Source organism: Cytophagales bacterium (assembly GCA_019456305.1).
In the GTDB taxonomy this organism is placed as follows: Bacteria; Bacteroidota; Bacteroidia; order Cytophagales; family VRUD01; genus VRUD01.
Genome location: VRUD01000008.1, coordinates 11,120 through 68,790, shown reverse-complemented (window position 1 = coordinate 68,790; position 57,671 = coordinate 11,120). Strand labels below are relative to the sequence as shown.

Here is a 57,671-nt window from a genome sequence, read left to right as displayed (position 1 = left end):
GCTTTTTAAATAGAATTAGTGTAATTCGTGGTTTCTTTTTACAAAATGATTTACCTAACCCGAAAAGAACATTTCAACGCAGCGCATAAGCTGTGTAATCCCAACTGGTCAGTAGAAAAGAACAAGGAGGTGTTTGGACTATGTGCTAATGAAAACTGGCATGGGCATAATTTTGAGCTGATCGTAACAGTAAAGGGGGCAGTGGAACCTGATACAGGTTTTGTAATTGATTTTAATAAACTAAGTGAGGTGATAAAAGAAAAGGTTATTGACAAAGTTGATCATAAAAACCTGAACCTTGATGTTGATTTTATGAAAGGAAAGATAGCAAGCTGTGAAAATCTGGTCGCAGAAGTGTGGAAAATACTTGATCCGGCTATTTGTACCATCTCTAATGCCAGGCTGCATTGTATTAAACTTTATGAGACGCCAAGGAATTATGTGGAATATTTTGGGAAAACTTAAATATGGAGGTATGCATGGATGCATGGATGCATGGTTGCAAGGATGCATGGATGCATGGATGCATGGATGCATGATTGTAAGGTAGAATAAACTATGGATGAAAAATTATTAAATAGAAACCGTAATATAAATCGTGGATTTAGAAAGCTGGAAATATGGCAATTAGCGATTGAACTCTATATATTGGTTCACAAAATACTAAAGAAAAATCCACAAATTCCATTTAAAGTTAAAGCACAGATTGAAGATTCTGCACTTTCTATGTCTGGCAATATTGCTGAAGGATATTCAAGGAGAAGTATAAAAGAAAACCTGAGATATTATGAGATTTCTTTAAGTTCGGCTGCTGAGAATTATACTCAGATGTTTGCACTTCAATCTACATCACAGATAAGTAAAGATGATTTTATAATTTATGATGACAAAATCTATGAGTTTGAAAATAAAATGATTAAAATGAATAAAAACCTGATATCAAAATTAAATTCAAATGACAAATGGAAATCAAATTATCAATAACACGTCATGCAACCATGCATCCATGCAATCATGCAGTCATGCAACCATGCAACCATGCAATTAATAAAGATAATAAACGAAGAAGTTTAGAGTCCTGACGCAATGAAATATTATATTATAGCAGGTGAAAGTTCCGGTGACCTTCATGCGTCTAACCTGATGAAGGAGATAAAAAAAGGAGATACAAATTGGGAATTTCGTTGTTGTGGCGGTGATACAATGAAAAAAGAGGGCGCAACCCTTGCAATTCACAATAAAGAGCTCTCTTTTATGGGCATTCTTGAAGTGGCTGCTAAATTTGGTAAAGTGCTGAGACTGCTGAAAGTTTGTAAAAGAGATATTCTACGTTATAAGCCAGATGTACTCATTTTAGTTGATTTTGCCGGCTTTAATATGAGGGTAGCAAAATTTGCCAAAAAGCATAGGTATAAAGTCTTTTATTATATATCTCCAAAAGTTTGGGCATGGAATCAGTCGAGGGTTTTCAAAATAAAGAAGCTGGTTGACAGGATGTTTGTTATTTTTCCTTTTGAAAAAGAATTTTACAAAAAATTTGATTACCAGGTAGATTACGTAGGCAACCCGACACTGGATGCTGTATCAGGCCATCAAATAAATCACAATTTCAGACAACAACACGAGCTTGATCAAAAGCCAATTCTGGCAATACTCCCCGGCAGCCGCAGGCAGGAAATTAAAAAAATGTTGCCTTTTGTAAATAGTATCTGTAAGGCATTTGGCGATTATCATATTGTAGTAGCAGCAGTTTCCAATGTGTCTGGTTCATTATATGAACAAATCCTAAATCCAATCCCCAGTGTCCCCAGAGTTGCAGGGGAAAGGCGGAACGAAATCCAAAACCTTAAGATCGTCTACGATCAAACCTATGATCTGTTAGCTCATTCAGAAGCTGCGCTGGTGACATCAGGCACAGCGACTTTGGAAACTTCATTGCTGGGAATACCTCATGTTGTTTGTTACAAAACCAGCGTGATCTCTTACCTGATCGTACGGCTTTTAATAAAAGTCAAATATATTTCTTTGGAAAATTTAATTGCAGGGAAGGAAATAGTGAAGGAATTGATACAGCAGGATTATAATCTACGCAATATCATTGATGAATTCAAAAAGGTGCTTTTTAACCCAGAATGTAGAAATAGACAGATTGAAGAATTTAAGAAGATCGGGTTAATGCTGGGGGAAAAGGGGGCTTCTGCCAAAGCAGCTTCATTGATGGTGAAGTATCTGGCGCAGGGCGCATAGCGCAGGGCGTTCCACCATGCTCAGGCCCTTTTGGCATGCGCTATGCGCCCTGCGCTTTAGGCAACTTTCAGCCCTTTAAACTTCGACTTTTCAAACTCTTTTTCAACATAATTTTTTGTGACCACAAACTTATCAACTCCTTCTTTTGATGGTAGTTCAAACATAGCATCTGTCATAATCGTTTCGCATACGGACCTTAAACCTCTTGCTCCCAGCTTATATTCCATAGCTTTATCTACAATATATTCCAATGTTTCTTCTTGAAATTTTAGCTTGATACCTTCCATCTCAAAGAGCTTAATATATTGTTTTATAATCGCATTCTTTGGCGTAGTAAGAATTTTTCTTAAATCTTCCTTATCAAGCGGGTCTAAGTAAGTAACCACTGGCAGGCGGCCTATCAATTCAGGGATAAGTCCATAAGTTCTTAGATCCTGAGCGGTAACATAGTGATATATATTATCTTTAATAAACTCAAAATCTTCATCATCTTTACTGGCAAATCCGATAGGCCTTTTATTCAAGCGCCCTGCAATTATTTTATCTATCCCGTCAAATGCGCCACCACAGATAAACAAAATATTTTCAGTATTTACAACGATCATCTTTTGTTCAGGATGTTTTCTGCCGCCTTTTGGGGGGACATTTATCGTAGTACCTTCAAGCAATTTTAACAATGCCTGCTGAACGCCTTCACCACTCACATCTCTTGTAATGGAGGGGTTGTCAGCTTTCCTGGCTATTTTATCTATTTCATCAATATAAACAATACCTCTTTCGGCTGCAGCAAGATCAAAATTAGCTACCTGCAACAATCTTGTCAATACACTCTCAACGTCTTCACCTACATAACCTGATTCAGTTAATACAGTTGCATCAGCAATACAGAATGGAACCTGCAGTATCTTTGCAAGCATACGGGCAAGATAGGTCTTGCCTGTACCGGTCTCACCAACCATTATTATGTTTGATTTTTCGATAATGGTATCCTCATCAACTCTCTTCTGCATTAATCGTTTGTAATGATTATAAACCGCTACTGCTATCACTTTTTTAGCAGCATCCTGGCCTATTACAAACTCATCGAGAAATTTTTTCATGTCTACAGGCTTGATAAGGGTAAATTTGGGCGAGTATCTTCCGTCTTTACCTTTGGTCTCTTCTTTTAAAATTTGTTGCGCCTGAGCTATACATTCATCGCAAATGTGGCCATGAATGCCTGATATCATCAACGCGACATCTTTTTTGGTCTTTTCGCAAAATGAACAAGTGATTAAAGCCATTTTTTTATTTACGATAGTAATTCAATAGTAATTGAGAAGTATAATTGAGTGTCATAATAACTATTACTTTTGCAACTAAGTACTACACTATGCGTCTTTGGCTTTGCGCTTCAGCAGCACTTCATCAACGAGACCATATTTTTTCGCTTCTTCTGCTGTCATCCAGTAATCTCTGTCAGCATCATTCCATATTTTTTTATATTCTTTACCTGTATGAAGTGCAATGATCTCGTACAATTCTTTTTTTAATTTCTGGATCTCCCTGGCAGTAATCTCAATATCCGAAGCTTGTCCCTGAATCCCACCTATGGGCTGATGCACCATAATCCTCGCATGAGGCAGTGCAGATCTTCTTCCGGCTGCCCCCCCGCAGAGAAGAATAGCGCCCATTGATGCGGCTAAGCCAGTGCATATAGTTGCAATTTTAGGATTTATATATTGCATAGTGTCATAGATACCCAAACCTGCATAAATCGATCCTCCGGGAGTATTTATATACATCAGGATATCCCTGCTGGCATCTGTTGATTCCAGGAATAATAATTGTGCTGTGATGATATTTCCAATATTGTCATCAATTGGTAAGCCCAAAAAAATGATCCTATCCATTATCAATCGAGAAAAAACATCAATTTCTCTAAAATGTGTAGGGCGTTCCTCTATCACCGAACGGGTCATATTTTCCACCGTACTGATATAATCATCAACCACCATTGAGCTCATACCCCGGGCTTTTATGGCGTATTTTCTGAATTCTTCTTTGTTGAGCATAATTTACTGTAGTCGGAATTTCAATGTTTAAATGAAATTTATATTCAAATCTATTATTTGTGCTCTTAATGAACAGCTACTGGGCTCTGGTTACTGGGTTCTGGGTTATTAGTAATTCTTTCTGACAGTATTCACTCTACCAGTACCCAGCACCCAGTACCCAGTAACTTTATATTATTTTTACTTCGCTCAATATTTAGTAATTTCATTTTTTAATTAATTTGCGAAGATAAGTTCTTAATTATTAGCATCGGGTCTTCACTCAACCGCAAGCTTTTTAAATTCCTCTATATCTACTTTTTTCTCTTTAATAGTGATATTTTCCTTTATAAATTTAGTTGTTTTCTGAAAAAACAGTTGCTGATACAAGTTCTGGTAATTTCTACCGTCATTTTCTTTTAAATAATTGTTAGCAAAGGCATTAATATTTTCTTCTGTTTGCTGATTCATTTCCAGGTTAGCATAACGAGATCTTACAATTAAAGTTGCCATTTGTAATATTTCTTCATTAGTGACCTTTATTTTATTATCATCAGCAATTTTATTTTGAATAAGCGACCATTTGAGCTCCTGAACATAATCATCAAACACAGTAACAAATTGTTTTTTAGTAAGATCACCATTGTTAGAAACCGAAAACCATTTATTAAGAAAATCCATTGGAAGATCCATTTTAGTATTTAGTAATATCATATCCCGAATCTCCTTTAATAAGAAATTATCAGATTCCTTTTCATAATTATGGGCAATTGTTTCTTTTAATTTTTCAGTAAATTCTTCTTTGCTCCTAACCACCCCTTCTCCAAACACCTTATCAAAAAATTGCTGGTCGAGTGAAGGAGAACTTTTTTTATTTTTGCTGCCAATTTTCTTTACAAGGTCATCAATGGCATCATTAACAGTTTTATCGGTAATTTTAATCTTGTACCTGTTTAGCCTCAGCTTTTTTGAAATATCACATATAAAATCAGGTGTAATGCCGATATCATATTTAAATTCAAATTCATTTTGATTCTCCCAGTCAATATTATTGTTTTTATCATTATCCGGCAAAGGCTCACCGATAAGCTTGATCTTATTTTCTTTCAGATAGTTACTGACCGATTCCCTTACAAGATTGTTGATCTCATCAATGAGCAATCTTTTCCCGATCATTTTTTTTATAATAGATACAGGAACCTTACCCTGCCTAAAACCCTTTAATTTAGCGCTTTTTCCGTAGTCCTTGACTTTTTTGTCTATGTTTGACTGGTAATCTTCTTTGGCTATGCTTACTTTGAGAGCAGCATTTCCTGAATCTTTATTATCTAATGTTATTTGCATGAAAAATTTCTAAAATAATGCCTAAAATTAAAGAAATTGATGTTTATACTGAACAAAAATTTCAGGAATTTAGTGCATTTTAGGCATTTCTTCGTGCGGATGAAGGGACTCGAACCCCCATGGGCAAAGCCCGCTAGCTCCTAAGGCTAGTGCGTCTACCAATTCCGCCACATCCGCAGGCTATTAGGCGATTTTTTGATTTAGAGATTTGGTGATTCACAAATCAATAAATTTCCAAATCGGTAAATCATTAAATAGATTCGGGGCGAAGGTAAGAAATAAGATTGGAAATACTATTATAGTAGCTCGGAAAAGTGAGAGTGGTTATTTTTTCACTTTCACTTTTACGTTCACTGTAACTCTTAAAATATTAGCTACATCTTCCTTTGATATACAAATTTACTCTAAACCAAACTCCATCACCACTTCCCCCAAATCATATACCACCACATCTTTAACATGATTCCTGATAATACAAGAACCCGCAGCCGAACGATAACCACCGGCACAATGAACAACGATCGGTTTATTTAAAGGTATTTCATCTATACGCTCTCTTAACTGGGGTAAAGGAACATTGAGGCTGTTTGAAAATAGCTGACTGTCCCTCGCTTCCGATTCATTTCTTATATCAATGACAGTATATGAATCAGGGGCAGATTTGAAATGTTCCAGGTCTAATGATGGATTTGTCTCATTAGTGTTATCAGGATTAACAAAAGCCGCTTTAATGTTGGTCTCATATCCTATTTTAGCTATCCTGCGGATTACCTTTTCCAGGGCTTCTTCATTTTCAGCAGTCAGGTAAAACTTTTCTTCGGGGCCAATAATGGAACCTAACCAGGTTTCAAACCTGTCACCTTCCAGGTCAGCAATGTTGATAGCTCCTTTTATATGTCCTGCTTTAAATTGTTGTTGCGGACGGGTATCAATAATTAGAAAACCTGCCAGGTTTACATCGAACTCAATGCGTGGAACGGCTTTAACGCTTTCTTCAAGGTCGCGGGCGCCTTTCTTGTTCTGCTCCACAGCATAACCAAAGTATTTAGGTACAAAAGGCTGATCCTTTAGCAGCACCTCTGTAAATTCATCTTCACTCATTGGCTGCAAGGCATAATTATTGCTTTTTTCTTTGCCCATTGTACTGCTCAGATCAGGACTTAAGTGCCTGCCGCAAAGGCTGCCGGCACCATGAGCAGGATAAACCAGCACATCATCATCCAGGGGTATGAGCTTTTCTCTTGTAGAACGATACATGTCCCTGGCTAATCCTTCTCTTTTAGCGGTAACATGGCCTGCTTTTTCTCTCAAGTCCGGTCTGCCTACATCCCCGATAAATAAGGTATCACCGGTAAATACTGCATAATCTTTACCATGTTCATCTTCCAGCACTATGCTAATGCTGTCAGGAGAATGGCCGGGCGTGTTTAGGGACTTTAGTGTCACGTCACCCAATTTAATCGTTTCCCCTTCATCAAAGCTACAATGCGGGTAGTCAGCTCCGAGTAATTTACTTACATAAATGGTTGCTCCTGTTTTTTTACTGATTTCAAGATGACTACTGACGAAATCAGCATGGGGGTGTGTCTCAATTACAGCCACAATTTTGGCATTATTAAGACGGGCAAATTCATAGTAAGGCTGTGCATTGCGCCCTGGGTCAATAACTGCCATTTCACCATTACTTAGAATAGCGTAAGAGGCATGGGCTAATGATCCATCGTAAAATTGTTCAATTTTCATTAAAAACATTGAAATTCCGATAAATCAAGTTACCGGACAATTCTTATCAGAAATTTTTATTGGTTTGTGGCCGGCAGGGTATTTAGGTTCTTGATTACCTTCCGGAGACAATATACCCTTGCTCTTTAATGATTTTCCATCTTTATCCAGCACTTCCTTACCCTGATCCTTTTCAAGCGATCCTTCATCCAGGGTACCCGGGGTAGCATTAGTATTATTTTTTTTACCAGAGGGAATTTTACCATCATCTTTTTCCCCCTTATCAAGAGAGGGTAGGGGGGATAGGGGGGTGGCATTTTCACTCTGAGCGAAAGAAAAAGCGCCCAAGAAAAATAAAATCAATACCAGAAACAATAGCTTTTTAAACATCAAATTATTCATGGTTTAAGACTTGCTGTAAATAAAAAACAAATATACAAATAAAAAAGTAAACATCCAAACAATAACCGCAAACGCCATGCCCCGCACATAAATAAGTTGGCAGTTGGCAGTCGGCAAATTTGCTGACTGCCGACTGTGGACTGCCGACTGTGGACTGCCGACTGTGGACTGCCGACTGTGGACTGCCGACTGTGACTGCCGACTGTGCACTGCCGACTGTGGACTGCCGACTGCGGACTGCCGACTGCGGGGCTATGCGCCACGCGTTTAATAATCCAAATATTCCTGAAACGAAAGCTGTAAATACGCCTGCCCTTTGCGCTCAGTACTCTTCGTCACGTTGTTTTTATCATCCATAACATTTGCGGAAATATTGTCAAATATTATATAACCGGTTGTATCTATATAGCCAAATCCATCATTGAATACGTAAAAAGCAAATCCTGATCCGGGTGCAAGCAGATCTTTACTCCAGACAAATCCTTTACTCTCAAAGCCAATCTGATTGAGCAATGTTTTTGCTATATCCGTCTGTGAGCCGATTTTATCAATGATAGCAACTTGTTTATTGATCCCATTTCCCATTTCCCATTTTCCATCTTCTATAGCTCCTCCTATCCATAGCATGGGGATTTTAAATTTTTCTCTTTGATGCAATGCAGAATATCCCGGGAGCCTGTGACCGTGATCTGCGGTGATTATGATCAAGGTATTATGCCACCATGCTTTGTTTTTTGCCTGTTTAATAAATTCTCCTAATGACCAATCTGTATAATGAGCAGCGTTTAAAAATCTTGCCCCTTCATCCAGCCCCCCCCTAACCCCACCGAGGGGAGCTTTTGGTATTTCAAACGGTTCGTGACTACTGAGGGTAAATATTGTAGTAAAAAATGGTGTTGGCGTAACATCCAGATCATCCAGCAGCCTGTCAAAAACCACATGGTCATGCGCTCCCCATTTGGAATTCCAATTCTTTGGATCAAAATCATCTTTGCCAACTATTTTATCAAATTCCCCATTGATCAGGTAAGATTTAATGTTGGCAAATTCTAACTCACCGCCATAATAGAAGGATGTATGGTAAAAATTCTTTTTAAATATCTTGCTTATGAATGGTAGGTTAGCAGTCTTACTTGGTATCATAACTATAGACCTTACAGGTTGAGCAGGAAAGCCGCTCAAAATAGCTGGCAGTCCCTTATCACTTCTATCTCCGCTCGCATAGATGTTTGTAAATAATATTCCTTCTTTTGTCAGTTTATTGAAATTAGGAGTGATCCCTTTTTCTCCACCTAATGATCCGATAAGTTTTGAAGTAAAGCTTTCAAGAATGATAAGGAGTACGTTTGGATTTTGGATTTTAGATTTTAGACCCGCCTGCCATAGGCCTTTGGCGGGCAGGTTTTGGATTTCTCCATCCATCCCTTGTTCCTGGATAGAAGTAGTTTTGAACAGCTCTTTAACAATTTCTTTGGCTTCCTCTTCAGGTAAGTAGTTATAGGGATTTGTTTTTTCAAAAGATCTTTCAACGATAGAATGACAAAAATTCCAGGGTACATTGACGGCAGCATGATTGGCAAAGTTGTTTTTTGAAAAATAAACGTGACTTTGATTAATGGCAGCGAGTTGAAAACCACCCCTGATGGGAATGATCAAACATGCTGTTAGAAAAAGGATAATAATAAAACCAGCCCCCCCTAAATCCCTCCTGCCACTATTCCTTACCGAATCGGTGAATGGGTGAATTGGTGAATCGGTGAATCGCTTCGTTTTCCTGTTCTCCGTTTCTCCGATTCTCCGTTTCTCCGATTCAGGGGGGCTTGGAGTTAGAGGGGGGAGGTAGGGGCTGTGCGACTTTAAAAATAAATAAACCGAAACGGCAATAAGGATTACAAAAAAGAAAATACCGCCCAGAATTTGGGACATTTCTACCGATGCAAACATTTCTTTAGGAGTTTTAAGATACATCAATGGAGTTGCATCCAGTCGGTATTCCCAGTATGTGTATAATTCCAAATCTATCACAGTTAATACAGAAACAAGTATTAAGATAATTATCGTATAAAAAGTAATTGAATATTTTGTAAAACGATCAGGAAGATAATATGATAATGAGATTATAAAGAATGGGATAACAGATGTGTAAGCAGTGAATGAAATGTCAAGCTTTAATCCATTGACCAGTATTAATAGAATTGTACCAAGATCAAGCTCAGCGCTCAACTTGTAGTGATACAGCAGGAAAACGATTTTGGTGATAACAAAATAAATGACCCAGAACAGGAAATAAGTTATAAGAAAAAATAGTCTCTTCTTCATTTGAATAGAGATTTACTTAATGGAATTACAAAGGTAGTAAGAACAATAGACAATAGACAATAGAACAATAGGACAATTTAACAATATCATGATGATGCAATGATTTTTATAGAAAGTCTTAAAATTGGTTAAAGTTTCAATATAGTTTCCCGTATTTTATCTACATTTTTCAAAATACCCCACTAAAATAGGGTGCTTTCTTACAAAAAAGCATAAAATTTCCTACTTACCTATTAAAATTTAACCTAATTTTCTTGCATATAATATTTTTTCATATATTTGCCCCAAAAATTTCTCGTATAGCCCCGGGTACCCGGGGCCATGCGCTCTGTGTTTTACAATTTACATTTTAAACTATAAACTTTAAACAAATGTCAGTATTACGATTCAAAGCGCTCGAAGCTGCAGGCAGCAGGAAACCTGTAGCAGTAAAGGCCCCGTCAGAGAGGATATCTGATTACCTGGGGTCAAATGTATTTAATGCCGAAGCCATGCGTACCAGGCTTTCTTCATCAATCTTCAGGCGTGTTGAAGCTGCGATTGGGCATGGAAAAAGGATAGACCGGGAAGTTGCTGATGAGGTAGCTTCTGTAATGATGTCATGGGCGATCTCAAAAGGGGTTACCCATTATACCCATTGGTTTCAACCCCTGACAGGGGCAACGGCAGAAAAGCATGATGCCTTTTATGAACTAAACGGATTGCCAAAACCAATGGAAAAATTTGCTGGAAAGGAGCTGGTACAACAAGAGCCGGATGCTTCTTCATTTCCCAGTGGAGGCATTCGCAATACTTTTGAAGCAAGAGGCTATACAGCATGGGATCCCACATCTCCGGCTTTCATCTTAGAGAAAAATGATTGCAAAACCTTATGTATTCCAACAATTTTTGTTTCTTATACCGGTGAAGCGCTGGATTATAAAACACCCATGCTCAAATCCTTAACCGTATTGGATCAGGCAGCTACGAGTATTTGTCAATATTTTGACCGGAATGTGAATAAGGTAGTAGCGACCCTGGGACCCGAACAGGAATACTTCCTGATTGACAAAGCCTTGTACAACGCCCGTCCGGACCTGATGCTGACAGGACGAACTGTTTTGGGCCGTAGTTCTGCCAAAGACCAGCAGTTGGAAGATCATTATTTTGGGTCAATTCCTTCCAGGGTGCATGCTTATATGGTAGATTTTGAGATCGAAGCGCTCAAGCTTGGTATTCCTGTAAGAACGCGTCATAATGAAGTTGCTCCCAGCCAGTTTGAATGTGCGCCATCCTTTGAAGAAGCCAATTTAGCTGTTGATCACAACCAGATGCTGATGGACCTAATGGACAAAGTTGCCGAGCGTCATAATTTTAAGGTGTTGCTGCATGAAAAACCATTTGCAGGCATCAATGGAAGCGGTAAGCATAACAACTGGTCAATGATAACCAATACAGGCATAAACCTCCTTGATCCGGGTAGGAAGCCTAAAGATAACCTCCGGTTTCTTGTTTTCTTTGTCAATACCATCAAAGCCATTTACGATTATGCTGACCTGTTAAGAGCCTCCGTTGCTTCGGCAGGCAATGATTACCGGCTAGGAGCCAATGAAGCGCCCCCGGCTATTATTTCAGTATTTATTGGTTCACAATTAACGGCAGTATTGGATGAGCTTGAAAAGAACGCCAAGGTCAAAATTGATAAAGGAGACAATGTATATTTAAAGCTTGGTATTAATAAGATCCCGGAAATTTTATTAGACAATACCGACAGGAACAGGACTTCCCCTTTTGCATTTACCGGCAACAAGTTTGAGTTCAGGGCTGTTGGCGCTTCTGCCAACAATGCAGCTCCTATGCTGGTTTTAAATACCATCGTTGCCAACCAGCTTATAGAATTCCAAGGTCAGGTAGATAAGCAAATTTCAAAGGGTACTAAGAGAGAGATAGCCATTATCAATGTATTGAGAGATTGTATTAAAGCCTCTAAAAAGATACGATTTGAGGGAAATAATTATGCGGAAGAATGGATCAAAGAAGCAGAGATGAGAGGTTTGCCTAACATTAAATCTACACCCAGGGCGCTTGATGCTTATGTTTCTGAAAAGGCTAAGAAACTGTTCGGAAAATTTGATATATTCGGAGAACATGAGCTGGAGGCACGCCATGAAATAAGGCTGGAAAATTACATCAGGAAGGTTCAGATAGAATCAAGAATAATGGGTGACATGGTGTTCAACCAAATTATTCCGACTGCTATAAGCTATCAGAATAAGCTGATCACCAATGTAAAAGGCTTAAAGGAGGTTGGTGTCAATGGCAGCCATCGCACAGCTACTTTAGATATTCTCAAAAAGATCTCTGAGCATATTTATGCGATCAAGACCAACGTTGAAGCGATGATCAATGCCAGAAAGAAAGCCAATAAAACAGTAGATACCCGGAAAAGAGCGATAGCGTATTGTGATAAGGTTGTCAGTTATTTTGAAACCATCCGCTATCATGCAGATAAGCTGGAGATGGTTGTAGATGATGAGCATTGGCCTTTGGTGAAGTACAAGGAGATGCTGTTTTTGAGATAGACTTTTATTATTTATTTTAAGCCTTTTTAGGATGGTCTTCCCTGTAAGAAATTATAAAGGCAAAAATACCAACAATCAATACACCAACGCAAATAATAGTAACATTCAATAACATTATTTTTATTTTACAAAGATAATGATTTTATTATTTCAATATAAACTTTTTTTAGTTTATTTCTAATTTCATAAGGTAATTCTTCTAAAAGCGTAATTTTTTTTGGTTCGTAAATATGTGAGTAATGCCAACTGTCAATTACTTCTCCACCACCCCCGGCATCCCCAAAATCCTTCCGATCAATAATACAAGATACAGGTTACCTCCGATCGCTTCTATTACCGCAAGGTTTCTTACCAGGTGGGATACATCAGCATAGGCAGGTTCAAGCCCGCACAATACATTAAAGCTGTAATAGATACACTCAAGCCAGCTTCCGAATCCGGAGGGGATATATACACCAAAACAGGCGGGTTGTATGAGGTGAACGAATTGATAAATGCTTCCGAAAGAAATACCAAAGGTCAGGTAAATACAGGCAGCGCCCCATATATGGTTCGTGGTAATTTCTCCTTTTTTAAAAATATCCAAAACCGCATAAGCCAAAACAATTCCCTCAATAATGATCAGTGCGGTTTGTATAATGTAATAAAAAGGCCGGTTATCATCAACAAATTTGTAAAACGGATTTTCGGCCATGACAGCTATTAAAAAAAGCACTGAAAGCGTGGCGAAAACAAAAATGATCAGGGCCTTATTTTCACTGTGATTTTTTATCAATATGCATAATACAAATGCATAGCCGCCTGCAAGCGCCAGATGGATCAGGTTGATGTATTTGATCAAGAATTGAAGATCCAATAACTCCTGGTAGGTTACAATCAATAATATATCTTCCAGGACAAAATAACCGACAATAACGATTGATTCAACGATGACTACGCTTCGGTAATAGTCGCTTTTATTATTATCTGGCTTTTGTTGTGTTATTGCGTCTTTCATGATTTTTTTGTAAAAGTTGTTAAAATAATATTAAATTCATATTTTTGTAGAAACTTATTTATTAAATTTGTTTGCTAATATAAAAAGCATTAATTTTTCCCAAACTTAAAATGCTTTCATCCTGTACAACGTGGTGAAAGATGACAATTATGGAATCAACTTTAGATATAATTTTAGCGATTATTGTACTGGCATCTATGGAGAAGCTCAATGCAATAAACCCCTATTTAGGGTTTCTAATTTTGTTAGGAACTGCGGTTTATATAATATTAAAGATCTATTATTTAATTAAAAATAAAGGTAAATAAATAAACAATAAACTATAAACAATGAAGCACCTAAAATTATTTTCATTCACAGCGCTAAGCATTAGCTGTCTGCTGGCTTCGTGCAATATGGAAAAGCGGATTTACTTTTCCGGCTATCATGTGGAATGGAAAAAAAGAGGGCATCATTCCGGTGAACAGCAAGCAGCAGGCGGAAGCAATAAAATAAAGGAAACTGAAGCTGAAATTGCAGCAACGGAAACATTCGCAGGTGAAACAATTACTGCATCGGTAGGCGATCAGCCGGCTCTGGAAAAAGAAAAAATTTATCTGTGGGCAGTTGATAACGAAAAAACTACTGCTGTAGAAGACCAGGATGAATATACTATTGAACCTTTTGGGAAAAAAGAAATCACGCCTGCCACACTGCACAGTGATGGAAGCAAACTAAACGGAATGGCGCTTCTCGGATTTATCTGTTTTGTGCTTGGGCATATTCTTTTCCCGCTGTGGCTTTTAGGAGTAATTTTCTCCGCAATTGGGCTGCATCAAATAAAAAAACACCCCGACAGATGGAAAAGCAGAGGCCTGGCAAGAGCAGTTTTAAGAATTGCTGCGGTGGAAATTATTTTATCGATTATGGTTCTACTCCTGGTCCTGCTTATTTTATTATTGGATTTGGGTAGCGATGGCTTTGTTTGATAGTAAGCTGAAAGGTGGTTTAGATTTTAAGAAGTGAGTCCACTCTAATAAGTCATTTTTGCCACAAAATCACTAAAACACTAAATTCCACCAAAAATTAACTAATTGATTTTCAGTATTTTGTGGGATTTAGTGTTTTGGTGGCATTTTTATTTTTTGGACTTATTAGAGTGGACTCAGTTATGAATAAAGAAATTAATAAATAATTGTGTCTAAAAAGCACGTTTTGGAAAGTAACTGATTAGTGATAAAATAAATTTCCATCTAAACCGGATCCACATCAACCACAATATACGGATTCTTAAATTCCTTTACTTTCTGCGTTTGCCGGACAGCATCACTGATAAGCGCTTTTGCCTTTTCTAAGTTTATTTTCCCCTTTTCCAATTTTATAATAATATCTTTGATAAACAGGTTCCGGATCTTATCTATGAGCGGTGATTCCGGGCCGAGAACCCTGGATTGGCCTAAGTTCCCGTTGAGTTTCTGTGCTAAAAATTGGGCAGTAAACCCGGCAATATCCCGGTCTTTGTGTTTTACTGAAATTTTGATCAACCTTGAGAAAGGCGGGTAATTATATTTTTTTCTTTCCGGGAGCTCATTTTCAAATAAGCCGCAATAATCATTATGAATGATCTTTTCAAAGACCGGCTGGTTAGGATTTGATGTCTGGATGATAACTTTTCCCTGTACATCTCTTCTTCCCGAACGGCCGCTCACCTGCGTAAGCATCTGAAAAGTTCTCTCCTGCGAGCGGAAATCGGGGAAATGTATCATACGGTCTATATCAAAAATTCCCACTAGTCTTACGTTGTCAAAGTCCAGGCCCTTGGTCACCATCTGTGTACCAATCAGGATGTCTGTTTTGCGTGATTCAAAATCGTCAATGATATTTTGATAGCTGTATTTTTTCCTGGTTGTGTCAGAGTCCATTCGTTGGATGTTAGCATCCGGGAGTAATAGCTTAAGCTCTTCTTCAATTTGTTCGGTTCCATAGCGCATTGTTATGACTTTTGCAGAACCGCAGGCCGGGCAGCTTTGTGGCGTCCGTTCTTTATATCCGCAATAATGGCATCTTAGCTCATTGGTGTGCATGTGGTAGGTCAGGCTTACGGAACATTGGCTGCATTTTTTTATCCAGGCACAATCATTACAAGTAATGTAGGGTGCGTAGCCCCTCCTGTTTTGAAATAAAATAGCTTGTTCATGGTTATTGATGGATTTTTTTAGTCCATCTAATATATCTTTAGAGAAAAAAAGGTTCTTGCCCTTTGCCTGGAACAATGCTCTTATATCCACTAATATAATTTCAGGCAGTTGAGCAACTCCATAACGTATTTTTAAGTCGACTAATCCGTATTTTCCTTCCTTGCTTTGAAAATAAGATTCAACAGAAGGTGTAGCTGACCCTAATAAAATTTTGCACTTATGAAGACGGGCAAGCATCAGGGCAGTATCCTTCGCATTGTACCTTGGTGCAGGATCGTGTTGTTTGTAAGAGCTGTCATGTTCTTCATCTACGATGATAAGGCCGAGGTTGTCAAAGGGTAAGAAAATGGATGAGCGAACACCAACTACAAATGAAAATTTACCTGAAATCACACCCTGCCATACTTCCACGCGCTCATTATCCGAGAACCTGGAGTGATAAACACCCATGCTCTTACCAAAGACTTTTCTCAATCGGCTGACTATTTGAGTGGTTAGTGCAATTTCGGGAAGCAGGTACAGCACTTGCGAACCGCTCTCCAATGCCTTTTGGATCAGGTCAATATAGATCTCTGTCTTGCCGCTGCCGGTGATGCCGTGGAGTAAGACAATTTCTTTTTCATCTAATTGTTTTAATATGCTGTCTCTTGCTTTTTGCTGATGATCAGTAAGAATTATTTCGGAACTGGCCTTTTCTGCGGATCCATGAGTGTCTTCAAATCTGGAAACAATGATTTCGAACTGCTCAAATATTTTGTTTTTTATAAGGGTATTGAGTGCAGAGAGGGATACTGGGGTCTGGGTGCTGGGTTCTGGGTTGTTTTTCAGGGGTTCAAAATTTTGGTAGAGACGACCAAATTGGGCGTCTCTACCAAAATTTTGAACCCCTGAAGATTTTGTCAAATTATTTTTGTCTAGTCCCTCATTGTTCAGTTGGAGATTATCTTGTAGAGGGATATGTTGGAGATATTTTAAAAGAACATCTAATTGCTGAGGTTTTTTTTCCAGTTCATTGAACAAATTTTCCAGTTCCTTTTTAGATTTGACGTATTTTTGGTTGAGACGAATTTTGTTGACGAATTTAGGCTTGTATTTTTCTGCTACTTCTTCAAAAATGATGATGGCTCCTTTAGCTATCAGTGATTTGATGAGAGGGTTAATGTTTTTTTTATCCAATAGTTTTGATACTTCGTTATAGGGAATAGTTTCATATTTTTTTAGCGCTGAAATGATCTTTTCTTCATCAGGTGTGTAGTGTAGAGACGCCCCACGGTAGAGACGCCCAATTTGGACGTCTCTACCGTGGGGCGTCTCTACACTATGCAGGGGATGTAATTGGATCTTTGACTCGCTGGATAATTTTAATCCCGAAGGCAATGCAGCGTTGAGCACTTCCCCAATAGTGCACATATAATATTCTGCAATCCAGTTAAAAAGCTCAAACTGGTGGGAATTAAAGCTTGGCTCATCATCCAACAATTCCATAAGATATTTTGCTTCATATTCCTGCGGTGGATTTTCATGGATATGAACGATAACAGCGGTAAGTATCCTTTTTTTGCCGAACTGAACAATTACCCTTGAGCCAATTTTAACCAGAGAATCTAATTCTGACGGGACTTTATACGTATATGGTTTGGGAAGAGGGAGGGGGAGGATTACGTTTACGAATTTCATTAGAAAGGAATTTCGTCCTTAAAATCTGCATCTGTATCTATATCTTTATACTTATTTGTTTTAAATTGTGAACATTTGTGTAAACGAAGGTTCCTTTATTCCCTAATTCCCTATTTACAACCTGCTGCCACCGCTATTACCACCATTTAAAGTCAAATGAAAAAAAGTTGGTGTATAAAATTTCTTCAAAAATAATAAAATTAAGTTATATAGATGAAATTTGAATCCAATAAAATGTATCAATCTTTATTTTCGTTACACCAAATTTATTATTTTCTTACTTTTTTTGTTATAAATAAAAATATCCCTACATTTGCGATCCCGTTTGAAACAATAAAAAAAGTAAAAAGTAAAAAGTAAAAAGTAAAAAGTAAAAATAATGTTAATGTTGCGGGCGCAGTGAAGCAATCTCTTCCAAATACAGGGATTGCCACGCCTTCGGCTCGCAACGTTAACACATGAATACTTAGTTTAAATGTATCTAACAAGTAAAAAAAAACAGGAACTTTTTAAGAAGTTTAGTTTTACCAAATCAGAAACTGATACGGGTTCTCCTGAAGCCCAGGTCGCCCTTTTTTCGCACAGAATAGAATATCTCACTGAGCATCTGAAAAAAAATAAGAAAGACAAATCCACAAGATTGGGTTTATTAAAATTAGTAGGAAAAAGAAAAAAGTTCTTAAATTATCTTCAGAAAAAAGATATAGAAAGGTACAAAGCGATTATTGGTGAATTGAAGATCAGGAAATAAGGCGCATGGCGCATAGCGTTTCCCACGTTGGAGCCCTTTTCCGCCCTGCGCTCTGCTATTTTGTTAAAATTCGCATTTAGATAATGAAGCAAACTAAAAAACTAAAACCAACAACTAAATAACCATAACTAAAAACTAACAAACTAATAACTAAAATAATGTTACCAAAACCAATTTCCAAAACCATTGAATTACCTGACGGAAGGGAGATCACACTTGAAAGTGGAAAATTAGCAAAGCAGGCAGATGGATCTGTAATAGTACGCATGGGTCAAACGATGTTGCTTGCTACTGTTTGTGCAAATAAAGAAGTAAAAGAAGGCATAGATTTTATGCCCCTTTCTGTTGATTACCAGGAAAAATTTGCCTCAGCAGGGCGTATTCCTGGTGGCTTTCTAAAAAGAGAGGGCAGATTGTCAGACTTAGAGATCCTTGTTTGCAGGCTTGTTGACCGGGTCTTACGTCCAATGTTTCCTGATGATTACCATTGCGAAACCCAGGTAAATATCTTTTTAATATCTGCAGGGAAAGAAATTTTGCCAGATGCTTTAGCTACCTTAGCTGCATCTTCTGCTATAGCGGTATCGGATATTCCATTCAAAAATCCTGTATCCGAAGTCAGGGTATGCCGGGTGGATGGTAATTTTTTGATCAACCCTACACCAGCTGAAATAGAAAAGGCAGATATAGAGTTGATCGTTGGCGGAACAATAGAAAATATTGTAATGGTAGAGGGCGCATCGGATGAGGTTCAGGAAGCTGACCTGTTGGAAACGCTAAAAGCAGCTCATGAAGCTATTAAAGTTCAATGTAAGGCACAGATCGAATTGTCTGAAATGGCTGGTAAAACCAAAAAACGTGAATATGTACTTGAAACAAATGATCCTGAATTAAAAGAAAAACTTGAAGCGCAGTTGTACGACAAAGTTTATAAGGTTGCTAAATCCGCTATAAATAATAAGCAGGAAAGATCAGTCGCTTTTAAAGCGATTAAAGAGGAATATATTGATGGTCTGCCTGAAGATCACGAAGAAGACATTTCCCTGATCAGCAAATATTTTCATGAAATAGAAAAAAAGGCAGCCAGGGATGCTATTCTGAAAGATGGGGTTAGGCTGGATGGACGTAAGACGGATGAGGTCAGGCCTATTTGGAGTGAGATTAATTATTTACCGGCTGCACACGGTTCATCAATATTTACCAGAGGTGAGACGCAATCTTTAACCTCAGTTACGCTGGGTACAAAATTAGACGAGAAAATGACTGACAGCGCTATGGAAAAAGGGTTTAGCAAGTTTATGCTTCATTATAATTTTCCATCTTTTTCTGTTGGGGAAGTCAGGCCAAACAGGGGGCCTGGCAGGAGGGAGATCGGCCATGGCAATCTTGCTCTCAGAGCATTGCAAAAAGTGCTGCCGCCAAATGAGGATAACCCCTATACTATCCGTATCGTTTCTGATATTCTGGAATCTAATGGGTCTTCTTCTATGGCAACGGTATGTGCCGGCTCGCTCGCGTTAATGGATGCAGGCATTAAGATCAAAGAGGCTGTCTCGGGGATTGCAATGGGGCTGATTACAGATACTGCAACTGGTAAATATGCTGTTCTATCTGATATCCTGGGAGACGAAGATCATCTGGGAGATATGGATTTTAAAGTTGCCGGTACATCCAACGGTATTACAGCTTGCCAGATGGATATTAAGGTTGGAGGCCTTTCTTACGAAATTTTAGAAAAAGCTTTACTGCAAGCTAAAGCAGGAAGATTGCACATACTTGATGAAATGAATAAAACCATTTCTGAAACCAGTAAAGAGCTAAAACCGCATGTACCGAGATATCATACAATAAGGATTGATAAAGAGCTTATAGGTGCAGTGATAGGCCCGGGAGGAAAAGTGGTACAGGGAATTCAAAAAGAGACCGGAGCTACAGTTACTATTGATGAAGTGGATAGTATTGGGTTAATAAATATTTTTGCGGTTGATGTAGACGCCCTTGATAAGGCTGTTGCGATGGTTAAAGCAATAGTTACTCTGCCTGAAGTAGGAGAAGTGTATGATGGCAAGGTGAAATCTGTGATGCCTTATGGCGCTTTCGTTGAAATATTGCCAGGTAAAGATGGTTTGTTACATATTTCAGAGATCAAATGGGAACGACTCGAATCTATGGATGATGTGCTGCAGGTAGGTGAAGAACTGAAAGTAAAGTTAGTTGATATTGATAAAAGATCAGGTAAATTAAAGTTGTCAAGAAAAGTTTTGCTGCCAAGACCAGAAACCAGTGAGGCGAGTAGAGAATAGCTTTCATCTGGAAAATAATAGAACTTTATTGAACTTTTTTTTGTTTATTCCGTTTGTAGCATAGTGTATAATATTAGGAACATAATACTTCGCCTGTCTGTCGCAGACAAGTAAGTTGATTAAAAAGTCGGCAGTCCACAGTCGGTAGTCAGCAAATTTGCCGACTGCCGACTGCCAACTGCCGGCTTAATGTTGAAACTTTGGATTTTCATTAACGAATATTTTTGGCATTATAGACAGACACTAATTAACCATATATTGTGAGACAACTCAAGATAAGCAAACAGATTACCAACAGGGAGAGTCAGTCATTAGACAAATATCTACAGGAAATTGGAAAAGTAGATCTGTTGACTCCGGATGAAGAGGTTATTTTGGCTAAAAAGATCAAAGAGGGGGACCAATATGCCCTTGAAAAATTAACGAAATCCAATCTTCGTTTTGTGGTATCGGTAGCAAAGCAATATCAGAACCAAGGACTTACCCTTGGTGACCTGATCAATGAAGGCAATCTTGGCTTGATAAAAGCCGGCCAGCGATTTGATGAGACACGAGGATTTAAATTTATTTCTTATGCTGTTTGGTGGATAAGGCAGTCAATCCTTCAGGCATTGGCAGAGCAATCCAGGATTGTCAGGTTACCTTTGAACAGGGTAGGGTCTTTAAATAAAATATCTAAAACATTCTCAGCATTAGAGCAAAAGTTTAAAAGGGAACCCTCTCCCGAAGAGCTTGCTGAAGTAATGGAAGTAAAAACTTCTGAAGTAGTTGATACTATGAAGAATGCGGGCAGGCACGTATCGATGGATGCTCCTTTTGTTACGGGTGAAGAAAACAGCCTGCTTGATATTCTCGAAAATAACACTACCGGACCTCCCGATACCAGCTTGATCAATGATTCTTTATGTAAGGAAGTACAACGGGCTTTATCAACCTTAACAAAACGTGAGGCAGATGTAGTTACGTTGTATTATGGTTTGAATGGCCATCCTGCATCGAGCCTGGAAGAGATTGGCGAGGAGTTTAATCTAACAAGAGAAAGAGTCAGGCAGATTAAAGAAAAAGCAATCAGAAGATTAAGGCATACCTCACGCAGTAAAACATTAAAGCCATACCTGGGTTAAAAAAGTTGACAGTTGACCCCGAGCACTCGGGGTCAATTGTCAACTGTCAATTTTTTATATGCTTCCAGAAGCTTCAATGCTGCATTAATAGCAGGCATCTTACCGTCTATCACCTGATTTTCAAGAGAAATGAGTGTTTTTTTAATTTTTTTGTTAGAATAGAAACTGTTTTGCAGATGTTGTAGAACGGTTTCATGCATCCACGCAAGGTTCTGTTGCTGCCGGTTTTTATCGAAATAGCCATTTGCTTTCATTGTTTCATGATGTTTGATAATTAACTCCCATATTTCTTTGATACCCTTGTTGTTTATGGCGGAGCAGGTAGTCACGGGGGGTACCCAACCTGATGTTGTGAGCGGGTATAGATGTAATGCATTTTGATATTCTTTTTTTGCTAATTCAGCTTTCTTAACATTATTACCATCGGCTTTGGTTATCACCATTGCATCAGCCATCTCCATAATACCTTTTTTGATTCCCTGCAATTCATCTCCGGCTCCAGCTAGCATGAGCAGTAAAAAAAAATCTACCATGCCATGTACAGTTGTTTCCGATTGCCCCACGCCAACGGTTTCTATGAAGATCACTTCAAAACCGGCTGCTTCACACAACAGCATCGTTTCCCTGGAATGTGCGCTTACTCCACCCAACGAACCTTTTGTGGGTGAAGGCCTTATATACGCCAGCGGATCATTTGAAAGCTCCTCCATCCTGGTCTTGTCTCCAAGAATGCTGCCTTTAGAATGCTTGCTGCTGGGATCAAGCGCTAATACGGCTAATTTCTTATTAAGTGAAGTTATATATTTACCTAATGCTTCAATAAACGTACTTTTACCTACTCCGGGCACTCCGGTAATTCCTACGCGGATAGATCTGCCGGTATATGGCATAATTTCCCCCATAATTTTTTGGGCTGATTCGTTATCAGCAGGCAGGGAACTTTCAACTAATGTAATAGCTTTGCTAAGGATAATCCTGTTACCTGAAATAATTTCTTTTGCAAATTGCTTAATTGAAAGTTTATCTTTAATTTTGGATTTCATTTTTAAATCAGTTAAACCTGATGATCATATTCCGATACCAATATACGAATGAATACTAAAGAATGGTTAAAAACAGTTAATTAGTATATTAGCATCGGATTTGTCTTCAATTTATATTCACTACATAACTTAAGATGAAAAGTATATTCAATCTTGATAATTTATTTGCTACCGTATTCATCATTGCATGTTTATATTTGGTTTCGTTTATTAAATTGCCTGAGTTTTTAGAACCTATAGAAGCTACTTTTGAAAATTTAGATATTACAGATATAGCATTTTCAAAATTCAGGGAATTACCGGGTGATACAAATATAGTGATCGTAAATATGGGACTAATACCAAGGCAGGGAATTGCTGAACAGATTAAAATTATCAATCAATATAAGCCAAAAGTAATTGCAATCGATGCTTTTTTTAGAAATGAAAAAGAATTTGAGGTAGATGCTCCTTTGCAGGATGCGTTTTCTGAGGCTGAAAACCTGGTATTAGTAAGTAAAGTTTGGAATTATAATGACGAGACTGGTTATTGGGATACCCTGGAAACATCTCATAGTAAGTTTAGCCAGTATGCAACAACTGGATTTGCAAATTTAGTGCCCCATAGATTGGAAACATCCAGAGTGTTTAGACCAATACAAAATTTGAAGGATAGGAGTGAGTTGCATTTTGCTGTAAAAATAGCACAAAAATATAACCCCAAGGCAGTTGACAAACTTCTTTCAAGAGAAAATGCCCTTGAAGTAATCAACTACAGAGGCAATAAGGAATTTTACAAATTAGACGTGTTACAAATATTTGATACGAATCAAGACCTGTCTTTTGTAAAGGATAAAATAGTATTAATGGGCTTCATGGGAAAGAATTTTAGTGATACATCATGGCATGATAAGTTGTTTACGCCACTAAATCCTGAATTTGTTGGCAGGTCATATCCTGATATGTATGGAGTAGTTATTCATGCAAACATTGTTTCAATGATACTAAATGGTGATTTTATAGAAAAAAAAGATACATTGAGTATGATATTATCAATAATTTTATGTTTTTTTAACGTTGCATTTTTCTCATATATATATAAAATTCACAGGAAATGGTATGATGGAATAACTTTTTTGATAGGAATAATTGAAACAGTTGTAATCTTTTTTTGTTCTTTATTTCTATTTTATTACCTTGCAATTAAAGTTAACGTAACGTTTTTAATCGTTGTGTTTTTGCTTATGAGTAATTTGCTTGAAGTTTATTATAGTGTGTTTAAAAACATAGCAATCAGTGTAAAAAGAAAGTTTTTATAAAAAATACCTGTAAAATTTGTTATATTGAAATGTAATATTTGTATCTTTGTAGTCACACCCAGGTGAGGCTGAGTTTAATTATCTATATTCATTAAGAAACATTATTCTAAAAAAAACGTAATAAGGTTCTAAAAAAAAGTATTTTTTGTATTATTTACAGAAAAAAAATAATTAAATTTATTTGCATTTTATTTTTTAATGTTCTAATTTTACGATTTAATCAATAAAATTTTTAACCATTATGAAAACGATCAAAATTTTACTTCCGGTTATAGTATCTTTTGTTTTCGTTGCGGTATATGCGCAAGATCAAAAAGATATTTTCAGAGTGTTAGCATCAAGGGGTGATGTTACGATATTCTGTAATAATAAGTGGTCGCCTGTCTATACCTCTAATAAGGTGCATGAGGGAGATAAGCTCAAACTTGGTGAAAACAGCTATGTAGGCCTTATCCATACCAAGGGCAGTACTATTGAGCTAAAAAAGCCAGGGGCATATAATGTTAATCAATTAGCAGAAAAACTAACCACGACTAACAGCGGGCTTGCCCATAAATATGCCAGCTATGTAGTAGGTGAGTTGGCTAAATCGGATGATAAAGATTTGAATAAAGGCCATTACAAATACATGGCTGTAACCGGGGCAGTGGAAAGATCAACAGGAGCTGCCGCAATTAAATTACTTGCTCCAAATGAAACCGAGGTATTAAATTCTACAATTACTTTAAGGTGGATTGGAACGGAAAATGCAAAAGCTTACGTTGTGAAAATCACCAACAGGTTTGAAGAAACGGTATTTTCACAGGTAACATCAGGTACTGTATTAAAGATAGATTTAAACAATTTGGGCACCGAAGAACATCTTCATATTTTAACTGTTTCTGTTAAAGAGAATCCTAAAATTAAGTCCGGTCAATACGCGTTGAACCATATAAATAATGAAAAAGCTTCTTCGCTTGAAAATACTTTACGCACATTAAAAAGAGAGCTAAAACAGGAAACAGCAATTAATAAAATAATTATGGCTTCTTTCTATGAGCAAAATAAGTTGTTTCTTGATGCAATAAGCGCTTATGAAGAAGCTATTAAGCTGGAACCTGAAGTTTATGAATATAAACTGGCTTACAGTATGTTTTTAAACAGGATAGGCTTGGGGGAATATTATAAGTTCGAATAAAATATTAATTGTAAATATGGTACTTTTAAAATTTAAAACACTTATTAATCATGAAAACAAGAAAAATTTTATTACCGGTTTTATTGGCATTGTCCATAACAATAGTTTATGGAAAAAGCCAAAATTACAAATCTTTCACAGGATCAGGTGAACTATTTAAAGTACTGGCTACCCAGGGTAATATTTCGATCCAGGAAAAAGGAAGTTGGAAAGCCATATCTATTGGGGAACTGTTGTATGAAACTGCAACTTTAAAAGTTTCAGAAAACGGTTATGTCGGTCTTATCCATAAAAGTGGTAAGACAATTGAGGTAAAAAAACCTGGAACGTACAATGTAAAGAAACTGGCAAGCGGTTTAACTTCATCTAATGGTGGATTAACACACAAATATGCTGATTATGTATTTGGAGAATTTGCTAAATCAGATGATAAGAATCTGAGCAAAGATCATCAAAATTATATGGCGGTAACGGGTGCAGTAGAAAGAAAAGTAGGGTCCTATACCATCAGCGTGCTTTCACCTAATAAAAGTGATGTGATCAATAATTCTTCTGTAACGTTCAGATGGCTTAGTAGTAAGGGGGTTAACACTTATGTAGTTAATATTATGAACAGATATGAAGAACCTGTTTTGACTAAGGAAACAACGGCCACCATGCTAATTGTAGATATGAACAAATTGAACCTGAAAGATGAAGGCGTTTATTTCTGGAGTGTTTATGCCAAAGAAAACCCTAAGGTTAGATCACATGATTTTGCTATAAGTCACCTTGCCAAAGATAAAATATTGTTGGTTGAAGATGCATTTAATGCATTAAAGGGTGAGTTGGTAGAAGAAACAGCCATCAATAATATTATCATGGCTTCTTTCTATGAACAAAATTCCTTATTTCTCGATGCGATAAATTCTTACGAGGAAGCTATAAAAATTGCGCCCGATGTGAATGCCTATAAAATGGCTTATAAGAACTTTTTGGATAGATTAGGTTTGGGGTACTATTTTAGGTATGATATTAAAAAATGATTGATTGTTTTTGCATATTAGATAAAAATTAATGCTATGAGTAATTTCTTTGATACAGATTTTATTATTATTATAGGAGCATTAATTCTATTTGCAACAATAGAGAACATAAATCCCTGGGTAGTTTTTTTTGGTGCTATAATTGTCATTATAGGGGGTATTTATAAAATTATCAGTCTACATTATGATATTAAGATAAAAAAGGACCAATTAAAAAAACTAAAGGGAGGAGAAGAATGAAATTAGAAGTTTACAATTTTATATTTGTAAAGAATTTATTTTAGTCAGTATTTATTATCATCCGAATTTGGCTATCAGATCAGCAGTCCTGCAAGAATAACCCATCTCATTGTCATACCATCCGATCACCTTCACTAAATTGCCCTTACAAGAAGTTAATTTTGCGTCAAAAATGCAGGAATGCGTGTTACCGATAATATCTGCTGAAACGATAGGGTCTTCCGTATATTCAATGATACCTTTCAACGCTCCCTGGGATGCTTTTTTCATTGCTGCATTTATTTCTTCTGCTGTTGTTTCTTTTTTGAGGATACAAACCAGGTCGGTTAATGAACCGTCCGGAACAGGTACTCTCATAGCCAGGCCATCTAATTTACCTTTCAAATGCGGAAGCACCAAACCAACCGCTTTAGCAGCGCCCGTAGTAGTTGGCACGATAGAATATGCTGCTGCCCTGGCTCTGCGCAGGTCTTTGTGTGGAGCATCGTGAAGGTTTTGGTCAGCGGTATAGGCATGTACAGTTGTCATATAGCCCCTTTCAATGCCAAAGTTATCATCCAAAACTTTAGCCATGGGGGCGAGGCAATTGGTAGTGCATGACGCATTGGAGAGGATCGTTTCGTTTCCTGTAAGGGTATTGTCGTTAACACCTAAAACAATGGTAGGTATATTTCCTTTTGCCGGTGCAGAGATGACCACCTTTTTTGCACCCGCTTTAAGATGCCCACCTGCTCCTGCCTCATCAGTAAACCTGCCGGTAGATTCCAGTACCACATCAACCTGAAGTTTTCTCCAGGGAAGATTTTTAGGTTCCTTTTCTGAATAAACCCTGATTGACTGTCCGTTTACGATGATATTATTTTGGTCATAGTTAACTGTGCCGCCAAATTTACCATGCAGCGAATCATATTTTAAAAGATGAGCCAACGTAGCTGTGTCGGTCAGGTCATTGATAGCTACAATTTCTACAGTATCTTTTGTAAGCAAGGCTCTGAATGTGAGTCTGCCGATACGGCCAAAACCGTTGATTGTGATTTTCATGTTTTAGCATTTGAGTTAATCCAGGTTCTTACAGGTTTTGGTGCGAATGTACAATGAGGAAAATGTAAAAACAATTTTAAGGGGAAAATATTTTCAAAATTATGATTTTCTTACTAATTTTGCAGCATCATTTTGAAATTTTCATTTTTCAATTAACAATTTTCAATTAAAAGGCCCGTTCGTCTAGTGGTTAGGACATCAGGTTTTCATCCTGGAAACAGGGGTTCGATTCCCCTACGGGCTACATATATTATATAATAAGCAACTGATTCACAACGATTTATATTCTTTTTTTGTTTCAATTGAATTTTGGGATCAAGAATTTAATTTGAGGAAAGCTATTGACCGACTTAATTATTACTTAATACTTGAACAAATTTTCTCAATTAAATCTTTGATCAGACTTATGGGCATCTCTAAAAACTACACCATACATTCCCCTCTATCAAGAGGGGCAAGGGGTGTGTTTTAAAAAATATGTAGTTTTTAGAGATGCCCTTATTTTATATAAAATGCCCCCTTCCCAATCTGTCTTCCATCTGCATATAATTCAGTGATATGTTTGCCGGTCTTATAGCTGTTTTGATGATATAGAAAAGCTACATTTTTTTCCTTATTGTCATATAGGATGGTTTTTTTGGAGGTGAATAACAATTCTTTTCCTTCACATTCAAATCTGCTTGAACTGGGGGAGCCGGCAAGAACTACAGAACCTTCCGGTTCAATCACTCTAAGCATTATATCTTTTCCGCCTTTGCGGGATACTTTATTCGCAGGAAGGTGAAAAGATATTTTTATTTTGTCAACTGCACTTGATTTGAAGGGTTTGCCATCTTTTACAACAACCTCTTTGCCTTTTTTGTTAATGTATGAATATTTTATATTCTTAATTTTCAGTTCAGAAGCAATGGCAACTTTTACTTCTAATTTGTCTTTATCTTTCTGTATGACTCTAATGCTATCACCTTGTTCAATGATTGTCGTTTTTAGCCCAATATTTATTTTGAAAAGTTTCTCATTGTCTGTTCTAAGCTTTGCAAGCTCTTCATCTTTTTTAAGCAGTAGTTTTTTATAGGCATTAACTTTGCCTTCCATTCTCGTGTATCTTGCTGTAGCATTTTTTACTCTTATCTCAAGGTTAGCTTTATCTTGTTCAATTTGATTGATGATCATTCTTAATTCGGCTGTATCACCGCCTAATTGAGCTACCTCGTCATACCTCAGTACCAGTTCATGCTGAATAGAATCAAGCTGCGCATGCACTTGTTCCATTTTTATTTTATGGGAATACTTGAGTTTTTTGACTTCCGTTTGCTTCAGGAAGAACTCTATTGCAATAATTGCAACCAGTATAACAATAAACCCAATTAGCAACTGGATTTTAATGATCCGTCTTTTTTCTCGTTTATTATCTGTCATTTTCTTATTTTTGCAAAGTTATAAAAAATTTGCACAAAGGCACTGAAAAAATGGAAAATGCCTGCCCGCCCGCCTGTCTGGCCTGCCCGCCAATTGGCAGGCGGGCGGACAGGCTAAAGGCTTATGGCAGGCGGGAGCTCCAGTGCAGGCAGGGGAAATGGAAAATGGGAAAAAAACAAAGTAACTCCTTACTGACTGACGCAATCTCCATCTTCCACCTGCCCCGACAAAGTCGGGGTCAAACATCTTACATATAATGATCCTTTCAGACAAAAAAATTCTCCAGGAAATTAAAAAAGGTACAATTGTCATAGAACCCTTTGATATTGAATGTCTCGGTACCAATTCCTATGACGTACATTTAAGTAAATACCTTGCCATATACAGTAATAAAGAACTTGACGTGCGAAAACATAACAAGATAGAAATTTTTGAGATACCAGCTAAGGGTTTTGTTTTAAAACCTGATATGTTGTATTTAGGTGTGACTTGTGAGTACACTGAGACACATGCTCATGTACCTTTCCTTGAAGGAAAATCAAGTATTGGACGATTAGGCATAGATATACATGCCACTGCCGGGAAAGGTGATGTCGGTTTTTGCAACACCTGGACGCTGGAAATATCTGTTAAGCAGCCAGTACGGATCTATGCTCGTATGCCCATCGGACAGTTGATCTACTTTGAAGTCTCAGGAGATATCCGGAATTATTACAACAAAAAACTTAGCGCCAAATATGCACAACGTTCTGATAAACCGGTTGAATCTATGATGTGGAAGAATAAGTGGTAGACGGGTGTTGGGTATTTAATATTAACATAACGGTTTCGGGGCTTGCGTAGGCGGGGTTTTGAAACCACTTACTTATCCCCCGCTGCAAAGATAATTACTTGCACAAACTTTCAAATTGCTCGTTAACCCCGCTTACGCAAGCCCCGTGTTGTGTGTAGTGCATTTTCGTCACGCTGGTCATGTGTCAACGCTTATCTCACCTTTTGCAATGTCAATGCAGAATTTGTGTTCTCTTAAAAAGTTTAGCCCAATTACACCGTCATAGTCAGAAGTGATGCCGTGAGCTAAAAAATCATAAACTTGAACTTCAAAATTAGTCATGGTAATTCCTAAACATTCTAACCGATCAATGTCATAAGTTTCAACAACAATAATTCCATTTGATGTTTCAATTTCTTGTTCTCCTTTGCTATTTTCCATTTCGTAACCCGAAAAATATAAAACGTTACTGTCAATAGTTGTATGTGTTGCTGCTGTGTCAAGAGCAAGTCTAAATTTGTACTTTCCTTCAATAGATGCGTTTAGGATAATAACGTCTTCTTCTGTCTGAAGGTCGAAGGTGAAAATTTTCATATTCTTCTCAATATTCCGATATTCCGATGTAGTTTAAGGTCGCCTGTGAAAGCAATTGTAACAGTTGAGAAGTCTGCCGTTTTATCTCTGCCGATATAGCAAACTTCTTTTTTGTCTTTGCTATGATATAAAACTACTCCACCTAAAACTGATGTGTTTTTCATTTCAGGATTTCCCAAAAGTACCCATTCGTCAGGGTACAATTTTTTGAGTTCGTCAAAACTTATATATGTATTGTCCATTGTCGCTATGTTTAGACCGCAAATTTACAAAAAAAATGTATAAGTCTTATAAGTCTGTGAATTTCGTACGGTCGTTGGTTGCATTACACACAACGGCAGTCCGTCTAAAAACTGTGAATTACGACTATTTTACAAAACTAATTAATTGTATGTTGTTTGTTTTCAATGAGTTATTATTTCTCCTTAATGCCAAATTAACAATTTTTGATAGTTTTTAGACAGTCTGACGGTCTGTGCAAAAATCGCAGGGCTTAAAAACTACGTGCCTGTCCACCGAGAACGAAGCTGCAAAAGAGCAACGAACTCACGGAAACCACTGTCAGTCCTGTATTTTTTGCACTTTGTTGGCGCATCGTGCTTTTATTTTCTTTTTTCAATTTGTCTGTGCTTTAAGTAAAAAAGCAATGGACGAATAAAGTCCACCAGCTTGATAAATTTGTTGTCTTGTCCTGTTAATGTAACGGATTGCTCTATACATCCACAGGTATGCTAATGGGAAGAAAATGTAAAGCAGTATTCCTGTCACCGCAGTTCTCCAGCCCATTTGTTCTCCTGAGTAGTCCTTGAAGTCAATGTCTGGCAACTGTTTTACTCTTACTAATATTAGGTCGTTATCAGTGTAATGAGTTGTCAGAAAGTCCTTTATTTCTTTGTGAAATTTACAGTAGTCCCGCAGTTTCATAAAGTAATCACTCTTGTCCCAAGACCATAAAACCCAACTCGAAGTCCTTGCGATTTCGTCCCCTTTTGTTTTGAGGTACTCGCATTGTCTAGTTACATTGCCCAGTTTAATGTTCGTGTCTGTCGTCATTTTTTGCATGTGCGCCAACTTGTAAATACAAGCAATACTAAACATTAATTACTTGATAGCCAAATCTATTTTATGCGTTTTTTGTATCATATTATTATTTGCTATACAAAAAACGCAAGTTTAAATATTATCTAAAGGGCTTTTTATTTGGGGATTATGTTTTTTGGACGAATATAAGTCCATTTTTTGACATAATCCCCTTAGATTAAAATATAGCATTTGAAAATATCAACATTTTAGGTATTTTTTGCCTAATTGCACATACGCTTCCGCATTTTTTTTAAACTTTTTAATTTGCTCCAGACTTAATTTTTTTACTACTTTTGCAGGAGCGCCTAATACCAGTGAATAATCAGGTATTTTCATACGTTCAGTAACCAAAGTGTGTGCACCAATTACGCAAAACTTACCTATATAATAAATTGAATCTATTAATTAAAAATATAAAGGGTTTAGTCCAGGTAGAAGACAAGCCGGTAAGCTGGTTGGGTGGCGCTGATATGAAAAAACTTAATGTCATTGAGAATGCTTATTTGGTAATCAAAGATAATAAGATAGAAGATTTTGGTAAGATGGATGACTTAAAATCCGATCCCGAGTACTCGGGACGAAATCCGAAATCCAAAATTGTAATTGATGCGGCCGGTAAGTTTGTCTTTCCTTGTTTTGTAGATTCTCATACCCATCTTGTTTATGCAACAAGCAGAGAAGATGAATTTGTAGACAGGATCAATGGGTTGTCTTACGAAGAAATAGCCAGAAAGGGTGGGGGAATACTTAATTCTGCAAAAAGACTACAGAAAACTTCTGAAGATGAACTTTTTGAAAGTGCTTTAATAAGGGTGAATGAAATCATGAGCTTGGGTACAGGAGCTGTTGAGATCAAAAGCGGCTATGGTTTAACGCTGGAAGATGAAATAAAGATGTTGCGGGTGATCAAAAGACTTAAAGAGACGAGCCCCGTTACTATCAAAGCCACCTTTCTGGGCGCTCATGCAATTCCAATATCTTATTCTGATAGAAAAGACTATATTGACTTGATCGTTGAAAAAATGATCCCAAAAGTGGCTGAAGAAAAACTGGCAGATTATTGCGATGTTTTTTGCGATCGGGGTTTTTTCACCCCTGAGGAAACTGACCGTATTTTAGAACAAGGGCTCAAATATGGTCTAAAGCCGAAAATACATGCCAATGAATTGGATTATTCAGGTGGTATTCAGTGCGGTGTAGCTCATAATGCCTTGAGCGTTGACCACCTTGAATATACAGGTGATGAGGAAATAGAACTATTGCTAAACTCTGAAACGATGCCCACCTTATTGCCCGGGACAGCCTTTTTCCTGGGATTAAACTATCCTCCTGCACGTAAAATGATCGATGCAGGACTGCCTGTTGCATTAGCTTCGGATTATAATCCCGGCAGTTCACCTTCGGGGAATATGCCTTTTATTTTATCGCTGGCTTGTATCAAGTTAAAAATGACACCGGAGGAAGCCATAAATGCAGCAACCATCAATGGAGCGTATGCTTTGGGTCTTGAAAAATCGCATGGAAGTATAGCAAAAGGCAAGGCAGCCAATGTATTTATTACAAGGGAAATGCCTTCTTATGCTTTTTTGCCTTATGCTTTTGGGAGTAGTTTGATTGAGACGGTGATAGTTGATGGAGAAATAAGAACATAATAGAGTAATTTAATTAAAATTAAAAACTTTTAATCTACTTTAATCGTAAATCGTAATTTTGCCACAAAAAGTTTTTTTAGAATAATTTAGTGGAATTTAGAGATTTTGAGTTTTAGTGGCAAAAAAAATCCTAAATATAAATGCAACTTATAGAATGCGTCCCAAATTTCTCTGAAGGAAGAGACCTCAATGTGATCAAACAGATCACAGATCAGATCGAATCTGTTGATGGAGTGCGCTTGCTTGATGTTGATCCGGGGCTGGCAACAAACCGCACGGTAGTTACTATTGTTGGAGAACCTGATCCTGTTATTGAAGCTGCTTTACTTGCCATAAAAAAAGCAAGTGAGCTGATAGATATGTCAAAGCACAAGGGCGAGCATCCGCGTTTCGGGGCTACCGATGTATGTCCAATGGTTCCTATTTCCAATATTTCTATGGAAGAGACTGTGAAATATGCCCGCAAGTTGGGAGAAAGGGTAGGGAAGGAGTTGGGCATACCAATCTATCTTTATGAATCAGCAGCGCTGAAACCGGAGCGTAAGAATCTTGCTACTGTGCGTGCCGGTGAATATGAAGGACTTGCTAAAAAGCTTCGGGATCCTAAATGGAAACCTGACTTTGGGCCTGCAAAATTTAATGCCCGGTCAGGCGCTACGGCTATTAGCGCCCGTGATTTTTTGGTTGCCTATAATATAAACCTTAATACTACCTCGGTTCGCAGGGCAAACGCCATCGTATTTGATGTGCGTGAACAAGGCCGTATAGTGCGGACAGGTAATCCTGTTACGGGAGAAATTAAAAAAGACAAAGACGGAAATCCTGTAAGAATACCCGGCTCATTAAAGTGTGTAAAAGGCATTGGCTGGTACATTGAAGAGTACGGAATAGCACAGATCTCCATGAATCTTACCAATATCAGTATTACACCTATCCACGTTGCATTTGATGAGGTTTGCAAAAAAGCAAATGAGAGAGGCATACGTGTTACAGGTTCAGAATTGGTTGGCCTTGTACCGCTAAAAGCAATGCTTGATGCCGGTAAGTATTTTTTGAAAAAACAAAAACGGTCAATTGGCGTTTCAGAAGAAGAGCTCATTAAAATCGCAGTAAAATCTTTGGGCCTGGATGATCTGAAACCTTTTGATCCTCGCAAAAAGATCATTGAATATATGATAGAAAATGAAAACAGCAGCCCTTTAGTAAAGATGAATTTAAGGGCATTTGCCGATGAGACAGCTTCCGAATCTCCGGCTCCCGGTGGAGGCTCTATCGCAGCGTATGCCGGTGTATTGGGTATTTCCCTTGCTACCATGGTTGCCAACCTTTCTTCACACAAAAGGGGCTGGGATGAAAGGTGGGAAGAATTTTCTGACTGGGCAGCCAAAGGGCAAAAGATTAAGGATGAATTATTGAAAATGGTAGATGAAGATACCCATGCCTTTAACAAAATAATGGATGCTTTTGTATTGCCAAAGTCTTCGGATAAAGAAAAAAAAGCGCGTGACATTGCTATTCAGAATGCAACCAAAGATGCCATAGAGGTACCTTTTAAAGTGATGCAATTGGCACTTAATTCTATGGAAGTAATTAAGGCGATGGCAGAGACAGGCAACCCTAATTCAGTTTCAGATGCCGGGGTAGGGGCCCTTTGTGCACGAAGTGCAGTCATGGGAGCTTATTTGAATGTAAAGATCAATGCTGCGGGTTTGGCTGACAAAGCTTTTGCGGAAGATAAATTGAAAAAGGGGGGCGAAATTGTAGAGAAAACCAAGAAGCTGGAAGATGAGATTTTGGAGGTGGTGGAGGAGAAGATAAAATCAAGTGGTTGAAGGGTTAAATTGCTGAATTGTTATATGAAACAATTTACCTTAACAACAGAATAGAAAATTAATTAATGAAAATATTTTTTAACTTCTCCGGATCCTGCCTGTTATCCCAAATAGTTATTATATTCAAATTCTTATTATCGTGAGTGTAAAACAGCGTATTATATTTCCCTAAAAAACATTCACGAGTTCCTTTTAACCTTTCTGATTTTCTACAAAGTCTTGGATTTTCTACAAGTATGCTTAATTTTTTCTCTAATCTTACTGCAAAATTCCTGATCTCTTTTTCAGTCCATTCTTCTGTTAAATAATTAATAATGTTCCGTAGGTTCCATTCTGCTTCCAACGACCATATTACTTCTAAAGCCATTTCTCGTAAATCTTCCTTACTTCTTTATGTGATATTACTTTACCTTGTTCAATTTGAGACAATCCTCGCTCTATTGAAGCTATTTGTACGTCTGTTAAGTTATTACAAAAGTCATCCTCTTTCTCCAGCTCAAAAATTTTTTTTATTTTAGATAAAATGGAGAAATTTTCTGTATTTAATAATAATCCAATTAACTCTATTTTTTCAGCTTTTATATCCATAATTTATTCTGTAATATTAAGAAAATTCAAATATAATAATTATAAATAAATATTACATTAACATAATTTATATATTTTAAAAGTGGTAGGGACGACCAAATTGGGCGTCTCTACCACATACGCTCTACCACATACGCAAGAGGTATGTTAAGGGTGGTTCTTCCCACAACTACTCCACCACTACCTTTTGCACAAAAGTTCCACCATCGGTGATAACCTGTATGTAATACACGCCTTCCTTGCTGCCCGGCAAATCTATTTGTTTGCTGATGATGCCGGAGGTTTTGCCGAAGTCAGTATGTGCAATAAGCTGCCCCAGTATGTCAGTTACCTTTAATTGCACACGCTCTGTTTTTGACAAGCCGATATCTATGGTGAACTCATTAGAAGTGGGGTTAGGATAAATACTGATGCTTATTGAATTGCCTGATTGGTCTGAAATTCCTGTAAAAATTGCATTGAAAGTATTTGATGTTGCTTTGCATCCGTTGATATCTGTGACTGCTACTGTGTAATTCCCACTTTGGGTGATGATGTATGTTTGATTCGTGTCGCCACTGATCAATACACTATCCAGGTACCACTGATAATCGGCTGCGGCAGGTAAGCATGTGAGCGTGTTGCCACTTTGCGCGATATTTGGAGTGTTTGTAACAATGCAGACGCTATAAACCCAGGCTGCTCCTGCATCGCTATTATCAAAATCTCCTCCCACGATAGCCGTATTCCCATCGGATGAAATGGAAACAGATTGACCTTGACGTGCAGTGCCCACAGCCCCTGTGCCAACCAATTTACTTCCCTGCTGCGTCCACACTCCGCCGGAGCGGGTAAATACCCATGCTGCTCCTGCACTGACATTATCACTAACTCCACCCACGATAGCCGTATTCCCATCGGATGAAATGGAAACAGAGCGACCTTGATATGCAGCGCCCACAGCCCCCGTGCCGACCAATTTACTTCCCTGCTGTGTCCATACTCCGCCGGTGCGGGTATAAACCCATGCTGCTCCTGCATTGGAATTATCTAAATATCCACCCACGATTGCCGTATTCCCATCAGATGAAATGGAAACAGAGACGCCTTGCCATGCTGCACCCACAGCCCCTGTGCCGGTCAATTTACTTCCTTGCTGTGTCCACACTCCGCCGGAGCGGGTATAAACCCATGCTGCTCCTATAGCGGAATTATCCCCATATCCTCCCACGATAGCCGTATTCCCATCGGATGAAATGGAAACAGAGGTGCCTTGTTGTGCAGCGCCCACAGCCCCCGTGCCGACTAATTTACTTCCCTGCTGTGTCCACACACCGCCGGAGCGGGTATAAACCCATGCGGCTCCTGCATTGGAATTATCAAGCCATCCTCCCACGATAGCCGTATTCCCATCGGATGAAATGGAAACAGAGCGACCTTGTTGAACGGTAGCGCCCACAGCCCCTGTGCCGACCAATTTACTTCCCTGCTGGATACTTGGGTAAGGTGTTGGTGTAACGGTAAAATTAGTAACACTTATTGCTGTGCCTCCTGCTGTGGTAACAGATACAGTGCCGGTAACAGAGCCGGGCATTACCAGGCCAACTAACGTGTCTGCGGTAGAAGATACTACAATTGCAGTATCGCCACCAATGGTCAAAGCGGTGGGGCTGCTTAGATTAGTACCGGTAATTGTTACCAATGTGCCAACTGCACCGGTTGAAGGGGTGAAGGAGGAGATGGTGGGGGATTGGGCATAGCTTGTTGCACAAGCTGCAAGGATGCAAGTAGTTAGAATTAGTTTTTTCATGGCAAAAAGATTTATTGAATTACAACCACTATATCATATTTACTTAAGGAAGCGGTCATATACTGCGTCTGGTTCGTTATCCCATATAGTGGAAAATTTCTCTTCGGATAAACTGGAAATTTCCTTCAAAGACACTGCGGTTAAATCCGCCAATGTTGTTTTTGGTTTTTTTTTAATGGTTTTGGTTTCAACCTCAATATGCAAGGATTTTAAAAATCGTACAAGAGGATTAAAAATGCTTTTGTCGTTTGTTCTGATGATTGCTTCCATGATGTTTGAGTTTTATTGGTGTGTCAAAGATAAGTGTTTTTATTTGAATTGTCATTTAAAATAAAATGTCGTATTAAGTTGGCAGTTGGCAAGTACACGCTTTGCCAACTGCTCCCGAGTACTCGGGACCAACTTTTTTATTTTAAGCACAAACACTTTGAATGTACTGAATTTTGGGTATGAAGCCAAGAGCCCTAAACCTTAAGTTTTAAGCTCCCTAACCAACTTATTCGCAAAAAGAAACTCCCTTAACTCTTTCACATCCACCTTCATTATATCCTTATTGTGTCCTTCCCAGAGCTTTTCGCCTTCGTACATGAACATTACGTATTCTCCTATCTCCAGCACAGAGTTCATGTCGTGGGTTACTACGATGGTTGTGATATTAAATTCTTCGGTGATCTCCTTGATCAGGTTATCAATTTTTAAGGCAGTCTGGGGGTCGAGGCCCGAGTTTGGTTCATCACAGAACAGGTATTTTGAGTTCATTGCAATAGCCCGGGCAATTCCCACTCTTTTTTTCATACCGCCACTGAGCTCTGCAGGCATAAGCTTATTTACATTTTCCAGGCCCACCCTGGTAAGGCAGAAGTTTACTCTTTCAAGCTTTTCTTCTTTGGCTGTATTGGTAAGTGTATCGAGCGGGAACATCACATTCTGTTCAACATTTTTTGAATCGAACAGAGCAGAACCCTGGAAAAGCATACCGATATCTCTTCTTATTTCTTTTATTAATTCGCGTGAACCGCCTGTAAAATCTCTTCCATCATACAAAATACTACCTTCATCAGGTTTTTCAAGTCCTACTACACATTTAAGTAGAACAGTTTTACCCGTACCGCTGGCGCCAATGATCAGGTTTATCTTCCCCTGCTCAAACTTCCCGCTGATATCTTTTAGTACCTGTACGCCATTAAAAGATTTGGATACATTATTAATTTCAAGCATCTTCTTTTTTAATCTATTTATGAAATTATGTTCTAAAGTAGCAGTTGCGCTAACAAATAATCTGCCAGCAACACAGCAATACAACTAGTCGTCACGGCATTGGTGCTTGATTTACCTACTTCTAAAGCCCCGCCTCTTGTAAAATAACCCTGAAATGAAGAGATAGACGATATTAAAAATGCAAAAACCAATGATTTGATGATTGCAAAGGTAATATTAAAGGGCACGAACTCGTAGCGTATGCCGTAGATATACTCATTTTCGGTTAATACTCCTGTAAGAACGCCAGCTAAATATCCACCAAGCATTCCCAGGAACATGGCTACAATTACCAGGAGAGGAAATACGATCAAGGCAGCGATGATCTTGGGTAGCACCAGGTAAGAGGCAGAATTAATGCCCATTATTTCCAGTGCATCAATTTGTTCGGTTATACGCATTGTCCCGAGAGTACCTGCAATATTGGAGCCTACCTTGCCGGATAAAACTATTGCTGTTATAGTGGGGGCTAACTCCAGCAGCGTCATGTCCCTGACGATAGTTCCAATTATATACAAAGGAATAAGCGGACTTACTAAATTGTATGCGGTTTGAACAGCAGTTACAGCCCCGATAAAGGTAGCAACGATCATAGTAATTACCAGGGAGTCTATGCCAATTAGAATACATTCTTCCATTGTTAGCTTGATATAGACCCTAAACGGCTCCCTGTTGGTGAATAAGCTGCTGATGAATATGAAGTATTTGCCGAGACGTTTCATGTTGTAAGTTGCAAAAATACAAATCAAAACCATTTATTTTGATATACAAATAATATATTACCGAAAATTTTAAGAATACTAAAATGGAAAACTCAAATAAATTGATAGTGATTACAGGTGGCACTAAAGGCATAGGCAGGGCAATTGTTGAAAAATTTGCTCAAAATAGCTTTGATATTGTTACCTGCTCAAGGAAAGAAAAGGATTTGGAAAAACTTAGGCGGGAATTTTTTACAAAAAATCCTGATGTTAACTTTTGGCCTGCTTGTGCAGATTTGTCTAAAAAAGAAGATGTAAACAGTTTTCTTCAATTTATTAGAAAATTAAAAAGGCAGGTAAATATCCTGGTAAATAATGTAGGTATTTATGAACCAGGCCAGGTGCATAATGAAGTTGAAGGTATTTTGGAAAAAATGATCTCCACCAATTTGTACAGCGCCTATCATTTAACAAGAGGATTGATAGGGGATATGATAAAAAGAAAATCCGGTCATATTTTCAATATTTGCTCAACGGCAAGCATCACCCCTTATGTTGATGGCGGTGCATACTGTATTTCAAAATATGCTTTATATGGAATGACGAAAGTGCTGAGGGAAGAAATGAAGGAATATAATATCAGGATCACTGCAGTGTTGCCTGGCGCTACGCTTACTTCAAGCTGGGATGAGGAAAGTGTTTCGTCTGACAGATTGATGAAAGCTGAAGATGTGGCAGAGGCGGTTTTTAATGCTTATTCATTGTCAAAAAATACGGTAGTGGAAGAAATATTGATGAGGCCGCAGAGGGGGGATATTGTTGATTGACGAATGACGATTTTAGATTTACGATATTATAATTCTACATCAGAATAATGACTGTACGCAGTAATATTAAGTTTTTTTGCCATTTTTTTTGCTTTATCATCAATCATTGGCGAAATGACTATCAGCTTAGTGTTTTTTGTTTTATGTTTTTTTATATAAAACGATGCCTTCTTATTAAAAATATACATGTCAGCTCTACTCATTGAGGATTTTATCTCAATTAAATAGGTGGTTTTGTTAAAAATAGCAATATCCAATTCAATTTGTTCAGGATGGCCAAATACACCACCTTCTTCATCGTAATCCTGAATATTTGTTACTTCGAAATTGAAATGAGGTTCAAGTATCCCCTTTATTGCGTTACGGAAAGTAGCCTCTGTATTTAATCCCCAACGGGCGCCTAAAGCGCCTATTGAAGATACATGTCTTTTATCCATTGTTTCAAGCCGTAGTAATGTTTTATCTATACTAACTCCAAGCTTTCTTATTTCTGCATGATTTTTTTCCCATTTTTTATCTTGTTTTTCCCATTTCTTGTTTTGTCCATCCCATTTCTTGTTTTGTTTTTCCCATTTCTTATCTTGTCCATCCCATTTCTTGTTTTGTTTTTCCCATTTCTTATCTTGTTCATCCCATTTCTTGTTTTGTTTTTCCCATTTCTTGCTTTGTTCAATTCTATCTTGTTGTATTTCTTTCAGAATTCTATCAAACTTGCTTTCTGTTTCTTTTTTATCAGGAAAATGGGTTTTGCCAATATCCAACACCCAATCTCTCATTTTGAGATCCTTTTTTATTATAGCAGGAAGCTCACGTTTAATGATCTGTTTTATTTCACTAATTTGCATCTTATAATAGTTGTTTATTTTTTACAAATGTACACAAAAATAATTTTAATTAATACAAATATTTTTGTTACCTTTGCAATTCTAATATAATTCATTTTTAAATATAATATGCTAGATACTATAACAGAAGCCCCAGTAAAAAATAATCAAACTCCAAAATCCGAGATCCATCCCGAGTACCCTGGACAATCCGTAATCCGTTATTCCAGAAGAAAAACAAGGGAGGTATTTATAGGAGATGTTCCATTAGGAGCAGAGAATCCCATTCGCGCACAATCCATGACGATCACAGACACGATGGATACGATTGGCACCGTGGAGCAAGCGATCAGGATGGTTGAGGCAGGATGCGAATATGTGCGTATAACAGCCCCCAGCCTGAATGAAGCAAAGAACCTGGAAAATATTAAAAAAGAGCTGCATAAAAGAGGATATAAAGTTCCCTTGATCGCTGATATTCATTTCACGCCAAACGTTGCAGAACTGGCGGCAGGAATAGTTGAAAAAGTGAGGGTTAACCCTGGAAATTATGCAGATAAAAAGAAGTTTGAGAATATAGAATATAGTGATGATTCATACCAGGCTGAACTGGAAAGGATCAGGGAACGGTTTTCACCATTAGTTAAAATTTGCAAGAAACATGGAACTGCGATGAGAATTGGAACAAACCACGGTTCGCTTTCTGACAGGATCATGAGCCGGTATGGAGATACTCCATTGGGAATGGTTGAATCAGCTTTAGAATTTGTAAGAATTTGCGAGGATCTCGATTATCATGATATAGTGCTTTCAATGAAAGCGAGCAATCCCATCGTAATGGTGCAGGCATACAGGCTTTTGGTAAAAAAGCTCGATGAGGAAAGGTTTAAACCATATCCTTTACACCTTGGCGTTACTGAAGCTGGAGAAGGGGAAGATGGTAGAATAAAATCGGCAGTAGGGATTGGTACATTGTTAGAGGATGGTTTGGGAGACACGATAAGGGTATCTCTGACCGAAGAGCCTGAGGAGGAAATCCCAGTTGCCAAAATGCTGTCAAATCGCATAGCTCATAGCGTCCGCCTGCCAAAACAAAGTGGCCTGCCCGCCAGACAGGAGGGCGGACAGGCAAAGAACATGGCGCAATTCACTCCAAATACTCGGGGCAAACCACCCCAGGTACTCGGGGAAATCCCTGCCTATGCTGATCATCCCGCCAAAGGCGGAACGTCAGGCAGGTACAATCTGCTCAATCCCTTTGAATATTCCAGGAGAGACGCTAATAAAGTGTTGAACATTGGAGGCGGTAATGTCCCTGTAGTTGTTGCTGATTTTAGCATGGTTGAAAATATTGAATATTCTGATTTGGAAAACGCAGGCTATACTTATTCTTTTGAGGCGGATAAGTGGCTTGCGGGTGATATTGGGTGTGATTATATATATTCAGGGAATAAGAAAATCCCCATTATGCTGCCCGCTGGGTTAAAAGAAATTTTGAATTATAGTACATGGCTTTCTGTTGATGATAAAACAAATATTTATCCATTATTCATAGTTGATCAGTATTTGAAAACAAACCTGATAAGCAGGCATCCTAAATTAAATTTTATAAGAATTAAAATTGATGACCTGGATGCTGATCTGCTTTTAAATATAAAATTTGATAGAACTGCTGTAATAGTACTGGATACTGATGAAGTACATGCAATGCTTGAGCAAAGAGAAGCGTTTTTTCAACTCATGAACAATGATATTAAAGCGCCTGTAATAATCTTGAGAAAATATGCTGATGAGAATGATGAGCAATTACTTCTTTATGCAGCAACTGATATTGGCGGATTATTGATTGATGGATTGGGAGATGGGGTGTGGGTTGTAGCGGACGAGTATGCCCCTCCACTACTAGAAATAGAAAAAAATAACAAAATTTCATTTGGCATCCTGCAAGCTGCCAGAACCAGGATATCAAAGCCGGAATATATTTCATGCCCGTCTTGCGGCAGAACATTGTTTGATCTTCAGGAAGTAACTGCTATGATCCGCTTACGAACCAATCACTTAAAAGGCGTAAAGATCGGAATTATGGGATGTATTGTAAACGGGCCGGGTGAAATGGCAGATGCTGATTATGGCTATGTAGGTTCAGGAAAAGACAAAATTACTTTATACCGGGGTAAAGAGGTGGTGAAACGGAGCATTCCTACTGAAAATGCTGTAGATGAGTTGATTACCTTGATCAAAGAAGATGGGAATTGGGTGGAACCCTTTTAAGAAGTTGACAGTTGATAATTGACAGTAGGTAAAAATTAGCTGCTGCCAACTAAATTGTCAATAGTCTACGGTCAACTGTCAATTTTTTAAAAGTATGAATTTTATTGAAGAGAATGATTGAAATAATAGGTGTAATTATAATTGGAATACTTTTTTCAATCGCTCTTACTGTATTTGTGCTTTATCCTTTTAAGCCAAATGTAAAGAAAGATTAATATGATTGAAATTATGCGTAATATTTTTCAATTCCGGGAACTTTTTACTTATTTCATCCGTGTCTTTCAAAAAGACAAAACGGGTAAATACCCATCCAGCATATATATTAGGATGATGCATGGTATCAACAGGATCGCCATCGTTGTTTTTATTTTAGGCATGGTCTTTTTTATCATAAAAATGATATTAAGGTGAAGTTTAATGTACCCGATGCCAATCCCGAGTACTCGGGATTAGCATCGGATATTCGTATACAGTCATGAAACAAATCTTTTTCTTTATATGTTATCTTTTATTCATGTTTGATCTGAATGCTCAATCAGACACGATAGTTACCAAAAGCGGACTGAAATACGTCCAAATAAAGCCTGGCAACGGTGAAAAGCCAATGAAGGGCAGTAAGATCAAGGTAAACTATACAGGCAAGCTTAAAAATGGGGACATATTTGATTCAACTGCAGATCAAGGGAAACCTTTTAAATTCAAGCTCGGTGCCGGTGAAGTAATTAAAGGCTGGGATGAAGGCTTTGCCTTAATGAGTAAAGGAGAAAAAGGGATCCTGATCATACCACCGGAATTAGGTTATGGTAAAAAAGGAGTACCGGATCCCTATGAAGATAACATATATGTTATACCTCCAAATGCAACCTTAGCCTTTGAAGTGGAGCTCCTGGATTTTAAATAATTATGAATTCAATAAAGAAAATATCATTTTTTTTAACATGTTCATTGGCTTTGTTTTATGGATGTAGTGTGAACAAAGTAGGGGATCATAAAAACATTCTTGACAAATTTGTTTATCTTAATTATGGACTTGAACAAGCTTATCAGGGGTCGGTTAATGATAATATTATGCTGTTTTACAAAATTCAGGCTGCGGTTGAAAAGGGAGGCAGTAAAAGAGTTGACCTGAATGTGCTGAACGAGGCAAAAAATGTCCGGCAAAAAAGCATGGACCTGGCGCTGGAAATCGAGAAATGGAAGCAAGAGCTTATTGAAGCATGCGGAGGCATTGACCGGCACGGAAATATTATAAAAAAAGCGCAAGAAGAGCAGGTATTCAATATTATGGTTGGAAAAACAAAGAATGGGCATGGTTATGAGCTTAAAAAGGACCTGGATGCACACTTAACCTGGTTAGAATCAATTACGGGGCAAAAATATCAGCCAGGGGCGCTTGATGGCTGGGATGACCCTGTCTTTAAGCATGATGCGAATCGAAAGAATAAAGATTTTGCAGAGGTGGTTTTTGCAACTCCTGTAGTTGCCGCATTGGCTGTGCTCAGCCAAAAACAAGCCTATATCAGCAGCCTTGAGGAAAAAGTTTTGAATTACCTGGCTGTGCAGGTAGGCGCTGAGATAAAATATGGCAGCGGGGATTACAAAGATGCCATCCGGGATTTCAGTAAAGCCATGGAGTTGTATCCTGATAATGATAAAGCCTATCATAATAGTGGTCTTGCAAAAAATAAATTGGGAGATTATGAAGGCGCCATACAGGATTTTAGTAAAGCAATAGAGTTAAACCCCGGTAATGCTGATGCTTATTATAACAGCGGACTTGCTAAAGCCAAACTCCTTGATAATAAAGGGGCAATACAGGATTACAATAAAGCCATAGAGCTAAACCGTGATAATGCTGAGGCCTATCTAAACAGGGGTGCAGTTAAAGAAAAATCAGGAGATTACAAAGGCGCTATAAAGGATTACAATAAGATCATAAAGCTAAAACCTGACGATGCCCGGGCTTTTTCTATGAGAGGAAACGCTAAATATAAATCAGGGGATTACCAGGGAGCAATACAGGATAACAATAGGGTTATAGTATTAAAACCAGATGATCCGGGCGCTTATTTGAGCAGAGGTGGAGCTAAGCATAATTTAGGGGATGAAGCAGGAGCTATAGAAGATTATAATAAGGCCATAAAGTTAAAACCCGATTATGCCGAAGCTTATTATAGCAGCGGCTTGACTAAAGCCGAGTTAAAAGATTTCAAAGGAGCAATAAGGGATTATAATAAAGCAATAGAATTAGATCCTGATTATGCCGATGCCTATCTTAAAAGAGGTGATGTGAAAGAAGGATTAGGAGATCACAGAGATGCTATTAAAGATTACAACAAGGTTATTAAGTTGAAACCCGATGATGCGGGGGCATTTTTGAGCCGCGGAGGCGCCAGGCATAAGTTGGGTGACTATAAAGGAGCGATCCAGGATCATAATAAGGCCATAGAATTACAAAAACCCTATGATGCCCGGTATTATACCAACAAAGGCAGTGCAAATGCTTATAACAGGGGAATTGCCAGAACTGATCTGCTCGATTACAGGGGCGCAATACTTGAATACAATGAAGCCATTGAGCTGAATCCTAAGTTTGCTATGGCTTATATCAAAAGAAGCCTTGCCAAAGCCATTATAGGGGATAGCAAAGGAGCTATACAAGATAGTAACAAGGCGATAGAGCTAAAGCCTGGTTTTGCAGAAGCGTATATCTCCAGGGGCCTGGCCAGATATGGTTCAGGTGATAAAAGAGGCGCTTGCTTAGACTTGAGTAAAGCTGAAAAGCTTGGTTATTTAAAGGCGTATGATCTGATCAAGCAGTATTGTAATTAAGAGATGCCTAAATGTAGAGACGCCCAATTTGGGCGTCTCTACATTTAGGCATCTCTTAATCCTCATATCACCCTCACATTCCCCCCATCCACAGGAATCTGAGCGCCTGTAGTTTTTCCAAATATGGGTCCAACCATAGCGCAAGTTAGCGCTGCAACATCTTTTGATGTTACCTCTGTTTTTAACAGGTTATCTTTTCTATATTGTTCCACACTCATTCCATATTGTTTAGCCCGGCTCTTTAACACCTCCTCCGTCCATATTGCTGTGTCAAACACAGCATTGGGGTGGATCACATTGACGCGTATTCCGGAAGCTGCCAGCTCTAAAGCAGCGACACGAGCCAATTGAGTTAGTCCTGCTTTGGCAACAGAATAAGCCGAAGCCCCGGGACCGGGCGCTGCTACATTCTTGGAAGCGATGATAACCACAGCAGGCGTTATGCCCTGTTTGAGATAAGGAATACAAGCTTGTAACATGCGTTGATGACTCGTCAAATTTATTGCAATACTTTGATCCCACCTTTCCGCATCCATATCTGCAATATCTTTACTGGCAGGGAATATACCGGCATTGCTGATCAGTATATCCAGGCCGCCAAACTGACGAATGGTTGCTTCAACAGATTTCCTGACTTTTTTCTGATCGGTAATATCGCAAGCTAATTCCACAATATCCTTTTGATTGAACAGACCTGTTATTTTAGGATTAATATCGAGCGCTGCTACGGCTGCACCTTGCGCATGTAAAGATTCTACACAAGCGCGTCCGATTCCACTGGCCGCACCTGTAACCAATGCGATTTTACCTTGTAAAGGGAGAGGTAACCCACCTTTGCGGAGTTTCGCCTGTTCCAGTTCCCAATATTCTATATCAAAGATATCTTTCTCCGGTAATGCTTTCCAGCCTTCCAGCGCTTCTCCACTCCGGATAGCCAGAATAGTATGTCTTTTGATGTCAGCTATAATTTCAGATTCTTTTACACTGCTGCCAAACGTGATGGTGCCACGTCCCGGCCAAACTGCCCAACGGGGTGCCGGATCCAAACAAGTAAGTTTACCATTAGTGTGACGATCAAAATATTTGCGGTATGCCTTAGAATAACTACTGATATCATTTTCTAAATCTGTGCCTGCCCCGATTTCTCGGTGGTAATCTGCGTAATCTGTGGTCAAAATTACAGGAATGCGTTTGGTGCGGATCACATGGTCTGGCGTTAATGGCCCGCGGACAGCAATGGAAGCAGCATCAGGCAAATTGGCAAAGCTAAGCGATTCCGGCTCATCATCTAACCTGGCAATCATGGCTGTTCCTTTAGTTTTGGAAACGGCTTGACGAATACGAGCTAATTCCAAAAAATTTATTCGCCCGGAAATTTGAGACGAGGCTATTACATGGGCTTTTTTTCCCATTTTCCACTTTCCATTTTCCATTTTCAATTTTAGATAACCCTCTGCCTCTGTAACTATCCGGATCATCTTTTCATAACTGCTTTTGGCATTGTCGTCAAAGGTAAAGACGCCATGATTCATTAAAATGATCCCTTCAATTTGCTTCCAGTCTATATCCCGTGTCATTTCATAGACTTTTTTAGCAAGAATAAACCCCGGCATCACGTAAGGGACAATGAGCACACGATTGCCGTAGATCTCCCTGATCCGCTCTTCCCCTTTTTCTGTATTGGTGATGGTGACCACGGCATCAGCGTGCGTGTGATCTACATATTTGAAAGGAATGATCGCATGTAAAATGGCTTCCACCGAGGGATTGGGAGCGCTGGGATCGGTCATTGCTGATCTTTGTACGCTGACCATCTCTGTATCGCTCAATTTGTCTAATGCAGCCATTTGCTTTAATACGTCTAATTTGACTGGGGCAAATCCGGCTGCTTCAATGGTTGCCAGGTCCCAGCCGCTGCCTTTGACGTATAAGATCTGTTCTGTTTTCCCGAATAAGTTAGTAGCTTCTGCCTTTACCGAGGTATTGCCTCCACCGTGCAGTACCAGGTCTGGTTCCTGTCCTAAAAGTTGAGAGGTGTATACCCGTAGTTTCAGAGGGTCATCAGCAAGCTTCTTTGCCTGATTATTATTCCATAAACTTTTCATAGACACAGATAATACAGGTTATAAAATATTTTTCTCAAAAGTAAGTAATAATTGTTTTTTTTAAGTTTTTTTTATCTCTGTCAATCCCATAGTTTACAGTCTTTTACCATTGGTTGTTATCGGTTGTTTTGTTGTTTGATGAACTTCTGTCGGTTTATTTTATTATCCGATTTTACTTTAATAAAATAAATACCTGCTGTCAGATCTGCAATGTCAATGTTTGTTTGCTGTCCTGTTGCTTCTGAATAAATTTCTTTTTCTCCGAGCAAATTGTAAATCTCAATTTCTGTGTTTGATTTATTGTTTGGAAATATTAAAGTCAAAATATCTGTTGCTGGATTAGGATAAATTTTAATATTCATCAATTCTATTTCAGAAATTCCGAGTGGAATAGTTAACACAGCAGACGAACTTGTATTATTACAACCTCCTAAACTATCATAAACTATACAATGATAGTTGTAGTTGTTCATAATTAATTGAACGTTAGAAATTGTCAAGGTGTCGGTATACACTCCACTATAAGGCCCAGCATTTGTTAAGTTTACATATCCTAATCCTGCATCTTGTTGCCACCTATAATAAGCATTAGCTGATGCTGAAATTGCAAACTGTGCATTTGAACCTATAATTGCAGCTTGATTCTGTGGTTGTGAGTAAATAGCGCAACTTATGGGAAAAGTGTAATATGGATTTTTAACAAGAATTTGTTGCGTGATTGTATCCGAACAACTGTTAATATTGTCGTTCGTAATGAGATAAACAATCCAAGGTTTGGCTTTTGTATAGTTAACATAAGGAAATAAATATGAAACAGATTGTCCGCTAAGAAGAATTGGATTACCAAAACCTGTCAAATAAAAACTGTAACTCGTTGCATTTTTATTCATAGCAGTAAGTGTCACAATCGCTCCATCTATTTGGTAGTCAATAATTACTTCAAAGTTTGCAGAGCAATTTTGATAATTAATAGCTGAAGTATATTGGTATGGAAGTGTCTTGTAATACTCCTTTAAAATTCTGTATCCGTTTATACTGTCATTTGTAGTTGCACGCATCCCGTGAAGAAATAAAGAAGAACCCCAGCCACCAAGCCCAACCGAACCACAATAATTTTGTGCAGGTCCAGCAACATGACAATTAGTATTAGCGCCTGAACAATTTGTAGATAAATTTGTAGTTTGAAGATATGTTCCAATTATTGTATCAGAAAATAAAACATTACAAGTAATGGTGTCGGATTTTATAACGGTAATCCAACTCTCATATCTGTCTACACAATTTGAAACTGTGTCAAGTCCGTATAGCGTAACCAAATATTCTCCGTTGTCCGGAAAAACATGGATTGGAGAAACTGAATTAGAACCAGAACCGTCACCAAAGTTCCAATAGTAATGCGCATTAGAAACAACTGAAAGATTAGTAAAAGTCAGCGTGTCAGTTGTTCCGCTATAAGAATAATTACAAGTGCATTGTCCTTTTGCAGTAATAATTCCTGTTACAAGAATTAGAACTAATGTCGTAAGTTTTTTCATTGTCGTTAGTTTTAAAATAACCGATAACGGCTATCAGGCGTGTGGGCTTCTGTGCTTCGTTCATATCCATAGCACAAAGATAGCAAAAAATAATGAAATTTCAGAAGGCTTTGAAAAACTGCATAAAAGTCCCGATAAAATCGGGACTGTGTATATTTATTTTTGATAATTTTCACCATCCCGAGTAACCTGAGATCAACAATCCAAGCTACATATCCACTCTCTCCACCCCCTCAATCTCCATAATAAGCTCTTCACCGTAAGCTGTTGCCGGAGTTTGATAACCCGCTTTAAAATTTCCCGCTAAGATTTTTTCTATTATTTTTAGGGAGGTGAGTGCCGTTAATTTGTAAGCGTCAGGTAATTTTAATATCGCTCTTACAGGTTCACTTTTTTCTTTATTGTCAATTGCCAACTGTTTACTGTCAACTGACCTAACCTCTCCCCATACATAACTCTGCGCTGTATTTCTTTGTTCTTCAGTCGGGCCAGGCTGATTTTTGGTGATCCTGTTTTTTACAAAATTGTGTATCAATGGGTTTTTAAAGATCCAACCCAAAAAATTGATCTTCTTCATCCATTTGACCATTGCGGGTTTTACAATAAAGTAAGTTGTAATATTTGGAATGCCTGTGCTGAGGTAAGCTGAAAAAAGATCTCCTAAAGGTACGGTTACGCCTGTATAATTTGTCGAAATGTCATCCCGAGTACTCGGGATGACATTTCTAAAAGGAAAAGAAATGTCATGTCGGGATGCGTAAGCGTGGGGAACTTTTAATATTTCTCCATTCAATCTTATGGCGCCTTTTTTTGAAATATTTTCAATAATGGTTTGCGCTGTGCCTTGCGAAATGCCACCCCTTGACATGATCGCCAAATCGAGATGTGTGGCGGTCGTGGACATTTTGTTTTTCAGATAGAGCGCCAGGCAATCCGAAGGAACCACATCAAATCCTGCTCCCGGTAAGATCATTATTTGTTTTTCTTTGGCAACTTCATCATAGCTTTGCAAAGTTTCAAAAATGATCATCTCACCTGTTATATCTATATAATGGACAGACGTTTTCAGGCAGGCTTTTACCATTTTTTTAGCAGTACGGGAAAAGGGCCCGGCACAATGCAGTACAGCTTTGGCCCTGCCGTTTAAAGCATTTTCTATCTTTTCTTCATCTTCAAGATCGAATACCAAGTGATGAAGGCCATGCCGTTTGGCTAATTCTGCTACTTTATCCTTATTTCTTCCTCCTAATATGGGCTTTAAACCTTTTTTTACAGCCATTTCGGTGATCAATTTGCCGGTGTATCCATTACAGCCGTAGATGAGAAAGGTACTGGGGTTATTGCTGTTATTTTCCAATAGTTTCGTTTTGAATCGGTTCAATTATGAGTGCATAGCGCATGGCAGTAGACAATAGACAGTAGACAATAGACAGTAGACAATAGACAGTAGACAATGGACAATAAGACAATAGATTAATTGTTTTTTTTACGTGTATATTTTTCAGGATAATTTATCATATGATTTAACATTTTACCAATCTCGTGTTCTTTTTCAAACCAATCATTTTTAGTTTTTTCAGAAATATATTTACACGGTTAATTCTTTAAATTTAAACATAATATTCTATTATAACTTGATTGCAATTGTCTTGTTTATTGTCTATTTGTCTTTTGTCTACTGTCTATTGTCTACTGCCATGCGCTCTGAGTCCGAAGTAAAACATCATAAACCCACCGGTGACAAACATGATCAGGCTGTAGATAGCGGGTGTGATAGACATTTGTGAGTTGTGAAGGATTGAAAGGGCGATAAATATAGCTAATGTGCCGTTTTGGATCCCTGATTCTATTGATATGGTGATTGACTGCGGTAAATTCAATTTAAACAACTTTGCGGTATAAAATCCTGCCAGCATGGTTGTAACATTTAAGGCAAGGACTACCAATCCAACTTGTTTGAAATAATAAACCACGTTTTCTTTTTCTTTTAGAAGAAGACCAGCTATGATCAAAGCCAGAAAAACCACAGACATAATCTTAACGGGTTTGTTCATTTTTTCTGCAAAACCCGGTGCAAAGTGGCGGATAAGCATCCCTATTGATACCGGTACAACAGTGATCAGCAATATTGTCAGGATGGTTTTCGGTACATCTAATTTGATTACCTCTCCTCCAGTCATAAAATAATCCAGGGCAAAATTGATTATAAATGGAATGGTAATAATTGTGAACAGGCTGCTTATGGCAGTCAAAGTAATGGAGAGAGCTGTATCTCCCTTTGATACATGGCTGATTAAATTCGAGGTAACACCGCCCGGTGAAGCGGCTAATATCATAATCCCCACCGCTAATTCAGGTTTTAAAGGAAATAACCAGGCAAAAAGAAATCCTATTAAAGGTAAAAGGATAAGCTGGTTGGTTAATCCAAGAGCAACTGCCTTAGGATACAACACTACCCTTTTAAAATCATCCATCACCAGGGCTAATCCCATCCCCAGCATGATGATAGCTAAGGCTGCCGGAAGAAAAACGTCTGTGATAATGCTTGATTCCATAATTTGATAATGTTGGGGGTAAAGATAATAAAAAAAATTATAAAAATAAGAAAATATCGAAAACTGAACAGTAGACAGTAGACAATAAGACAATAGATTAATTGTTTTTTATAGTCCAAATCCTACGTGTAATCCAAGCATTAGATGTATGTCGTCTTTTGCATAGGCAAACTCGAATGTCGGCCCTATGTGTATTTTGTTAAACTCAAAGCCGTAAGCGGTCTCAAGGTGTACTGAAAAGTCGGTCGTATTTTGTACGAAAACAAATCCTGGCGCAACGGTGATTGATAGTGCATGTGTCGGAAGGTAAGTCAGGTTTATGAAAGCAGCATAATGTTTATGCTCGTCCAGAATTGTCTCGAAGCCCAAACCTGTCCCAAGATTTACGTTTCTAATGTCAAAGAGGTAAGTGTAATGTATGTGTACTCCTGCAGCCAAGTCATTTTCTGTCAGGACGGATGCAAGTCCACCGGCAAGTCCAATGTGGTGTCTGTGGTCGTCTGTGTCGTGAAGATCATTATGGTCTTGTCCGTAAAGTGTCATTATACAAAGCCCCAATCCAATTGTCAGTGAAATTAGTTTTTTCATTACGTGTCATTGTCCCTTATTAAATTGCCCCTAACTATTGTCTATTATCTTCCTGGCAATAATCTCCTTCATAATCTCATTCGCCCCCGCATAAATCCTTTGCGCCCGGCTGTCGGCATAGGCGCGGGCTATCCAATATTCCCACATATAGCCATATCCACCATGAAATTGCAGGCATTCATCTACCACTTTGCACTGCAGATCAGACATAGCATATTTTACCATAGCAGCAGTTGGAGCGTCCAGTTCATGTTTGAGGTGCAGTTCGATGCATTTATCAACAAAGGTTCTTCCGATCTGGATCTCGGTAGCCATTTCGGCTAATTTGAAACGGGTGTTCTGAAATTTTGCAATCGGCCTTCCAAAAGCGGCTCTATCTTTTGTGTATTGAATGGTCTTTTCAAGTGCAGTTTCTGCCACTACCACAGCTATAATACCTACCAGCAATCTTTCCTGCGGCAGCTCCTGCATTAAATAAGCAAATCCTTCCCCCTCTTTGCCAAGCAGATTGGTTTGGGGCACTTTTACATTGTCAAAAAACAGCTCACAGGTATCCTGGGCTTTCATGCCTATCTTTTTTAAGGGCTTGCCCTTTGTAAAACCTTCCATCAGAAGCCCCCCTAAATCCCTTCCGAGTACTCGGGAGGACTTTTTGTTTCCCCCCTTCGGGGGGACTAAGGGGGGCTTCTCCATCCCGGATTCCATCAGTAACAGACTGATCCCTTTAGCTTCGGCTTTGGGATCAGTTTTGACAACCACCACCACCAGGTCTGACATATAACCATTGGTTATAAAAGTTTTAGAGCCGTTTACAATATAATCATCTCCTTGTTTTATTGCCGTGGTTTTGATTGCCTGCAGGTCACTGCCGGCTCCTGGTTCTGACATGGCAATAGCGCTTATCACCTCACCGGCTGCCATTTTCGGGAGCCATTTTTTCTTTTGTGCCTCAGTGCCCTGATGCAGAATGTAGGGAGTAACGATATCAGAATGAACCGCAAAACCCGGTCCGGTGCAGCCTGTTTTGCAAAGCTCTTCTATGAGAATGGTGCTGTAAAGAAAATTCAAACCGCTTCCACCATATTCCTCAGGTATCTCAGTGCATAAAAAACCCGCTTCACCGGTTTTAAGCCAGGCGTCCCGTGAAATATGACCGTCTGTTTCCCATTGGTCGTGAAAAGGGACGATCTCTTTTTGAAAAAAATCACTAATGCTTTTTCTTACAAGATCATGTTCTTCTGTGAAAAGTGTGCGTGGGATCATAATTTATTTACGATTTACGAATGACGATTTACGAATAAAATTAAATAATATTTTTAATTTTCCACTCTTCAATCTTTCTTTTCGAATATCCCAGATCAGCTAAAACTTCCTCCGTATGCTCTCCATGCAAAGGCGCTGGTTTCTTAATTTCAAATTCAAAACTACTAAATTTTAACGGCAAAGAAAACTGGATAACGTCTCCTTCTTCAGGATGTTCTTTAATAACTACTGTATTTCTTGCCACGACCTGTTCATTTTTTATGGTTTCAGATAATGATAGCACCGGGGATATGCAGCAATCAATATCTTTGAAATGATCCATCCATTGTTCGAGTGTTTTGGTCTTAAATAATTCAGAAAGTTCTTTGTAGACTTTTTCTGCCTCGTCACCAGAAACCATGTGACTATCAGTAAGATCATCCCTCCCTACAGCCTCACAAAAGCGTTCCCAGAATTTAAATTCCAGCGCTGCCAATGCAATATACCGGGAATCTTTTGTTTCATAAATGTTATAGCAATGCAAAGCCCCATTTAGCATATCGGAGGTATCAAAACCCAGTCTTTCTATGCTTTTTAAGTGTGCTAATGCGGTGACGGAATGCGCCAAAACCCCGTCAAAAATTGATACATCAATATACTGGCCTACACCGGTTGTTTTTTGCTGGATCAGGGCAGCCAGGATCCCCATTGCAGCATTTAGTGAACCACCAACAATGTCACCAATCTGAAAGTTTGGTATTGAAGGTACCGGGGTTTGCCGATTGCCAACTGCCAACTGCCTACTGCCAACTGGTTTAATAATACCTGCATTGGAACAGTAGTTTAGATCATGACCTGCCTTATCCCGGTAAGGTCCCGTTTGCCCATAGCCTGAGATAGAGCAATAAATTATTTTGGGGTTAACTTTTTTAATGGTTTCGTAGTCAATGCCGAGTTTCTTTACCACTCCCGGACGAAAGCTCTCTACGATCACATCTGCAGTTTCAGATAATTTAAGAAACACTTGTCTGCCTTCTTCCTTTGCCAGGTCGAGCGCTACAGAGCGTTTATTTCGGTTGACTGCTAAAAAAAAAGAGGAATTCTTCTTTTGCATAGGGGGGATTGACCGGGCATAATCTCCCATTTTGGTATCTTCAATTTTTATCACATCAGCGCCCATATCGGCTAAGTGTAAGGTGCACATAGGGCCCGGCAGGAGCCGGGTGAGGTCTACTATCCTAACTCCATGGAGGGGTTTGGTTGACATATGCAGAAAAAATCAATAGATTGTTACTTTTTTAATTAAAGCATGCCGGTTGTTTGAAGAAGTAATTTTGACAAAATACATTCCCCCTGGTAGATATTTGGTGTTAATTGTTGATTTAATAACACCATTTTCATTATTCAAAACACCAAAGAATACAACCTTACCCAGCATATCTGTCATTGATAATTCAACGGTTTCATTTAGCCCTTCAATCATGATCTCAAAATTACCGTTGTTCGGATTGGGATAAACCTGAAAATTGAAGGTTGAAAATTGAAGATTGGAAATTCCTGTAACTTCAGAAACTGTAACAACAGCACTGTCTATACAGCCATTGCTGTCAGCAACAACAACTGTATAAGTGCCTGCTGACAAGCTGGTAGCAGTATCAGTATTTTGTGAACCTGCTGCTGCATCCCATAGATATGAATAGGGTGGGGTGCCTCCTGATACTGTTACCCAGGCAATACCTACAGAACCACTTGAAGTATCAGGGAGTGAAAATGTTGTTAAAACAGTGGCTGCCGGTTCAAAGATGATTAATATACTACCGGCAGTGGTACAACCGATGGAATCCTGTACGGCTATATTATAAGAGCCGGCTCCCAAACCTGTAAATATTCCAGTGGTATTTAAAAATGTGGTACCCCCATCTATTGAGTAATTTAAAACACCAGTTCCTCCTGTTGCCATAATTGTGATCGTTCCATCAGTCAAGCCATTGCAGGTGATATCCATTGCTACTTCTGAAGTTATTATAGCTGTGGATGGCTCATTGACCGTTACTGTACTTCCAATAACGGTACAGCTATTTGAATCCTGAACCACTACATTATAATTACCCACGGTTAATCCGGTAAAGATACCCGTAGTATTTGGAAATGTAATACCGTTATCTACGGAGTATTCCAGCGTACCTGTTCCTCCGGAAGCCGTTATTGTTATTGTTCCGTCACTACCCCCGCAGGTTGTTACATTTGTTGGAACCTCTGAATTAATGCTGATTGCTGCCGGTTCGTTGATCATTACCGTACTTCCAATTGCTGTACAGCCGTTTGAATCCTGTACTGCTATATCGTAGTTTCCTGCACTTAAACCTATAAAAGATCCTGTACTATCCGGATAGGTGGCTCCTCCATCTATTGAATAATTTAATGTTCCGGTACCGCCATTTGCTGTTATTGTGATCGTTCCAGTGCTATCCCCGTTACAACCGGTTACATCTGTTGTTCCTTCCGAACTGATACTAAGTATCAACGGCTCATTGATAATTAAGGTGCTTCCGATTGCCGTACAGCCAATTGAATCCTGTACCGCTATATTGTAGGATCCTGCACTTAAACCTGTAAAAAGACCTGTGTTGTTCGGATAGGTGGCTCCTCCGTCTATTGAATAAATTAATGTTCCTGTACCACCAGTTGCGTTTATTGTGATCGTTGCATTGCTATCACTATTACAACCCGTTACATCTGTTGGAAGCTCTGAATTGATGCTTATTGATGACGGCTCATTGATAATTAAAGTACTGCCCAATTGTGTACATAGATTAGTATCCTGTACTGCTACATCATAAAAGCCGGTGCTCAAATTTGTAAAAACTCCTGTTGTATTTGGATAAGTGCTTCCACCGTCTATGGAATAGCTTAAGGTACCGGTACCCCCTGATGCGATTATGGTTATTGTACCATTACTTCCTCCGCAAGTAGTAACATCTGCCGGTATTTCTGAACTGATAATGATAACCGGATACAGTGTTACTACTACTGAATCTGAATCTACACAACCGTTGGCATCTGTTACGGTTACCGTGTAAGTAGTGGTTGATGTCGGGCTGGCAACCGGATTAAAGATATTGGGGTCACTCAAACCTGTTGTAGGGCTCCAGTTGTAGCTCACGCCCCCGCTTGCAGATAATGTTGTACCTGATCCAATGCAAATACTGGCGTCAGTTCCTGCGTTGGCGGCAGGTAAAGAATTTACAGTTACTATTACAGAATCTATATTTACACAACTATTAGCATCCGTTACTGTTACCGTATAAGTGGTGGTTGATGTTGGGCTGGCAACCGGATCAAAGATGTTAGGGTTGCTCAAACCTGTTGTAGGGCTCCAGTTGTAGCTCACGCCCCCGCTAGCAGATAATGTTGTACCTGCCCCGGTACAAATACTTACATCTGTTCCTGCGTTTGCGACAGGTAAAGAATTTACTGTTACTACAACAGAATCTATATTTACACAACTGTTAGCATCCGTTACTGTTACCGTATAAGTGGTTGTTGATGTCGGGCTGGCAACCGGATCAAAGATGTTAGGGTTGCTCAAACCTATTGTAGGGCTCCAGTTGTAGCTCACGCCCCCGCTTGCAGATAATGTTGTACCAGATCCAATACAAATACTGGCGTCAGTTCCTGCGTTGGCGATAGGTAAAGAATTTACCGTTACTACTACAGAATCTAT

The 57,671-nt window shown here is 38.5% G+C and carries 50 protein-coding genes and 2 tRNA genes; 22 read left to right on the top strand and 30 right to left on the bottom strand.

What is annotated here, in order from left to right; all coding sequences use genetic code 11:
* Window positions 1–45 precede the first annotated feature (45 nt).
* The 3 genes from FVQ77_03025 to lpxB all read left to right on the top strand — a co-directional run bounded on the left by FVQ77_03025 (window position 46) and on the right by lpxB (window position 2,247).
* On the top strand, window positions 46–465 hold the full coding sequence (locus FVQ77_03025) for a 6-carboxytetrahydropterin synthase (protein ID MBW8049314.1): 420 nt from the start codon (window positions 46–48) through the stop codon (window positions 463–465).
* Between the two features lie 93 nt (window positions 466–558).
* Window positions 559–984: a four helix bundle protein gene (locus FVQ77_03020; protein MBW8049313.1), complete on the top strand. Its 426-nt coding sequence runs from the start codon at window positions 559–561 to the stop codon at window positions 982–984.
* A gap of 102 nt (window positions 985–1,086) precedes the next feature.
* On the top strand, window positions 1,087–2,247 hold the full coding sequence (gene lpxB / locus FVQ77_03015) for a lipid-A-disaccharide synthase (protein MBW8049312.1): 1,161 nt from the start codon (window positions 1,087–1,089) through the stop codon (window positions 2,245–2,247).
* 56 nt (window positions 2,248–2,303) lie between these two features.
* On the opposite strand, the gene clpX is transcribed toward lpxB, so the two are convergent.
* The 7 genes from clpX to FVQ77_02980 form a co-directional block, all read right to left on the bottom strand.
* Window positions 2,304–3,530, bottom strand: a complete 1,227-nt coding sequence (gene clpX / locus FVQ77_03010; protein MBW8049311.1) for an ATP-dependent Clp protease ATP-binding subunit ClpX — start codon at window positions 3,528–3,530, stop codon at window positions 2,304–2,306.
* A gap of 87 nt (window positions 3,531–3,617) precedes the next feature.
* Window positions 3,618–4,304 (bottom strand): ATP-dependent Clp protease proteolytic subunit, encoded by a 687-nt coding sequence (locus FVQ77_03005; GenBank protein ID MBW8049310.1) that lies wholly within the window; start codon window positions 4,302–4,304, stop codon window positions 3,618–3,620.
* Window positions 4,305–4,559: 255 nt separating this feature from the next.
* Complete coding sequence (locus tag FVQ77_03000; protein ID MBW8049309.1) at window positions 4,560–5,624, bottom strand: hypothetical protein; 1,065 nt, start codon at window positions 5,622–5,624, stop codon at window positions 4,560–4,562.
* A 94-nt stretch (window positions 5,625–5,718) separates the two neighbouring features.
* Window positions 5,719–5,801, bottom strand: a tRNA-Leu gene (locus FVQ77_02995).
* A gap of 222 nt (window positions 5,802–6,023) precedes the next feature.
* A complete protein-coding gene (locus FVQ77_02990) occupies window positions 6,024–7,367 on the bottom strand; it encodes an MBL fold metallo-hydrolase (protein MBW8049308.1) in 1,344 nt (447 codons plus the stop codon).
* Between the two features lie 24 nt (window positions 7,368–7,391).
* The gene (locus FVQ77_02985; GenBank protein ID MBW8049307.1) at window positions 7,392–7,748 is read right to left on the bottom strand and encodes a hypothetical protein; all 357 of its coding nucleotides are present in this window, start codon (window positions 7,746–7,748) and stop codon (window positions 7,392–7,394) included.
* Window positions 7,749–8,015: 267 nt separating this feature from the next.
* Window positions 8,016–10,067: a sulfatase-like hydrolase/transferase gene (locus tag FVQ77_02980; protein ID MBW8049306.1), complete on the bottom strand. Its 2,052-nt coding sequence runs from the start codon at window positions 10,065–10,067 to the stop codon at window positions 8,016–8,018.
* Window positions 10,068–10,438: 371 nt separating this feature from the next.
* Between FVQ77_02980 and FVQ77_02975 the strand changes: the two genes are divergently transcribed.
* The gene (locus FVQ77_02975) at window positions 10,439–12,628 is read left to right on the top strand and encodes a glutamine synthetase type III (protein MBW8049305.1); all 2,190 of its coding nucleotides are present in this window, start codon (window positions 10,439–10,441) and stop codon (window positions 12,626–12,628) included.
* A gap of 253 nt (window positions 12,629–12,881) precedes the next feature.
* Here FVQ77_02975 and FVQ77_02970 read toward each other — a convergent pair whose 3' ends face one another.
* Complete coding sequence (locus FVQ77_02970; GenBank protein ID MBW8049304.1) at window positions 12,882–13,625, bottom strand: hypothetical protein; 744 nt, start codon at window positions 13,623–13,625, stop codon at window positions 12,882–12,884.
* A gap of 329 nt (window positions 13,626–13,954) precedes the next feature.
* Between FVQ77_02970 and FVQ77_02965 the strand changes: the two genes are divergently transcribed.
* Entirely contained in the window at window positions 13,955–14,593 is a 639-nt protein-coding gene (locus FVQ77_02965; protein MBW8049303.1) for a hypothetical protein, read from the top strand.
* Between the two features lie 264 nt (window positions 14,594–14,857).
* On the opposite strand, the gene priA is transcribed toward FVQ77_02965, so the two are convergent.
* A complete protein-coding gene (gene priA, locus FVQ77_02960) occupies window positions 14,858–17,479 on the bottom strand; it encodes a primosomal protein N' (protein ID MBW8049302.1) in 2,622 nt (873 codons plus the stop codon).
* A 475-nt stretch (window positions 17,480–17,954) separates the two neighbouring features.
* On the opposite strand from priA, the gene rpsO reads away from it, so the two are divergent.
* The 3 genes from rpsO (at window position 17,955) to FVQ77_02945 (ending at window position 21,657) form a co-directional block, all read left to right on the top strand.
* Entirely contained in the window at window positions 17,955–18,230 is a 276-nt protein-coding gene (gene rpsO / locus FVQ77_02955; protein MBW8049301.1) for a 30S ribosomal protein S15, read from the top strand.
* Window positions 18,231–18,388: 158 nt separating this feature from the next.
* Complete coding sequence (gene pnp, locus FVQ77_02950; protein MBW8049300.1) at window positions 18,389–20,533, top strand: polyribonucleotide nucleotidyltransferase; 2,145 nt, start codon at window positions 18,389–18,391, stop codon at window positions 20,531–20,533.
* Between the two features lie 260 nt (window positions 20,534–20,793).
* Entirely contained in the window at window positions 20,794–21,657 is an 864-nt protein-coding gene (locus FVQ77_02945) for an RNA polymerase sigma factor RpoD/SigA (protein ID MBW8049299.1), read from the top strand.
* A gap of 32 nt (window positions 21,658–21,689) precedes the next feature.
* On the opposite strand, the gene meaB is transcribed toward FVQ77_02945, so the two are convergent.
* Window positions 21,690–22,700 carry a methylmalonyl Co-A mutase-associated GTPase MeaB gene (gene meaB / locus FVQ77_02940; GenBank protein ID MBW8049298.1) on the bottom strand — a complete coding sequence of 337 codons (1,011 nt, stop codon included), beginning with the start codon at window positions 22,698–22,700 and terminating at the stop codon, window positions 21,690–21,692.
* A gap of 134 nt (window positions 22,701–22,834) precedes the next feature.
* Here meaB and FVQ77_02935 point away from each other — a divergent pair, with 134 nt between their 5' ends.
* The 4 genes from FVQ77_02935 (at window position 22,835) to FVQ77_02920 (ending at window position 26,440) form a co-directional block, all read left to right on the top strand.
* Window positions 22,835–23,998, top strand: a complete 1,164-nt coding sequence (locus FVQ77_02935) for a CHASE2 domain-containing protein (protein ID MBW8049297.1) — start codon at window positions 22,835–22,837, stop codon at window positions 23,996–23,998.
* 241 nt (window positions 23,999–24,239) lie between these two features.
* Window positions 24,240–25,175, top strand: a complete 936-nt coding sequence (locus FVQ77_02930; protein ID MBW8049296.1) for a hypothetical protein — start codon at window positions 24,240–24,242, stop codon at window positions 25,173–25,175.
* A 50-nt stretch (window positions 25,176–25,225) separates the two neighbouring features.
* Window positions 25,226–26,200: a hypothetical protein gene (locus FVQ77_02925; GenBank protein ID MBW8049295.1), complete on the top strand. Its 975-nt coding sequence runs from the start codon at window positions 25,226–25,228 to the stop codon at window positions 26,198–26,200.
* Between the two features lie 36 nt (window positions 26,201–26,236).
* Entirely contained in the window at window positions 26,237–26,440 is a 204-nt protein-coding gene (locus FVQ77_02920; GenBank protein MBW8049294.1) for a hypothetical protein, read from the top strand.
* 57 nt (window positions 26,441–26,497) lie between these two features.
* Here FVQ77_02920 and gap read toward each other — a convergent pair whose 3' ends face one another.
* Window positions 26,498–27,481: a type I glyceraldehyde-3-phosphate dehydrogenase gene (gap, locus tag FVQ77_02915; protein ID MBW8049293.1), complete on the bottom strand. Its 984-nt coding sequence runs from the start codon at window positions 27,479–27,481 to the stop codon at window positions 26,498–26,500.
* Between the two features lie 172 nt (window positions 27,482–27,653).
* On the opposite strand from gap, the gene FVQ77_02910 reads away from it, so the two are divergent.
* Window positions 27,654–27,725: transfer RNA gene (locus FVQ77_02910), tRNA-Glu, on the top strand.
* 254 nt (window positions 27,726–27,979) lie between these two features.
* Here the strand turns inward: FVQ77_02910 and FVQ77_02905 are convergent.
* The gene (locus FVQ77_02905; GenBank protein ID MBW8049292.1) at window positions 27,980–28,900 is read right to left on the bottom strand and encodes a hypothetical protein; all 921 of its coding nucleotides are present in this window, start codon (window positions 28,898–28,900) and stop codon (window positions 27,980–27,982) included.
* Window positions 28,901–28,929: 29 nt separating this feature from the next.
* On the opposite strand from FVQ77_02905, the gene FVQ77_02900 reads away from it, so the two are divergent.
* Both FVQ77_02900 and FVQ77_02895 read left to right on the top strand, forming a co-directional pair.
* Window positions 28,930–29,157, top strand: a complete 228-nt coding sequence (locus FVQ77_02900) for a hypothetical protein (GenBank protein ID MBW8049291.1) — start codon at window positions 28,930–28,932, stop codon at window positions 29,155–29,157.
* Window positions 29,157–29,693, top strand: a complete 537-nt coding sequence (locus tag FVQ77_02895; protein ID MBW8049290.1) for a dCTP deaminase — start codon at window positions 29,157–29,159, stop codon at window positions 29,691–29,693. Before FVQ77_02900 ends, FVQ77_02895 begins: the two co-directional genes overlap by 1 nt.
* Window positions 29,694–29,870: 177 nt before the next feature.
* Here the strand turns inward: FVQ77_02895 and FVQ77_02890 are convergent, their stop codons facing one another.
* The 3 genes from FVQ77_02890 to FVQ77_02880 form a co-directional block, all read right to left on the bottom strand.
* On the bottom strand, window positions 29,871–30,266 hold the full coding sequence (locus FVQ77_02890) for a hypothetical protein (protein ID MBW8049289.1): 396 nt from the start codon (window positions 30,264–30,266) through the stop codon (window positions 29,871–29,873).
* On the bottom strand, window positions 30,263–30,508 hold the full coding sequence (locus tag FVQ77_02885) for a hypothetical protein (GenBank protein ID MBW8049288.1): 246 nt from the start codon (window positions 30,506–30,508) through the stop codon (window positions 30,263–30,265). Before FVQ77_02885 ends, FVQ77_02890 begins: the two co-directional genes overlap by 4 nt.
* A 373-nt stretch (window positions 30,509–30,881) precedes the next feature.
* Window positions 30,882–31,190: a hypothetical protein gene (locus FVQ77_02880; protein MBW8049287.1), complete on the bottom strand. Its 309-nt coding sequence runs from the start codon at window positions 31,188–31,190 to the stop codon at window positions 30,882–30,884.
* 551 nt (window positions 31,191–31,741) lie between these two features.
* Here FVQ77_02880 and FVQ77_02875 point away from each other — a divergent pair.
* On the top strand, window positions 31,742–33,001 hold the full coding sequence (locus tag FVQ77_02875) for an imidazolonepropionase (protein MBW8049286.1): 1,260 nt from the start codon (window positions 31,742–31,744) through the stop codon (window positions 32,999–33,001).
* 140 nt (window positions 33,002–33,141) lie between these two features.
* Window positions 33,142–34,833 (top strand): glutamate formimidoyltransferase, encoded by a 1,692-nt coding sequence (gene ftcD / locus FVQ77_02870; protein ID MBW8049285.1) that lies wholly within the window; start codon window positions 33,142–33,144, stop codon window positions 34,831–34,833.
* Between the two features lie 58 nt (window positions 34,834–34,891).
* Here the strand turns inward: ftcD and FVQ77_02865 are convergent, their stop codons facing one another.
* The 6 genes from FVQ77_02865 to FVQ77_02840 form a co-directional block, all read right to left on the bottom strand.
* The gene (locus FVQ77_02865) at window positions 34,892–35,200 is read right to left on the bottom strand and encodes a type II toxin-antitoxin system RelE/ParE family toxin (GenBank protein ID MBW8049284.1); all 309 of its coding nucleotides are present in this window, start codon (window positions 35,198–35,200) and stop codon (window positions 34,892–34,894) included.
* The gene (locus tag FVQ77_02860) at window positions 35,191–35,421 is read right to left on the bottom strand and encodes a hypothetical protein (protein MBW8049283.1); all 231 of its coding nucleotides are present in this window, start codon (window positions 35,419–35,421) and stop codon (window positions 35,191–35,193) included. The genes FVQ77_02865 and FVQ77_02860 overlap by 10 nt, the downstream gene beginning before the upstream one ends.
* Before the next feature lie 169 nt (window positions 35,422–35,590).
* Window positions 35,591–37,210 carry a T9SS type A sorting domain-containing protein gene (locus FVQ77_02855; GenBank protein MBW8049282.1) on the bottom strand — a complete coding sequence of 540 codons (1,620 nt, stop codon included), beginning with the start codon at window positions 37,208–37,210 and terminating at the stop codon, window positions 35,591–35,593.
* A gap of 39 nt (window positions 37,211–37,249) precedes the next feature.
* On the bottom strand, window positions 37,250–37,480 hold the full coding sequence (locus tag FVQ77_02850; GenBank protein MBW8049281.1) for a toxin-antitoxin system, antitoxin component, Xre family protein: 231 nt from the start codon (window positions 37,478–37,480) through the stop codon (window positions 37,250–37,252).
* Between the two features lie 201 nt (window positions 37,481–37,681).
* A complete protein-coding gene (locus FVQ77_02845; protein MBW8049280.1) occupies window positions 37,682–38,428 on the bottom strand; it encodes an ATP-binding cassette domain-containing protein in 747 nt (248 codons plus the stop codon).
* A gap of 32 nt (window positions 38,429–38,460) precedes the next feature.
* On the bottom strand, window positions 38,461–39,189 hold the full coding sequence (locus FVQ77_02840) for an ABC transporter permease (GenBank protein MBW8049279.1): 729 nt from the start codon (window positions 39,187–39,189) through the stop codon (window positions 38,461–38,463).
* Between the two features lie 83 nt (window positions 39,190–39,272).
* On the opposite strand from FVQ77_02840, the gene FVQ77_02835 reads away from it, so the two are divergent.
* Window positions 39,273–39,995, top strand: a complete 723-nt coding sequence (locus FVQ77_02835; GenBank protein MBW8049278.1) for an SDR family oxidoreductase — start codon at window positions 39,273–39,275, stop codon at window positions 39,993–39,995.
* Between the two features lie 26 nt (window positions 39,996–40,021).
* On the opposite strand, the gene FVQ77_02830 is transcribed toward FVQ77_02835, so the two are convergent.
* Entirely contained in the window at window positions 40,022–40,756 is a 735-nt protein-coding gene (locus FVQ77_02830) for a DUF3782 domain-containing protein (GenBank protein ID MBW8049277.1), read from the bottom strand.
* A gap of 192 nt (window positions 40,757–40,948) precedes the next feature.
* Between FVQ77_02830 and ispG the strand changes: the two genes are divergently transcribed.
* From ispG to FVQ77_02810, 4 genes are all read left to right on the top strand, one after another.
* The gene (ispG, locus tag FVQ77_02825; protein MBW8049276.1) at window positions 40,949–43,090 is read left to right on the top strand and encodes a (E)-4-hydroxy-3-methylbut-2-enyl-diphosphate synthase; all 2,142 of its coding nucleotides are present in this window, start codon (window positions 40,949–40,951) and stop codon (window positions 43,088–43,090) included.
* Window positions 43,091–43,306: 216 nt separating this feature from the next.
* Window positions 43,307–43,501 (top strand): hypothetical protein, encoded by a 195-nt coding sequence (locus tag FVQ77_02820; GenBank protein MBW8049275.1) that lies wholly within the window; start codon window positions 43,307–43,309, stop codon window positions 43,499–43,501.
* A gap of 64 nt (window positions 43,502–43,565) precedes the next feature.
* The gene (locus tag FVQ77_02815) at window positions 43,566–43,991 is read left to right on the top strand and encodes a hypothetical protein (GenBank protein ID MBW8049274.1); all 426 of its coding nucleotides are present in this window, start codon (window positions 43,566–43,568) and stop codon (window positions 43,989–43,991) included.
* Between the two features lie 2 nt (window positions 43,992–43,993).
* Window positions 43,994–45,922 (top strand): tetratricopeptide repeat protein, encoded by a 1,929-nt coding sequence (locus FVQ77_02810; protein MBW8049273.1) that lies wholly within the window; start codon window positions 43,994–43,996, stop codon window positions 45,920–45,922.
* 62 nt (window positions 45,923–45,984) lie between these two features.
* Here the strand turns inward: FVQ77_02810 and FVQ77_02805 are convergent, their stop codons facing one another.
* The 8 genes from FVQ77_02805 to FVQ77_02770 all read right to left on the bottom strand — a co-directional run.
* Entirely contained in the window at window positions 45,985–48,027 is a 2,043-nt protein-coding gene (locus FVQ77_02805) for a bifunctional aldolase/short-chain dehydrogenase (protein MBW8049272.1), read from the bottom strand.
* 116 nt (window positions 48,028–48,143) lie between these two features.
* Window positions 48,144–49,562, bottom strand: coding sequence for a T9SS type A sorting domain-containing protein (locus FVQ77_02800; protein MBW8049271.1), 1,419 nt, complete (start codon window positions 49,560–49,562; stop codon window positions 48,144–48,146).
* A 208-nt stretch (window positions 49,563–49,770) separates the two neighbouring features.
* Window positions 49,771–50,919, bottom strand: coding sequence for an NAD(P)H-binding protein (locus FVQ77_02795; protein ID MBW8049270.1), 1,149 nt, complete (start codon window positions 50,917–50,919; stop codon window positions 49,771–49,773).
* A gap of 325 nt (window positions 50,920–51,244) precedes the next feature.
* Entirely contained in the window at window positions 51,245–52,117 is an 873-nt protein-coding gene (locus FVQ77_02790) for a bile acid:sodium symporter family protein (protein MBW8049269.1), read from the bottom strand.
* Between the two features lie 108 nt (window positions 52,118–52,225).
* The gene (locus FVQ77_02785) at window positions 52,226–52,705 is read right to left on the bottom strand and encodes a hypothetical protein (GenBank protein ID MBW8049268.1); all 480 of its coding nucleotides are present in this window, start codon (window positions 52,703–52,705) and stop codon (window positions 52,226–52,228) included.
* 30 nt (window positions 52,706–52,735) lie between these two features.
* The gene (locus FVQ77_02780) at window positions 52,736–53,968 is read right to left on the bottom strand and encodes an acyl-CoA dehydrogenase (GenBank protein MBW8049267.1); all 1,233 of its coding nucleotides are present in this window, start codon (window positions 53,966–53,968) and stop codon (window positions 52,736–52,738) included.
* 40 nt (window positions 53,969–54,008) lie between these two features.
* A complete protein-coding gene (locus tag FVQ77_02775) occupies window positions 54,009–55,214 on the bottom strand; it encodes a CoA transferase (GenBank protein MBW8049266.1) in 1,206 nt (401 codons plus the stop codon).
* 12 nt (window positions 55,215–55,226) lie between these two features.
* The coding region (locus tag FVQ77_02770; GenBank protein MBW8049265.1) for a T9SS type A sorting domain-containing protein at window positions 55,227–57,671 on the bottom strand (2,445 nt) is incomplete at its 5' end.

Excerpts from the sequence above, each read along its gene's own strand:
- FVQ77_02850 (MBW8049281.1), bottom strand. The coding sequence starts at position 37,480 with ATGGAAGCAATCATCAGAACAAACGACAAAAGCATTTTTAATCCTCTT.
- FVQ77_03000 (MBW8049309.1), bottom strand. The coding sequence starts at position 5,624 with ATGCAAATAACATTAGATAATAAAGATTCAGGAAATGCTGCTCTCAAA.
- FVQ77_02905 (MBW8049292.1), bottom strand. The coding sequence starts at position 28,900 with ATGACAGATAATAAACGAGAAAAAAGACGGATCATTAAAATCCAGTTG.
- FVQ77_02920 (MBW8049294.1), top strand. The coding sequence starts at position 26,237 with ATGAGTAATTTCTTTGATACAGATTTTATTATTATTATAGGAGCATTA.
- FVQ77_02775 (MBW8049266.1), bottom strand. The coding sequence starts at position 55,214 with ATGTCAACCAAACCCCTCCATGGAGTTAGGATAGTAGACCTCACCCGG.
- FVQ77_03020 (MBW8049313.1), top strand. The coding sequence starts at position 559 with ATGGATGAAAAATTATTAAATAGAAACCGTAATATAAATCGTGGATTT.
- FVQ77_02785 (MBW8049268.1), bottom strand. The coding sequence starts at position 52,705 with ATGAAAAAACTAATTTCACTGACAATTGGATTGGGGCTTTGTATAATG.
- FVQ77_02985 (MBW8049307.1), bottom strand. The coding sequence starts at position 7,748 with ATGAATAATTTGATGTTTAAAAAGCTATTGTTTCTGGTATTGATTTTA.
- FVQ77_02855 (MBW8049282.1), bottom strand. The coding sequence starts at position 37,210 with ATGAAAAAACTAATTCTAACTACTTGCATCCTTGCAGCTTGTGCAACA.
- FVQ77_02865 (MBW8049284.1), bottom strand. The coding sequence starts at position 35,200 with ATGGCTTTAGAAGTAATATGGTCGTTGGAAGCAGAATGGAACCTACGG.
- priA (MBW8049302.1), bottom strand. The coding sequence starts at position 17,479 with ATGAAATTCGTAAACGTAATCCTCCCCCTCCCTCTTCCCAAACCATAT.
- clpX (MBW8049311.1), bottom strand. The coding sequence starts at position 3,530 with ATGGCTTTAATCACTTGTTCATTTTGCGAAAAGACCAAAAAAGATGTC.
- FVQ77_02965 (MBW8049303.1), top strand. The coding sequence starts at position 13,955 with ATGAAGCACCTAAAATTATTTTCATTCACAGCGCTAAGCATTAGCTGT.
- ispG (MBW8049276.1), top strand. The coding sequence starts at position 40,949 with ATGCTAGATACTATAACAGAAGCCCCAGTAAAAAATAATCAAACTCCA.
- FVQ77_02800 (MBW8049271.1), bottom strand. The coding sequence starts at position 49,562 with ATGAAAAAACTTACGACATTAGTTCTAATTCTTGTAACAGGAATTATT.
- FVQ77_02805 (MBW8049272.1), bottom strand. The coding sequence starts at position 48,027 with ATGAAAAGTTTATGGAATAATAATCAGGCAAAGAAGCTTGCTGATGAC.
- FVQ77_02845 (MBW8049280.1), bottom strand. The coding sequence starts at position 38,428 with ATGCTTGAAATTAATAATGTATCCAAATCTTTTAATGGCGTACAGGTA.
- FVQ77_02980 (MBW8049306.1), bottom strand. The coding sequence starts at position 10,067 with ATGAAGAAGAGACTATTTTTTCTTATAACTTATTTCCTGTTCTGGGTC.
- FVQ77_02780 (MBW8049267.1), bottom strand. The coding sequence starts at position 53,968 with ATGATCCCACGCACACTTTTCACAGAAGAACATGATCTTGTAAGAAAA.
- FVQ77_02975 (MBW8049305.1), top strand. The coding sequence starts at position 10,439 with ATGTCAGTATTACGATTCAAAGCGCTCGAAGCTGCAGGCAGCAGGAAA.
- ftcD (MBW8049285.1), top strand. The coding sequence starts at position 33,142 with ATGCAACTTATAGAATGCGTCCCAAATTTCTCTGAAGGAAGAGACCTC.
- FVQ77_02810 (MBW8049273.1), top strand. The coding sequence starts at position 43,994 with ATGAATTCAATAAAGAAAATATCATTTTTTTTAACATGTTCATTGGCT.
- FVQ77_02890 (MBW8049289.1), bottom strand. The coding sequence starts at position 30,266 with ATGAAAATTTTCACCTTCGACCTTCAGACAGAAGAAGACGTTATTATC.
- FVQ77_02885 (MBW8049288.1), bottom strand. The coding sequence starts at position 30,508 with ATGGACAATACATATATAAGTTTTGACGAACTCAAAAAATTGTACCCT.
- gap (MBW8049293.1), bottom strand. The coding sequence starts at position 27,481 with ATGAAAATCACAATCAACGGTTTTGGCCGTATCGGCAGACTCACATTC.
- FVQ77_02860 (MBW8049283.1), bottom strand. The coding sequence starts at position 35,421 with ATGGATATAAAAGCTGAAAAAATAGAGTTAATTGGATTATTATTAAAT.
- FVQ77_02935 (MBW8049297.1), top strand. The coding sequence starts at position 22,835 with ATGAAAAGTATATTCAATCTTGATAATTTATTTGCTACCGTATTCATC.
- FVQ77_02990 (MBW8049308.1), bottom strand. The coding sequence starts at position 7,367 with ATGAAAATTGAACAATTTTACGATGGATCATTAGCCCATGCCTCTTAC.
- FVQ77_02895 (MBW8049290.1), top strand. The coding sequence starts at position 29,157 with ATGATCCTTTCAGACAAAAAAATTCTCCAGGAAATTAAAAAAGGTACA.
- FVQ77_02970 (MBW8049304.1), bottom strand. The coding sequence starts at position 13,625 with ATGAAAGACGCAATAACACAACAAAAGCCAGATAATAATAAAAGCGAC.
- FVQ77_02790 (MBW8049269.1), bottom strand. The coding sequence starts at position 52,117 with ATGGAATCAAGCATTATCACAGACGTTTTTCTTCCGGCAGCCTTAGCT.
- FVQ77_02815 (MBW8049274.1), top strand. The coding sequence starts at position 43,566 with ATGAAACAAATCTTTTTCTTTATATGTTATCTTTTATTCATGTTTGAT.
- FVQ77_02835 (MBW8049278.1), top strand. The coding sequence starts at position 39,273 with ATGGAAAACTCAAATAAATTGATAGTGATTACAGGTGGCACTAAAGGC.
- FVQ77_02840 (MBW8049279.1), bottom strand. The coding sequence starts at position 39,189 with ATGAAACGTCTCGGCAAATACTTCATATTCATCAGCAGCTTATTCACC.
- meaB (MBW8049298.1), bottom strand. The coding sequence starts at position 22,700 with ATGAAATCCAAAATTAAAGATAAACTTTCAATTAAGCAATTTGCAAAA.
- rpsO (MBW8049301.1), top strand. The coding sequence starts at position 17,955 with ATGTATCTAACAAGTAAAAAAAAACAGGAACTTTTTAAGAAGTTTAGT.
- FVQ77_03025 (MBW8049314.1), top strand. The coding sequence starts at position 46 with ATGATTTACCTAACCCGAAAAGAACATTTCAACGCAGCGCATAAGCTG.
- FVQ77_02930 (MBW8049296.1), top strand. The coding sequence starts at position 24,240 with ATGAAAACGATCAAAATTTTACTTCCGGTTATAGTATCTTTTGTTTTC.
- FVQ77_02880 (MBW8049287.1), bottom strand. The coding sequence starts at position 31,190 with ATGAAACTGCGGGACTACTGTAAATTTCACAAAGAAATAAAGGACTTT.
- pnp (MBW8049300.1), top strand. The coding sequence starts at position 18,389 with ATGTTACCAAAACCAATTTCCAAAACCATTGAATTACCTGACGGAAGG.
- FVQ77_02820 (MBW8049275.1), top strand. The coding sequence starts at position 43,307 with ATGATTGAAATTATGCGTAATATTTTTCAATTCCGGGAACTTTTTACT.
- lpxB (MBW8049312.1), top strand. The coding sequence starts at position 1,087 with ATGAAATATTATATTATAGCAGGTGAAAGTTCCGGTGACCTTCATGCG.
- FVQ77_02925 (MBW8049295.1), top strand. The coding sequence starts at position 25,226 with ATGAAAACAAGAAAAATTTTATTACCGGTTTTATTGGCATTGTCCATA.